The 57,671-nt window shown below is 71.4% G+C and carries 46 protein-coding genes (1 of these 46 running past the window's edge); 17 read left to right on the forward strand and 29 right to left on the reverse strand.

Annotated elements, in window-relative coordinates; genetic code table 11:
- From NGF19_RS21540 to NGF19_RS21600, 13 genes are all read right to left on the reverse strand, one after another.
- On the reverse strand, positions 1-303 hold a 303-nt coding region (locus tag NGF19_RS21540; RefSeq protein ID WP_252426808.1), incomplete at its 3' end, for an SDR family NAD(P)-dependent oxidoreductase.
- Positions 304-395: 92 nt separating this feature from the next.
- Positions 396-1,571, reverse strand: a complete 1,176-nt coding sequence (locus tag NGF19_RS21545) for a 3-deoxy-7-phosphoheptulonate synthase (protein WP_252426710.1) — start codon at positions 1,569-1,571, stop codon at positions 396-398.
- A gap of 300 nt (positions 1,572-1,871) precedes the next feature.
- Positions 1,872-2,060 (reverse strand): hypothetical protein, encoded by a 189-nt coding sequence (locus NGF19_RS21550; protein ID WP_252426711.1) that lies wholly within the window; start codon positions 2,058-2,060, stop codon positions 1,872-1,874.
- Between the two features lie 460 nt (positions 2,061-2,520).
- Positions 2,521-3,768 (reverse strand): IS701 family transposase, encoded by a 1,248-nt coding sequence (locus tag NGF19_RS21555; RefSeq protein WP_252426712.1) that lies wholly within the window; start codon positions 3,766-3,768, stop codon positions 2,521-2,523.
- Positions 3,769-4,137: 369 nt separating this feature from the next.
- Positions 4,138-6,249 (reverse strand): AfsR/SARP family transcriptional regulator, encoded by a 2,112-nt coding sequence (locus NGF19_RS21560; RefSeq protein WP_252426713.1) that lies wholly within the window; start codon positions 6,247-6,249, stop codon positions 4,138-4,140.
- Between the two features lie 3 nt (positions 6,250-6,252).
- A complete protein-coding gene (locus NGF19_RS21565; protein WP_252426714.1) occupies positions 6,253-7,188 on the reverse strand; it encodes a helix-turn-helix domain-containing protein in 936 nt (311 codons plus the stop codon).
- Between the two features lie 480 nt (positions 7,189-7,668).
- Positions 7,669-8,919 (reverse strand): IS701 family transposase, encoded by a 1,251-nt coding sequence (locus NGF19_RS21570; RefSeq protein WP_252426715.1) that lies wholly within the window; start codon positions 8,917-8,919, stop codon positions 7,669-7,671.
- Positions 8,916-10,022 (reverse strand): 3-dehydroquinate synthase family protein, encoded by a 1,107-nt coding sequence (locus NGF19_RS21575; RefSeq protein ID WP_252426716.1) that lies wholly within the window; start codon positions 10,020-10,022, stop codon positions 8,916-8,918. The genes NGF19_RS21570 and NGF19_RS21575 overlap by 4 nt, the downstream gene beginning before the upstream one ends.
- 8 nt (positions 10,023-10,030) lie before the next feature.
- The gene (gene aroC, locus NGF19_RS21580; RefSeq protein ID WP_252426717.1) at positions 10,031-11,215 is read right to left on the reverse strand and encodes a chorismate synthase; all 1,185 of its coding nucleotides are present in this window, start codon (positions 11,213-11,215) and stop codon (positions 10,031-10,033) included.
- Positions 11,216-11,268: 53 nt separating this feature from the next.
- Positions 11,269-12,201, reverse strand: a complete 933-nt coding sequence (locus NGF19_RS21585; protein ID WP_252426718.1) for a class II aldolase/adducin family protein — start codon at positions 12,199-12,201, stop codon at positions 11,269-11,271.
- A gap of 63 nt (positions 12,202-12,264) precedes the next feature.
- Positions 12,265-13,803: an FAD/NAD(P)-binding protein gene (locus NGF19_RS21590; protein ID WP_252426719.1), complete on the reverse strand. Its 1,539-nt coding sequence runs from the start codon at positions 13,801-13,803 to the stop codon at positions 12,265-12,267.
- Positions 13,804-14,146: 343 nt separating this feature from the next.
- Positions 14,147-14,488 (reverse strand): LysR family transcriptional regulator, encoded by a 342-nt coding sequence (locus NGF19_RS21595; RefSeq protein ID WP_252426720.1) that lies wholly within the window; start codon positions 14,486-14,488, stop codon positions 14,147-14,149.
- Positions 14,489-14,656: 168 nt separating this feature from the next.
- Positions 14,657-15,331 carry a ScbR family autoregulator-binding transcription factor gene (locus NGF19_RS21600; protein ID WP_308288508.1) on the reverse strand — a complete coding sequence of 225 codons (675 nt, stop codon included), beginning with the start codon at positions 15,329-15,331 and terminating at the stop codon, positions 14,657-14,659.
- A 182-nt stretch (positions 15,332-15,513) separates the two neighbouring features.
- Here NGF19_RS21600 and NGF19_RS21605 point away from each other — a divergent pair, with 182 nt between their 5' ends.
- Positions 15,514-16,503, forward strand: a complete 990-nt coding sequence (locus NGF19_RS21605; protein WP_252426722.1) for a ScbA/BarX family gamma-butyrolactone biosynthesis protein — start codon at positions 15,514-15,516, stop codon at positions 16,501-16,503.
- 608 nt (positions 16,504-17,111) lie between these two features.
- Here NGF19_RS21605 and NGF19_RS21610 read toward each other — a convergent pair.
- Positions 17,112-17,876 (reverse strand): glucose 1-dehydrogenase, encoded by a 765-nt coding sequence (locus tag NGF19_RS21610; protein WP_252426723.1) that lies wholly within the window; start codon positions 17,874-17,876, stop codon positions 17,112-17,114.
- A gap of 215 nt (positions 17,877-18,091) precedes the next feature.
- Between NGF19_RS21610 and NGF19_RS21615 the strand changes: the two genes are divergently transcribed.
- Complete coding sequence (locus NGF19_RS21615) at positions 18,092-19,081, forward strand: NAD-dependent epimerase/dehydratase family protein (protein ID WP_252426724.1); 990 nt, start codon at positions 18,092-18,094, stop codon at positions 19,079-19,081.
- A gap of 25 nt (positions 19,082-19,106) precedes the next feature.
- On the opposite strand, the gene NGF19_RS21620 is transcribed toward NGF19_RS21615, so the two are convergent.
- Positions 19,107-20,378 carry an acyl-CoA dehydrogenase family protein gene (locus NGF19_RS21620; protein ID WP_252426725.1) on the reverse strand — a complete coding sequence of 424 codons (1,272 nt, stop codon included), beginning with the start codon at positions 20,376-20,378 and terminating at the stop codon, positions 19,107-19,109.
- A complete protein-coding gene (locus tag NGF19_RS21625) occupies positions 20,375-21,892 on the reverse strand; it encodes an FAD-binding oxidoreductase (RefSeq protein WP_252426726.1) in 1,518 nt (505 codons plus the stop codon). Before NGF19_RS21625 ends, NGF19_RS21620 begins: the two co-directional genes overlap by 4 nt.
- 267 nt (positions 21,893-22,159) lie before the next feature.
- On the opposite strand from NGF19_RS21625, the gene NGF19_RS21630 reads away from it, so the two are divergent.
- Complete coding sequence (locus NGF19_RS21630; protein ID WP_252426727.1) at positions 22,160-25,201, forward strand: AfsR/SARP family transcriptional regulator; 3,042 nt, start codon at positions 22,160-22,162, stop codon at positions 25,199-25,201.
- Between the two features lie 408 nt (positions 25,202-25,609).
- Here NGF19_RS21630 and NGF19_RS21635 read toward each other — a convergent pair whose 3' ends face one another.
- From NGF19_RS21635 to NGF19_RS21645, 3 genes are read right to left on the reverse strand one after another with little or no spacing between them, the layout of a single operon-like run.
- Positions 25,610-26,959 carry a cytochrome P450 gene (locus tag NGF19_RS21635; protein WP_252426728.1) on the reverse strand — a complete coding sequence of 450 codons (1,350 nt, stop codon included), beginning with the start codon at positions 26,957-26,959 and terminating at the stop codon, positions 25,610-25,612.
- The gene (locus NGF19_RS21640) at positions 26,956-27,756 is read right to left on the reverse strand and encodes a thioesterase II family protein (protein ID WP_252426729.1); all 801 of its coding nucleotides are present in this window, start codon (positions 27,754-27,756) and stop codon (positions 26,956-26,958) included. The genes NGF19_RS21635 and NGF19_RS21640 overlap by 4 nt, the downstream gene beginning before the upstream one ends.
- Positions 27,753-29,540: a non-ribosomal peptide synthetase gene (locus NGF19_RS21645; RefSeq protein ID WP_252426730.1), complete on the reverse strand. Its 1,788-nt coding sequence runs from the start codon at positions 29,538-29,540 to the stop codon at positions 27,753-27,755. The genes NGF19_RS21640 and NGF19_RS21645 overlap by 4 nt, the downstream gene beginning before the upstream one ends.
- 134 nt (positions 29,541-29,674) lie before the next feature.
- Between NGF19_RS21645 and NGF19_RS21650 the strand changes: the two genes are divergently transcribed.
- The 6 genes from NGF19_RS21650 to NGF19_RS21675 all read left to right on the forward strand — a co-directional run bounded on the left by NGF19_RS21650 (position 29,675) and on the right by NGF19_RS21675 (position 36,735).
- Positions 29,675-30,715 carry a pyridoxal-phosphate dependent enzyme gene (locus NGF19_RS21650; protein WP_252426731.1) on the forward strand — a complete coding sequence of 347 codons (1,041 nt, stop codon included), beginning with the start codon at positions 29,675-29,677 and terminating at the stop codon, positions 30,713-30,715.
- A gap of 93 nt (positions 30,716-30,808) precedes the next feature.
- On the forward strand, positions 30,809-31,990 hold the full coding sequence (locus tag NGF19_RS21655; RefSeq protein WP_252426732.1) for an ATP-grasp domain-containing protein: 1,182 nt from the start codon (positions 30,809-30,811) through the stop codon (positions 31,988-31,990).
- Positions 31,987-33,183 carry an MFS transporter gene (locus tag NGF19_RS21660; protein ID WP_252426733.1) on the forward strand — a complete coding sequence of 399 codons (1,197 nt, stop codon included), beginning with the start codon at positions 31,987-31,989 and terminating at the stop codon, positions 33,181-33,183. Before NGF19_RS21655 ends, NGF19_RS21660 begins: the two co-directional genes overlap by 4 nt.
- Entirely contained in the window at positions 33,176-34,354 is a 1,179-nt protein-coding gene (locus NGF19_RS21665; protein WP_252426734.1) for an ATP-grasp domain-containing protein, read from the forward strand. The genes NGF19_RS21660 and NGF19_RS21665 overlap by 8 nt, the downstream gene beginning before the upstream one ends.
- A gap of 42 nt (positions 34,355-34,396) precedes the next feature.
- On the forward strand, positions 34,397-35,404 hold the full coding sequence (locus NGF19_RS21670) for an ATP-grasp domain-containing protein (protein WP_252426735.1): 1,008 nt from the start codon (positions 34,397-34,399) through the stop codon (positions 35,402-35,404).
- Positions 35,401-36,735, forward strand: coding sequence for a hypothetical protein (locus tag NGF19_RS21675; RefSeq protein ID WP_252426736.1), 1,335 nt, complete (start codon positions 35,401-35,403; stop codon positions 36,733-36,735). The genes NGF19_RS21670 and NGF19_RS21675 overlap by 4 nt, the downstream gene beginning before the upstream one ends.
- Before the next feature lie 10 nt (positions 36,736-36,745).
- Here NGF19_RS21675 and NGF19_RS31000 read toward each other — a convergent pair whose 3' ends face one another.
- Positions 36,746-37,732 (reverse strand): ArsR/SmtB family transcription factor, encoded by a 987-nt coding sequence (locus tag NGF19_RS31000; protein WP_252426737.1) that lies wholly within the window; start codon positions 37,730-37,732, stop codon positions 36,746-36,748.
- 252 nt (positions 37,733-37,984) lie between these two features.
- Between NGF19_RS31000 and NGF19_RS21685 the strand changes: the two genes are divergently transcribed.
- Entirely contained in the window at positions 37,985-39,442 is a 1,458-nt protein-coding gene (locus NGF19_RS21685) for an alpha/beta hydrolase (protein WP_252426738.1), read from the forward strand.
- Here the strand turns inward: NGF19_RS21685 and NGF19_RS21690 are convergent.
- Complete coding sequence (locus tag NGF19_RS21690) at positions 39,422-40,267, reverse strand: NAD(P)H-binding protein (protein WP_252426739.1); 846 nt, start codon at positions 40,265-40,267, stop codon at positions 39,422-39,424. The two genes, NGF19_RS21685 and NGF19_RS21690, sit on opposite strands and share 21 nt — an antisense overlap.
- A 202-nt stretch (positions 40,268-40,469) precedes the next feature.
- On the opposite strand from NGF19_RS21690, the gene NGF19_RS21695 reads away from it, so the two are divergent.
- Positions 40,470-42,014 (forward strand): DUF2336 domain-containing protein, encoded by a 1,545-nt coding sequence (locus tag NGF19_RS21695; RefSeq protein ID WP_252426740.1) that lies wholly within the window; start codon positions 40,470-40,472, stop codon positions 42,012-42,014.
- A 122-nt stretch (positions 42,015-42,136) separates the two neighbouring features.
- Here the strand turns inward: NGF19_RS21695 and NGF19_RS21700 are convergent, their stop codons facing one another.
- Positions 42,137-44,068 carry a hypothetical protein gene (locus tag NGF19_RS21700; protein WP_252426741.1) on the reverse strand — a complete coding sequence of 644 codons (1,932 nt, stop codon included), beginning with the start codon at positions 44,066-44,068 and terminating at the stop codon, positions 42,137-42,139.
- A gap of 162 nt (positions 44,069-44,230) precedes the next feature.
- Here NGF19_RS21700 and NGF19_RS21705 point away from each other — a divergent pair, with 162 nt between their 5' ends.
- Complete coding sequence (locus NGF19_RS21705) at positions 44,231-44,722, forward strand: PaaI family thioesterase (RefSeq protein ID WP_252426742.1); 492 nt, start codon at positions 44,231-44,233, stop codon at positions 44,720-44,722.
- A 27-nt stretch (positions 44,723-44,749) separates the two neighbouring features.
- Here NGF19_RS21705 and NGF19_RS21710 read toward each other — a convergent pair whose 3' ends face one another.
- The 6 genes from NGF19_RS21710 to NGF19_RS21735 all read right to left on the reverse strand — a co-directional run bounded on the left by NGF19_RS21710 (position 44,750) and on the right by NGF19_RS21735 (position 50,671).
- A complete protein-coding gene (locus NGF19_RS21710) occupies positions 44,750-45,793 on the reverse strand; it encodes an alpha/beta hydrolase (RefSeq protein WP_252426743.1) in 1,044 nt (347 codons plus the stop codon).
- Positions 45,794-45,845: 52 nt separating this feature from the next.
- The gene (locus tag NGF19_RS21715) at positions 45,846-47,477 is read right to left on the reverse strand and encodes a phosphodiester glycosidase family protein (protein ID WP_252426744.1); all 1,632 of its coding nucleotides are present in this window, start codon (positions 47,475-47,477) and stop codon (positions 45,846-45,848) included.
- Between the two features lie 117 nt (positions 47,478-47,594).
- Entirely contained in the window at positions 47,595-48,254 is a 660-nt protein-coding gene (locus NGF19_RS21720; protein ID WP_252426745.1) for a class I SAM-dependent methyltransferase, read from the reverse strand.
- A 64-nt stretch (positions 48,255-48,318) separates the two neighbouring features.
- Entirely contained in the window at positions 48,319-48,819 is a 501-nt protein-coding gene (locus NGF19_RS21725; protein ID WP_252426746.1) for a universal stress protein, read from the reverse strand.
- Positions 48,820-48,825: 6 nt separating this feature from the next.
- Positions 48,826-50,082 carry an SLC13 family permease gene (locus tag NGF19_RS21730; RefSeq protein ID WP_252426809.1) on the reverse strand — a complete coding sequence of 419 codons (1,257 nt, stop codon included), beginning with the start codon at positions 50,080-50,082 and terminating at the stop codon, positions 48,826-48,828.
- Positions 50,083-50,164: 82 nt separating this feature from the next.
- The gene (locus tag NGF19_RS21735) at positions 50,165-50,671 is read right to left on the reverse strand and encodes a hypothetical protein (RefSeq protein WP_252426747.1); all 507 of its coding nucleotides are present in this window, start codon (positions 50,669-50,671) and stop codon (positions 50,165-50,167) included.
- Positions 50,672-50,806: 135 nt separating this feature from the next.
- Here NGF19_RS21735 and NGF19_RS21740 point away from each other — a divergent pair, with 135 nt between their 5' ends.
- The 4 genes from NGF19_RS21740 (at position 50,807) to NGF19_RS21755 (ending at position 54,911) form a co-directional block, all read left to right on the forward strand.
- The gene (locus tag NGF19_RS21740; RefSeq protein ID WP_252426748.1) at positions 50,807-52,630 is read left to right on the forward strand and encodes an ABC transporter ATP-binding protein; all 1,824 of its coding nucleotides are present in this window, start codon (positions 50,807-50,809) and stop codon (positions 52,628-52,630) included.
- Positions 52,631-52,761: 131 nt separating this feature from the next.
- Positions 52,762-52,953: a hypothetical protein gene (locus NGF19_RS21745; protein ID WP_252426749.1), complete on the forward strand. Its 192-nt coding sequence runs from the start codon at positions 52,762-52,764 to the stop codon at positions 52,951-52,953.
- A gap of 3 nt (positions 52,954-52,956) precedes the next feature.
- Positions 52,957-54,351, forward strand: a complete 1,395-nt coding sequence (locus tag NGF19_RS21750; protein ID WP_252426750.1) for a thioredoxin domain-containing protein — start codon at positions 52,957-52,959, stop codon at positions 54,349-54,351.
- Between the two features lie 170 nt (positions 54,352-54,521).
- Positions 54,522-54,911, forward strand: coding sequence for a DUF1330 domain-containing protein (locus NGF19_RS21755; RefSeq protein WP_252426751.1), 390 nt, complete (start codon positions 54,522-54,524; stop codon positions 54,909-54,911).
- Here NGF19_RS21755 and NGF19_RS21760 read toward each other — a convergent pair.
- Positions 54,893-56,311 carry an amino acid permease gene (locus NGF19_RS21760; protein ID WP_252426752.1) on the reverse strand — a complete coding sequence of 473 codons (1,419 nt, stop codon included), beginning with the start codon at positions 56,309-56,311 and terminating at the stop codon, positions 54,893-54,895. The genes NGF19_RS21755 and NGF19_RS21760 overlap by 19 nt on opposite strands.
- A 423-nt stretch (positions 56,312-56,734) precedes the next feature.
- On the opposite strand from NGF19_RS21760, the gene NGF19_RS21765 reads away from it, so the two are divergent.
- Positions 56,735-57,671 carry the 5' portion of a hypothetical protein gene (locus NGF19_RS21765; RefSeq protein WP_252426753.1) on the forward strand. The gene runs 275 nt beyond the window's last position, so only the first 937 of its 1,212 coding nucleotides appear in the window; its start codon is at positions 56,735-56,737; the stop codon falls past the right edge of the window.

Consider the following 57,671-nt stretch of genomic DNA (forward strand, 5'->3'; position numbering starts at 1 on the left):
ATCACTGAAGCTGCTCACCTCCCCCAGACGCAGCACACCGGCCGCATTGACCAGGTAATCGATCGGGCCAAGGCGCCGCTCCACCTCACCGACCAGCGCCTCCACCGCCGCACTGTCCGACACATCCGCCGCGAACCCCACCACCGGAAGGTCGTCGACGCCGAGTTTGGCCACCACCTCCTCGAGCTGGGCCGCGTCGCGGTCGACCGCCGCCACCTCGATTCCCCGCTCCCCCAGGGCACGGGCCACGGCGGCGCCGATGCCACCGGCCGCGCCCGTCACCAGGGCCAACCTCTTCTCCAGCCGGTTCTCCAGTCGGTTCTCCATGTCGTGCCTCTCCTTCACATGCCACATGTCGTGTCGTACGGACAGGGACGTGCGCTGTGCTCCGGGGGTCACTGGTGCCAGGCGGACACCACCGAGACGGCCTGGCTGACGTTGAGCCGGGGGTCGCAGAAGCTCTGGTAGGAGTCGCCGACCAGGTCGGCCATACGTGCGTCGGGGACGCACTCCATGACCGAGTCGGGTGTGGTCTCCAGATGCAGGCCACCAGCCACACCACCGTGCTGGACCACCGCGTGGTGGAACGCGGCGACCTCGCGTTCGGCGGACTCCACGTATCGGGTCTTGAACCCACCAGGCGTCGTCACGGTGTTGGCGTGCAGCGGGTCAGTGAGCCAGACGGCGGGGTGACCGGCGTCGCGAACCGCTTCCACCAGCGGGGGCAAGGCGTCGGCCACCTTGTCGGCGCCCATGCGTGCGATGAGGGTGAGCCGCCCCGGTTCCCGCCGCGGGTCCAGTCGGTGGCACAACTCCAGCAGGTCCTCGGCGGTGGTACTGGGGCCCACCTTGCAGGCCACCGGGTTGACCACACCGGCCAGCAGCGCGACATGCGCGCCGTCGGGCTGCCGGGTACGCTCCCCGATCCACGGCCAGTGGGTCGAGGACAGCAGCAGCCCTTCCTCCGCCTGCCGCAGCAGCGGGACCTCGTAGTCGAGCAACAACGCCTCGTGGCTGGTCCATACCGCCGGGTCGATGTGCCCGTCCGGCGAGGTCCGGTGCCAGCCGAGGTGACGCATGATGTCGTCGGCCGCCATGTAACCGGTGACCAGGCGTAGTGGGTCGGGGCGGCGGCTGTCCGGGGAGGGGTGAGGGTCGTTGACCATGTGGCCCCGGTAGACGGGCAGTTCACGGCCGTCGATCTGCTCGGTGGGGCGAGAGCGCGGCTTGCCGAACTGCCCGGCGATCCGGCCCACCCGGATCACCGGCTTCCCGGTGATGAGCCGGAGTGATCCGGCCAGCAGGTCCAGTACGGCGGTCTTGCGGGCCACGTCCCCCGGGGTGCACTCTGCGGGGTCCTCCGCGCAGTCCCCGGCCTGCACCACCAGGGCCTCTCCGGCCGCCACCTGCGCCAGTTGACGCCGCAGCAGGCACACGTCCTCGGCGCGCACCAGCGCGGGCCGAGCCGAGAGGTCCGAGCGGATGCGCCGTAACTGGGCCTGGTCTTCCCAGTCCGGCTGCTGGGCGGCTGTCGTGGGGTCGATGTCGATGTCGAGTAGCAGGTTCTCCATGGATGTCTCCAGACGAAGAAGCGACGACGAGGCGGCGTGGGCCGCTGTGTGTGGGCAGATGGAGTGGTGACGGGTGCAGAGACGGTGCAGTGGGTAGTGACAGGTGTAGTCGCAGGTTCGGTGACAAGTGGAATCAGGGTCGCGAGCCGGGTACGCGGTCGTGCGCCCTTGGCAGCGGTGTCACGGGCGCGGCACCCAGCCCACCTCGTCAATAGCGGTGGAGCTGGGCGAACTTGGGGATGAGGACGACCTCGGCAGTGGCAAAGCCACCCAGAGTGAGATGCCGTGGCTCAAGCGATCTCAGTCGGTCAGGGCATCAATGAAGGCGTCGGACAGCATCGGTTCGGTGCTGCTGTCGCCGAAGGCCCCGACAAGCCTGGGCAGTTGGCGGGTTCCGGACCAGAGCGGCGAGGTCACCTCGGGCGGGGCGCCCACGGGCGCGGGGAACACCGGGTGCGTGAACTGCCGGGCCGGGGGAGGAGACGTCACTGAAACGCGCGGCCGGGCGGACACCGCGTTGAGGCGTCCAAGGGCGCGGGCACGCGCGTAGACGTAGGAGTGAGCGTGGCACAGCGCAACGGCGTGCGACGGAGGCGTGCGGGACGCCTCGGAGGGCGGTGACGGCCACGGCGACGGTGCGTGAACCGGTCACCAGCCCGCCGGAGGTACGCGCCACGACTCGGGAACCGGACGCGCCGCGGAGGCGGGGCGCGGCCGTTGTGACGGCGGGCGCGCCGCGCCTGTCCGCCTGCGGCTGGCTGGTCATGCGAACTCCTCGCACACGTGGACGGTCTGGTCCGCCGATCGTGTGCCTGGAGTTCCGTGGTCACCAAAACAAGCCAAAGCAATCCGTCAGCTTGGTGGCCGGATCGGCACCATAGCTGACGCAATGGCCCGTACTGTGGCTGACAGTCGCCTGTCTGGGCCTTACACTTCGCCGCTTCGGCGCTCAGGAGGCCCTGGCGACCTCCCCCACCGACCCGGCCGCGCCGGAGAGCATCGCGATGGCGTGTGCGGCCGAGGCGAGGGTGACATGACGGTGCCAACCGCTGTAGGAGCGGCCGGAGAAGTCCCTGATGCCGACCCGTTCGGCGATCCGAGTGAAGTCCCGGTCGACGCGGTGGACGAGCCGGGTCAGACGTAGCAAGTGCGCGGGGTGCAGGTCGGCGATGTCCGTGAGCCACAGCTCGGCCGGCCAGCGCCCGCCGTTCTCGCCGACGCCGAGCAGCAGCAGCTCGCGGGACCGAGTGGGGCGCCGTACGGCGTGCTGGGGCAGGCGCACCTGGACGGTGGCGGTCAGCCCGGTGTACACGGCGTCGGCGGTCGAGCCGGGGTAGCGCAGGATGACCGGCTGGCACAACGGGCGGGCCACCAGCATCAGTTGATGTGCCGTCATCTCCGTTCCGCCGCCGGTGTACGGCATGCTCAGGTCCACGGCGGACAGCCGCAGGTCGGGGGCGACGCGGAGCAGCATCGGGGCGCCCGCGGTCCGCAGCCTGCGTACGGTGTCGGCGACATCGGCCTCACGGGCGTCCATGACCACCGGGCGCACCGGAAGGCCCCAGTCCCGAACGATGTCGAGGTAGGCCGCTACGCCTGCCTGGTCGAGGGTCTCGGGCAGCAGGGTCTCGGGAATCGCGGCCTGCCGACGGCGGGTCTCGTCCTCCAGCCAGGTCTCGGGCAGGTGCAGGCGCCAGTTGACGGGGGTGCTGTGCTCGTCGGATGCCGCCCAAACACCCATTGCCTGCTGGGCGTTCATGGTCTGGCCGCGGCTCCGGAAGAAGTGGCGGTCCACGCCTACGGAGTTGTCGCCCGCCTTGGGGATCACCATCGGCCGCAGTACGTAGGCGCGAGCCGGGGAGAGCTTCTCGAGGTGGCGGGCCAGGGCGCGACGGACCGGATCCCAGTCCCAGGTGGAGCCGCTGATGAAGTGGTGCAGGCTCTGCTCGGCCGCCTCGCCTCCGAACAGCGAGGAGATGTTACGAATGGACTTGCGTCCCTCGGCGCCGAGCAGTCCCTGGACGTACTCAAGGCCCTTGCGGCGCTGGTCGCTGCGCGGCAGAGAGGTGAAGAGCACCGAGGCCAGCTCCTCCAGAACGCCCTCCAGGATCCCCTCCTGGAACGGCTCCCGTGCCGCTTTCGGTACGGGGCAGGGCACCTCGTGATCGCGTATACGCGTGTGCGCCTTGGTCTGCATCCCGTTCACCTCACTTGCTCGGCCGGGCGACGACTCCACGCCGTCCGGTGGTGTCAGCAGCTTCCGCGCGGTCGACCAAGGACCGACCAAGGCATGGCAAACACACAGGTCAGGGGGTGCGGTGGGGGCGGTTCGTCCTTCGGCCGGGCGTGGTGCGGGAGGGGCACGACGGGCACGCCAAGTCAGGCACCGGCAATGGCGAGGGCAAGAGCAAGAGCAAGAGCAAGAGCAAGAGCAACGGCAACGACGCTGCAGGGAACGGGACTTTGGCCACGCGCAGCATGGGGAACCGTCAGGACGAGCAGCGCGTCCAGTGGGTAAGGGTTCCGCGGTCATGCACACCGAAGCACACGACCGCGGAACCCTCTCCTAACCCGCCGCGGTCAGGACGCTCGCCGTGGATCGGCGCACCCGGTGGGTGGTTTCCTTCGTGGGCGCGGCGTGGAGTTCGGCGTCGTCGGGTGAGGGGAAGACCAGACGGATCAGTTCCGGGATGCGGTAATCAGGGGTGGCGGTGCTTGCTGTATGACTATGGCTCGCCGTCACCACGACGTGGTGGTCGAGCAGTTGGCCCAGCACGGACTGTACGGACCACATGTCCCCGCCCAGCAGTTGCCGGGCCTTGGCGATGTCGAAGGTGTCGGGGCCGGCCGAGGCCAGGGCGGACAGTGAGCGGTGCAGGGATTGGGGCAGCCGGGCGACCGCGCCGGACGCTCGTGCGAGGACGTCGCAGGCCTCGTCGTGCAACTCCGCTGCCAGGTGGCCGTCGTTGGTCAGTCCGCGGGCCAGGTCCGGCAGTGTCCACATCGGGCGTGCCGCGAACTTCTCGCCCACCGTGCGCAGGGTCAGGGGGAAGTTGCCCATCAGCCCGGTCACCCGCGTCAGCAGATCGCGGTCGGCCGCGAGGCGTTCCTGACCGGCCAGCCGGGTGAAGAACTCGGCGGCGTCGGCGGGTGAGAGCGGGTCGAGCGACAGGGTGCGGGCGCCGGGCAGGCCGGGCAGGCGGACGCGGGAGGTCACCAGGGCGATGCTGTGGCCGTCGGCGGGCAGCAGCGGCAGCACCTGGTCGGTGCTCGCGGCGTCGTCCAGCATGACCAGCAGCGAGCGGCCGGAGCTGGCGGCGCGGAACATTCCGGAGAGTTCGTCGGTGTCCTCGGGCAGCCGTCCCGTGTCCAGGCCGAGGCCCCGCAGCAGGGTGCCCAGGGCCGCCGCGGCCCGGCGGGGGTGGTCCTGGGCGTCGTGCAGGCGGGTGTACAGCGTTCCGTCCGGGAAGTGTGCGGCGAGTTGGTGCGCGGTGTGCACGGCGAGCGCGGTCTTGCCCACACCGGCGGGGCCCAGGACCACCAGCACGCGGGGTCCGGGTGCGCTGGTCCGCCGCGGGTTGTCGTCCGGCTCCGTGCCGGTCGGCGCCATGAGCGCGGCAAGCCGTGCGGTCTCGGCGACGCGGCCGGTGAAGTCGGGGATGTCCAACGGGAGTTGGCGTGGGGCGACGGTGGTCGCGGGCACTGCGCCGAGCGGGTGCTCCGGGGGCACCGGGGCTGTGTGGACCATCGTCTCGTCCGGCGGGAGCTGTGGCAACGCCTCGTTGAGCACGTCCTGTTGGAGCTTCTGCAGCCGCTCGGAGGGTTCGATGCCCAGGTCGTCGACGAGTCGGCGGCGCAGCCGGGTGAACGCCTCCAGGGCCGTGGCCCGTTGCCCGGAGCGATGGGCGGCGAGCATCAGGTGTGCGGCGAACTCCTCGTTGAGCGGATGGTCGGCGGTGAGCTGGAGCAACTCCCCCACCACGTCGCGGTGTCGGCCCAGTTGCAGGTCCGCCGTGATCCGCAACTCAAGGGCGTTGAGCCGGGCTTCGGCGATCTGCGCGATCTGCGCCGCGAGCATCGGCCCGGCCTCGAGACCGGCGAACGGCTCGCCCCGCCACAGCGCGAGCGCGTCGCGCAGCAGCGAGGCCGCGGTGGGCGGGTCGCCCTCGCTCAGGGCGGTGCGCGCGCGGACGACCGCGTGCTCGAACTCCCACAGGTCCAACTCCCCCGGCCGCAGGTCGATCCGGTAGCCGCCGGGTGCGGTGTGCACCCGCTCGTGGGGGTCGGCGGGGCATCTGAGCGCCTTGCGTATCTGGTAGACGTACGTCTGCACCGTCTTGCGGGCCAGGCGCGGCGGGTCGGCCTCCCACAGTTCCTCGATGAGCGTCGATGTGGACGCCAGGCGGTTGGCGTTGAGCAGCAGCAGCGCCAGGGCGCGCCGCGCCATGGGGGCGGTGGGGGTGCGGTCCTCTCCCTGAGCGTGGACCTCGAGCGGTCCGAGCACCCCGATCCGCAGCGCGCCGACCGGTGCCGTTGCGTTCATGGCGGTGTGTTCCTTCCTGTCCCGCTCGTCGCGTGGTGGGCTGTGGTGGCCGCCAGGGGCGGGTGCGAGAGCTGCGGAGTCGAGCGTACGAGTCGTCGTCGCCGCGGCGAGCCTGCCGAGGTCGGTGCCGGTCATGAACTACCCCCGTTCCCTGCGGTATTCGCTGGGTGTGGTGCCGTATCGGTCGCGGAAGAGCCGACTGAAGTGGGAGGCCCCGTACAGTCCCGAGCGCTCCCCGATGAGTGCGACGGGCAGGTGGTCGAGGGACGGGTCGGCGAGTTCGGCGCGGCAGCGGGCCAGCCGTTCGTCGCGGATCCACCGGGCCGGGCTGCTGCCGTACTCCTGGAAGACCTTCTGGAGATAGCGCAGCGAGACGTTGTGCTCGCGGGCGATGGTCACCGGGCTGAGTCCGGGTTCCGGGAGCCGCTGGCGGACGTAGGCCTGGATCTGGAGCATCAGCGCCTGCCGGGCGATCTGTGAGTCCTCGGCCACTTCGCGCATGCGCTCGGCGAACAGGGCCGCGGTGAGCCCGGCGACGCTGCCGCCGAGCAGGTCCACCGCGGTCTCGACCTCGGTGCCGTGCCGGCCGATCCCCTCCAGCAGGGAGGACAGCAGGGCGGCCAGGCCCTCGGTGCCCGCCCAGGGTCTCGCCGTCATGCGGTCGGCCTCGGTGGCGGTCAGGCCGACCAGCCGGTGGGGCACCGTGACATCCACCAGCCGGAAGTCCTCGGGCATGATCACCCGGTACGGGCGGGTGCTGTCGTAGCAGATGAGTTGCGGGGCGCGTACGGTGCCGTGGCGGCCGTCCTGGAAGGCCCAGACCTCGCCGGTCAACGGCCGCAGCAGGCGCAGACAGCCCGCCGCACGCGCGTCGATCAGTCGTGCCGGGCGGACCAGTTCACCGGGGCCGCCCCTGACCAGGGTCACCCGGACCCCGCCGAACTGATGGATCGTGGTGATTCCGTGGAGCGGCTCGTCGTGTTCCCTGACGGTCTGCACTCCCCCGCGGCCGGAAGGTGCGGGCGTGTCCACGAGCAGCATTCCGGCGAGCTTGCGTTGATCGAGGCGTGGCACTGCGGTGACCTCCGTTCATGCGTGGGGACGAAGCGACCGTCGAGCGGGCTCTCCCTCACCTCACACCATGAAAACATACCCGCGTGCCGGTATGAGTCTTGTATCGGAAACTTCGATCGGACGGACGACGAACGCGGACGCGGACGCAGGCACGAGCACGGACGCTGACGGCGACCGGCGCGGCGCCGGTCGCCGTCAGCGTCCGGTGCAGCGCCGGGAGGTCCTCGGTGGACGTCCGGGCGACGGTCCGATCCATCTGCCACACAGGGCAGACCCGTTGACGGGCCGGAACGTCCTGCGGCACGGGGACGGTGGCGCCGTCCACGCGCGAGAGCCGGTGGCCGTCCCGGCGCACAGCCAGGTGGTCCAACCGCCGGTGACCGACCGGGGAACTCGCCTCATGGCTCACACCCTCCCGCGGTCACGCCCCAAGGCGCCGTCATGGGCGCGCTCCTCGGACGAGCCCACGCTCCGTACGTCTCATGCGACATGGGTCAGCGATCGGGGCTCGGCCTCGGACCGGCCGCGCCCGAGGAGGGCGGCGGCGTGGGCGGCGGAGGCGAGCGTGATGTGCCGGTGCCAGCCCGCGAAGGTGTGCCCCTCGAAGTCGTACAGACCCACCCGCCGCCCCGTACGGGTCACATCGCGCGCCACGCGGGCGGGCGTGGCCGCCAGCCGGACCAGCGCCGCCACCGGGGTGTCGACGAGGTCCGTGAGCCAGTAGGCGGCTTCCTGGCGGGAGCGGGGGTCCTTCTGCACCAGCAGGACCTGGCGCTGCCGCGGGCCGGGAGGCGCGTCGGCCGCCCGGCAGGCCAGCCGGGCCACCTCCCGCACGCCCGTCGGGCCGGGGGCGGGTACGCGGCTCCATCGGCCTGCGGGCCGACCGGCCGCCAACTGCCGGGCCGCTGCCAGGGTTCCGACGGGTCGGCCGTCGTGGGCGAGCGGGGCCAGCAGTTGGGAGGCGCTGATGCGCAACAGATAGGGGATGCCCGCCGCGGCGAGCCGCCCGGCGACCCGGCCGGCCCCGGCCTGCCGGGCGTCCAGCAGGACCGGAGGCTGCGCCGGGCCGGTGGCGCGTGCGGCGGTGAGGATCAGGGCGAGCCCGGCCTCCGCCTCGTCCACGACGACGGCGTCCTCGGGGATGCCCGCCTGGCGGCGCAGTCGAGGGTCGTCGAGCCAGCGGGTGGTGAGCCGCAGATGCCAGTCGACGGGGTATCCGCCCCGCGTCGTGGCGGCCCAAAGTCCCACCGCACGCTGAGCGTTGAGGGGCCGTCCGGTGCGCGGGTCGGCGAAGTAGTCGGTCCCGACCCCGGTACGGCCGGTGCGCGGGGTGGTCGCGGTGTGCACCACCCAGGCCGCGGGAGGCGCGAGTCCGAGCATGTGCTCGGCCAGGGCGTCGCGCAGCGGGCGCCACGCCCAAGTCGACTCACCCACCAGGTGGTTCAGTCGTTGTACGTCGGCCGGTATCCCGGTCCGCGCGGCGACGGTGCGCATGCTCGTACGGCCGGTCGCCGCGAGCAGGCCCCGGATGTACGACTCGCCGCCGCGCCGCTGATCCCGCCTCGGCAGCGGTGCGAGGACGCGCTGGACGAGTGCGTCGACCGCTTCGCTGTCCGCCCCGGCCGGTCCGCCTCCGCCTCCGCTTACGGAGACGCCGACCGGGACGGGGGCGGTGGGGCGCGCTTCCGGAGCCACGGTCGTCGTAGCGGTGACCGTGGCAGTGGTGTTCACGACGCCACCCGAAGGTACGCCGCGTGCAGCAGCTCGGCGGCGGGGTTCTCCAGGAGTCCCGGGTGGCCGGGCGCGTCCAGCACGACGAAGCTCAGCCGTCGGGCGCGGGTGTCACCGTCCGTGGTCAGTGAGGCGTTCAGCCGCTCCCAGGCGTGTCGCGGATGGGTGGTCGGCAGTGCGAGCGCCCGCAGTACGTCGCGGTGGCGTGCCACGTGGTGGTCGGCCAACCGCCCTGCCTGGTGGGCGAGTTCGGCTGCGTACACCATGCCGATGGACACGGCGTGGCTGTGCCGGATCCGGTAGCCCTGGGTGTGTTCGAGGGCGTGGCCCAGGGTGTGGCCGTAGTCGAGGAACCCGCGCGTCCCGTGATCGTCCGATGTGGCGATGAGGGTGGCTCTGAGGTGAATCGACCGCTCGACGAGGTGTGCGGTCAGGTCGCTGTCCGGGTCGGTGGCCGCCGCCGGGTCGGCCTCGATCAGGTCCAGGAGGGCGGGGTCGGCGAGCAGCGCGGTCTTGACGACTTCGGCCAGGCCGCCGACGTGGTCGGCGCGCGGCACCGTACGCAGCAGGTCGAGGTCGCACACGACGCCGGCCGGTGCGTGGTGGGCGGCGACGAGGTTCTTGCCCTGGGGGATGTTGAGGGCGCCGCGGCCACCGTCGGCGGCGCCGACCATGCCGAGCAGGGTGGAGGGTGCCAGGACGAGGCGGATGCCGCCCTGCCAGGTGGCCGCGAGGAGGCTCGCGAGGTCGGCGGTGGCGCCGCCGCCGAGGGCGACGACGGCGTCGGAGCGGGTGAGGCCCGCCTGGGCCAGACAGGTCCACAGATAGACGAGGACTCCGGCGTCCTTGGCGTGCTCGCCGACGGGCACCGGCAGCGGTACCACGTGACGGCCGTGTCGTTCGAGTTCACCGGTGACGTGGCGGGCGGCTGCCGCCAGGGCGGGCGGGTGGACCAGCGCCACCTTCACCGCGTGCTCACCCAGCAGCCGGTCGACGTGAGCGGCGAGGCCGTGGCCGACGATCACGGGATACGGCGCGGTGCCGGTCTCCTGCGGGGCTGCGGGTGCGGTCACCGGGCGGGTGGTGGAGGACGAAGGGGTCATGGAACACCTCATTTGACGGCCAGATGGGTCAGATAGCTGCGGTGGTTGCGGGTGGTCTCGGTGACGCTGTCCCCGCCGAACTTCTCCAGCGCCGCGTCCGCGACGACCAGCGCGGTGACGGCCTGGGCGACGACGGCCGCGGCCGGTACCGCGCACACGTCGGAGCGCTGGTGGTGGGCGACGGTGCTCTCGCCGCTGGCCACGTCCACGGTGGCCAGCGCGCGGGGCACGGTGGCGATCGGCTTCATCGCCGCGCGCACCCGGAGCACCTCGCCCGTCGAGATGCCGCCCTCCACTCCGCCGGAGCGGCCGGTGGCGCGGCGCAGCCCGTCCGCGCCGGGCAGGATCTCGTCGTGCGCCAGGGAGCCGGGTACGTCGGCCAGGGCGAAGCCGTCGCCGAACTCGACGCCCTTGATGGCCTGGACGCCCATGAGCGCACCGGCCAGGCGGGCGTCCAGGCGGCGGTCCCAGTGCACATGGGAGCCGAGGCCCGGCGGCAGCCCGTGCACCAGGACCTCCACGACTCCGCCGAGGGTGTCCCCGGCGCGGTGCGCGCGGTCGATCTCGGCGACCATGGCGGCCGATGCCCCGGGATCGAAGCAGCGCACCGGGTCGGCGTCGAGCCGTGCGGTGTCGTCGGGTCCGGGCAGTTCGGTGCCGGGAGAGCGCTGTCCGCCCAGGGCGACGACATGGCTGACGAGCCTGATCCCGTAGGCCTGGTGGAGGAAGGACGCGGCGAGATGGCCGAGGGCGACCCGGGCGGCGGTCTCCCGCGCGCTGGCCCGCTCCAGTACCGGCCGGGCGTCGTCGAATCCGTACTTCTGCATCCCGGCCAGGTCGGCGTGGCCGGGGCGGGGGCGGGTCAGGGGCGCGTTGCGGGCCTGCCCGGCCAGGACCTCGGCGGGTACGGGGTCACCGGCCATCACGGTCTGCCACTTGGGCCATTCGGTGTTGGCGATACGGACGGCGACCGGGCTGCCGAGGGTGCGGCCGTGGCGCACTCCCCCGGCGAAGGTGACCTCGTCGCGTTCGAACTTCATCCGGGCGCCCCGGCCGTGACCCAGGCGGCGGCGGGCGAGGGCGTCGGCGATGTCGCCGGTGGACGTGTGCACACCGGCGGGCAGGCCTTCGAGCACGGCGGTCAGGGCCGGTCCGTGCGACTCGCCGGCGGTGAGCCATCGCAGGGTGGACAATGCGCCTCCTTGTCGAGGTGGGGTGAGGGGCCGGGGCGAGGCGTGCGGGCCGGCTACTCCTGGAGCAGGTCGGGCTGTTCGGCGACGATCTCGTCCCACAGCAACTGGAAGCTGAAATGGCCCAGTTGCTCGTCGCCGAAGCCTTCGCGGGCGGCGAGCGCCTGCCTGTGACTGAGGGTCTGCGGGGTACCGGCGGCCTGGGCCAGCAACTGGACCTGGGCGCAACTGTCGTAGGTGAAGAACCAGTGCACCGCCTCGTCCAGAGAGCCTCCTACGGTGATCAGTCCGTGGTGGCGGAGCAGAACGGCCCGGTTGTCGCCGAGGTGGTGTGCGATGTCGCGGCCCTGGGCGAGGGAGACGGAGGGGCCCTCGTAGTCGCCGTAGAGCACCTGACGGCCGTAGAAGGCGGCGGACTCCTGGTCGATGGGGTCCAGCAGGCGGCCGAGGGCGCCGAGGGCGCGGGAGTGCGGGGTGTGTCCGTGGGCCGCGGCGACGGCGCGCGGGTGCAGTGCGTGGATCTGGGAGTGGATGACGAAAGCGCTGGGGTTGACGGGGTGGTGGCCGCTGACCACCCGGCCGGTGCTGTCCACGCAGATCAGGTCGGCGACCCGGACCTGCTTGAAGGAGACGCCGAAGGGGTTGGTCCAGAAGCGGTCGTCGTGTTCGGGGTCGCGCACGGAGATGTGACCGGAGATCCCTTCGCCGAAGCCGTACTTGCCGAACAGTCGCACGGCCGCGGCCAGTCGCTGCTTGCGGTGGCGACGGGACTCCTCGTGCGTGGCGAAGTGCGGTTCGGCGGGGAGGGGCAATCCGGTCGCGGTGTCGGCCAGATGGGGCGGGCGGGGCTCGGTGAGGGGGTCCGATATCGCGTTGGGCTCGGTGAGGGGGGCCGATATCGCGTTGGGCTCGGTGGGGCTGCCGGGTGTCGCGTGGGGCTCGATGACGGTGCCGGGTGTCGCGCTGGGTTCGGTGATGGTCGTGGTCATCGGGGTGACGTCTCCTTCCTGGTGCTGTGCCGTGCCGTGTCCTGCCTCGGCGGTCAGGTCCGGTCAGGCCGGGGTCAGTGCGGTCTCGTCGTGGGGTGCGGGCGCGGTGGCGTGGTGGTCGCGGATCGCGGTGACGATGTCCTGGCTCCGGTCGACCAGCGAGGGGATGCCGAAGGTGAAGAACAGGGCACCGGCGGCGATGTTGCCCAGCCCGTACAGGCGCGGGTCGGGTCGTCCGTCGTGGGTGAGACGGCTGGTGGCACGGGCCAACTGCAGCCCGCCGTACGGGTGGTGGTCGGCGACCCGCGCGCGGACCAGCGAGGTCACCAGAGGCCGCGCGCCGGTCGGGATGCGTCCCTCGGAGGCGTTGACGGCGTTGATCACCTTCGTGGCGCGGAACGTGGTTCCGTCGGCGGTGAGGACGTCGAAGCCGCCCTGCTCGGCGGGCACGATGTCGAGCAGCCCCGAGCGCATCGTCAACTGCCCTGCCTCGACGAGGTCGAGCAGCACCGTGGCGCTGCTGGGCGGCATCGGGCAGCACAGGCTCATGACGACGCGGTAATGGGCGCGCAGGACATGGAGCTTGTCCCGTTCACGCAGGACGGGCCACAGGTCGGGGCCGGTCTCGGGTACGGCGCGCTGGAGGATGCGCAGCCCCGGATGCGGGGAGTTCACCTCGCCGAGCTGGCGGCGCAGTCGGTCCACCGGGTCCTCCACGTCGGCCCGGTCGATCTCACGGGCCACGGCGCCGAGTTCGGCTCCCGCGTCGCGGAACTCGGCCCGCAGCAGCGCGGCGACGTCTTCGAGGCTCAACTCCCGCCGTACGGAGGCCTCGTGGCGTACCTGCTCGGGTGTCAGATGCCGCAGGTGGAAGTGAACGGGCCGTTGCCGTACGCCCGGTAGCACGCCGCGTCGCGAGAGCAGGCTGATGGGGCCGCGGTGGCCGCGGGCGGCGAGGGAGAGCACGATGTCGACGGCGGTCAGTCCGCTGCCGATCACCGCCACATGGTCGTCGGCGCCGACGCGGCGCAGGGAGCGGGCGAGCGGGTAGGGGTCGCCTACGAAGCCGGGGGCGCCGGACAGCCCGTAGACGTCCCGTGGGGCGTCGCCGCCGACGCACAGCACCGCGTAGTCGTGTGCGCGCACCGGTCCGTGGCCGGTGCCGAGCCGTACCCGGTGGGGCTCTCTGACGGCCTCGGTGACGGCCTCCGGGACGATGTCGACCCGCCAGCCGTCGCGTCGCAGCCCGGCCACGGCGGTGTTCGCGGCCTCCGCCAGGTATGCGCCGTAGAGCGGGCGCGGCGCGAAGCGGGCACCCGAGATGCGGTCGAGGCCCTGGACGGTGCCGGTGGCGCGGTCGTGGTCGGCCAGCCAGCGCGCGAAGTGGCCGAGGTCGCCCGCCCGTACGGTCATGTCGTCGGGGGTCGCGTTCACGCGCACGGTGTCGTCGTCCGCCTGGTAGGCCCTGCCGCGCCACAGGCTCCGGGAGGGTTCGAAGACGGTGAGGCTGCCCGGTTCGATCTCGCTGCGGGCCAGTGCGTCGATCAGGCAGACGGCAGCCGCGCCGCCGCCTACGACGCCGATCGAGATTCCTGGGGGCATGTGTCAGTCACCAATCGATGGACGGACGGCTCGAGAATTGTCGACCGCGCGGCCGGGCGCACGGGACGTGCGAACGCGCGGCGGAGGGAACGGAATCGTTCGATGCGAGTGACTGTAGGAAGTGATCCGCCGACTCACTTGCCTTGCCGCGCACTGACTTTGACGGAATCACGCGCACCGGTTTCTTTCCCGGACGACTCCGCGCCCACATGGCCGGTCCCGCGTTGCTTCAGGGCAGCAAGAAGGCGGCCGGCTCTGGGAGACCGGCCGCCGAGAGGCAGGGATGAGGAGCTGGAGCGCGGGACTTCGGCGCGCTCCGCGAGTTCAAGGGCCCAACAGGGCGTCAGAGCAAGGCCTGTCGGGTCATGCGACGGCCGCACCGGCCGTGGCGGGCAGGGCCCTGCTGTACGGCGCGGACCTCGCGCCGGGCGGTCTCGGCGATCTCGATGATGCGTTCCGCGTGCGGCAGCAGCGCCAACCCCGCTTCGGTCAGGGAGAGTTGACGGCGACTGCGGTCGAACAGCTCGGTGCCGACGGATTCTTCAAGGTTCTTGATCTGGGCCGTGACGGTCGACTGGGCGTAGTGCAGGTTCTTCGCGGCCCGCGTGACGCTCAGTTCCGCCGCCACCTCGCGGAATGCGCGTAACTGCTGAAACTGCATGACACGGCTCCCCTCTCCGGTCACGTACTTCCTGTACTCCCTGGACCAGAGAACATACCAGCCTGCCTGTATTCTTTCGAGCCTTCGCGCTTCCGGACCCTCAAACTTCCGGGCCCTCGAACTCCCGAGCCTCGAAAGGGACATACGCCGAGTCCGCCGCCGGAACCCCCGACCCCGCGGCGGACTCGCACACTAGGCGGACCGCTCCTCCTGCTTGTCCCGCTCGACCCTGGCCATGAGCTGCTTGCCGCGGTCGGCGGAGATGTCGAGCTTCGCCAGCGTCTCGGGGGTCGCGATCGACCGGGCGAGGGAGCGGTAGAGGACGGCGATCCGCTCCTCCAGATCACTGCGGTCGCTCATCACCTCCGAGAGCAACTGCACGCCGCTGAACGCGCCGACGATCATCTGCGCGGCGTCGGCCACGTCCACGTCCGGCAGCAACTCCCCCCGACGCTCGGCCTCGGTGAGGATCTGGACGTGCACGTCGAACCACGCCTGATAAGGAACGCGGCGGTCGATCTCGTGCACCTGGTCCACCGCGAGCCGGATACTGCCCTGCAACATCCGGTCGAAGGTGAGCCGGTGGGACACCAACAACCCGACGTCGAGGGCGTCCTGGAGCTTGACCGGATGGTCGGCCGGTGGCATCTCCAGATAGCCGATCTGACCGCTCACCTGCTCGTCCAGTACGGCCTGAGCGAGCGCCACCTTCGAGGGGAAGTGGAAGTAGAAGGCTCCCTTCGTGACCCCGCACCTGCTGTAGACGTCGAAGATCGTGGCCCCCGCATAGCCGTGCTCGGCGAAGACCTCTCCGGCCGCTTCCAAGATCGCTTTCCTGGTCCTGAGCGCACGCTCTTGTCGTGCCACGCGGCCCCCTCTCTGTGCCCGGCCGTCCTGGGGACGGCGACCTTGCCTGACGCCGGTTCATCTCTCCCATTGAAAAACAAACCCGCATGCCTGTACCTTACCGAGCGCGGAGCCAATCAGCCATACTCCGCGCCTCGTGCACCTCGTCACAGTCATGCACCTTCACCCAGAAAGAAGCGGCAATGACCTTGAGTGCTACGGCTACGGCAGTCCGGAAAGCCCACCGCGGAACGCACCACACCGCGCTCCCCGACGTCACGACGGGGAGTACGCCGGCCGATCCGGCTCTGCCCGTCGACAGGACGCTGGTACACCGGGCCCATCCGCGCGATGTCCTGCCCACTCGTCTGACGCAGCACAGCGACACGCGCTTCAGCGTCTCCGCGCGCTGGCCGCGCGAACACGCCCTCTACCTCACACCGGACGGCCGCTACACCGCCTCGCTCGTCCTGGAGACGATCCGTCAGACCACGCTCCTCGTCTCGCACGCCGGACTCGGAGTGCCCCAGGGGCATCAGTTCGTGATGTGGGAGCTGTGCCACCGGCTCGAGCCCGACTGGCTCCCGGCCCGCTCCGCCGAGCCCACGTCGCTGACCCTGGAGGTGGAGGTCACCGAGGTCAGACGACGGGCGAGCGTGCCGGCGAGCGCCACGATGGAGATGGTCCTGATGTCGGAGGACCGCACCGTCGGCAGCGGCTCCATCCGGTTCAACGTCACGTCGCCCGCCGCCTATACGCGCATACGCGGGCAGTTGCCGACCACCTCTTCCCTTGCCTCGCACGCCGTACTGCCCACCCCGGTGGACCCGAAGACCGTGCACCGCGGCCGAACCTGCGATGTGGTTCTCACCCCCGAAGGCGCCCCGGACACTTGGCAGTTGCGCACCGATCTGTCCAATGAACTCTTCTTCGACCGGCCCAACGATCATGTGCCGGCGATGGTTCTCGTCGAGGCCGCCCAGCAGGCCGCCCATCTGAGCACGGCGACCGGGCGGTTCAGCCCGCAGGCCTCCGAGATGAACTTCGGCCGTTACGTCGAACTCGGCACGCCCTGCCGTATCGAGGCCCACCCCGGCATCGCCGACGACGGCACGGCCCGCGTCGAGGTGACGGGTCATCAGGACGGGCAGCTCGCGTTCACCATCCGCTTCGAGCAGCCCGTCGCCCGCTAGGGCCTGTCTGGAGTTGCCCTAGGGCACACGGCCCCCAGGGCCCGCGGCGCACGCCGCGCGTATCACCCGGGAGGACGCCCGGCGCAGCCGCTCCTCTCTCTCCCCCACGCGAGCCGTCTACCGACAGCCGGTGTGAACGCACCCCACGCCTCCGGTGCCTCACCACCGCGCGACGCCTCGCGTTCACCCGCCCGACCGTCCGTCGTGCGACGCTCATCGGGACGTTCCTTCGTGATCCGAGGTCTGCGGCACAGCCCGCCGTCCGTGTCCGCCGCTCTTCCCGGCAGGACCCGCCCGGTGTGTGAACGGCGTTCTCCGCTTCCGCCGTCGCTTCCCGCAGGCCGTCGGCCGAATCCCGTCGTGCCGCGGCACGGTACGGCACCGAACGGGCACATACACCGTCCCTCATGGCAGACCCCGGAGAGGAGGAGGACGTACGGCCGGCCTCGCGGTCCACGCGAGGAGACACGCGCCCCGGCCCGTGTCCACCGCCTCCCGGCCGAACGCCCGTCACTGTCATGCGCCGTGCCCTCCCCTCGCGTCCGCCCTTCCAGGGCTCAACCTTCTTGCCTGCAGGACTACTTGGCCGGTCGGTGAGTACGTCACGGTCAACGCACCGTCCAGCCGCCGTCCACCGGCATGGTGGCCCCGACCACGAACGAGGCCCGGTCGCTGCACAGCCAGGCCGCCGCCTCGGCGACCTCCTCGGGGTCCGCGATATGCGGCAGCGGAGCCGCGTTCAGCAGCAACTCCCGGGCGCCGGGCTCCTCTTGGAGCCAGGTGTCGATCATCTCGCTGTGCGTGGAACCGGGCGCGATCGCGTTGATACGGATGCCCTGTGCCGCGTACTCCACGGCCGCGGCCTTGGTCAGCCCGAGGACGGCGTGCTTGGAGGCGACGTAGGGGGCGGCGACCGGGGTGGCCACCAGCCCGGCGGTGCTGCTGGTGTTCACGATCGCGCCGCCGTGCGCGAGCATCACGCGGATCTGATGGCGCATGCAGTTCCACACTCCGCGCACGTTCGTGTCCATGATCGTGTCGTACAGCTCGTCCGGCATGACATGCAACGGAGTGCGCGTCGCTCCGACGCCCGCGTTGTTGAAGGCGACATCCAGCCCGCCGAATCGGCTGAGCGTCCGCTCCACGGCTGCCGCCACCTCGCCGCTGCGCGCGACATCGGCGGTCACGTAGTCGACGTCGTGTCCCCGGCCCCGCAACTCCGCGGCCAGACAGGCCAGTCGGTCCTCACGCCGGGACACCAGCATGACCGCGGCACCTTCGCGACAGAACACCCGTGCGGCGGCGGCCCCGATGCCACTGCTCGCACCTGTGACAAAGGCAGATTTGCCTGCAAGAAGGCCCTGTTGCGTCATGATCTCACGCTATCGGAGGAGGGCCTTCCACTATCGCTTCGGCAAACACTTGGCCTGATCCACTTCCTCCCCGTCCGACCCCGGCACCACCGGTGCCCTTCGACGGCCTGCCGTCCGCCGCGTCGACTCGACGCGCGCGGCCGAATTCCGGCGCTCCACGCGCCTCGTACGGCCTGAACCGTCCACACCCGCACGCGGCTGAAAGGGACGAGAACATGGCAGGACAACGCATTCTGATCACGGGCGGCACCGGATTCATCGGTGCCCGGGTGGCTGCCCTCCTCGCCTCCATGCACCCGCATCCCAGCGCGCCGCAGATCCGCCTGCTGGTCCACCGCACCCCGCCGCGACTGCCCGGCACCGGTCAAGTGGAGGTGCGCCGCGGCACGCTGTGCGACCTCGCCTCCCTGCGCGGCCTGTGCGACGGGGTCGACACCGTGGTGCATCTGGCCTCGCAGATCGGGGGCAGTACGGAGCAGTGCCGCGCGGTCAACGACACCGGGACGCGCGCGCTGCTCGCGGAGACGGAGCGGGCCGGGGTCTCCCGGATCATCAAGCTGGGAACCACGGCCGTCTACCAGGACGGCCGTCATCTGGGCACCCCCGAGGGCCAGTTGGCCGTCGGCCCGGTCTCGCCGACGAGCGTCAGCCGGCTCGCAGGCGAGGAACAGGTGCTGGCGGCGGGCGGTCTGGTGCTGCGTCCCCATCTGGTCTACGGGGCCGGTGACCAGTGGGTGGTGCCCTCGATGGTGCGGTTCATGCGGGTCCTGCCGCACTGGGTGGACGGCGGCAGGGCGCTGATGTCGGTCATCGGCGCCGACGACCTGGCCTGGGTGATCGCCCGCCTGGCGTTGACGCGACTGCTGCCGCGCGGTGAGGTGTTGCACGCCGGGCGCCCCAAACCGGTCAGCGGACACGACCTGTTCGCGGCGGCGGCCCGTGCCGTGGGCCTGCCGCTGCCCTCCGGCGAGATATCGCAGGAGCAGGCGCGCTCCTGGCCCGGTGCGTGCGAGGATCCGCACTGGCAGCGGCGGCTGTCTCTGCTCACGGTCGACCACTGGTACGACACCTCCCGGCTGTGGGGGTTGATGGGACAGGCTCCCGGCCGGAGCTTCGCCGAGGACTTCGCCTTGAGCGGGTCCTGGTACCGCTCCTGTCTCGCAGGGCGGCGGCATGACGCACCGGTCGCCGCTGCGGTCCGGTGACCCGTTCCTCGACACGACGCTCCACTCAGGGCCTCTCGTACCCGTCCCGCCGGACCCGGGCCTCCGGCCGGCCGGGGCGGGGGCCCGGTACGAGGCCGAGGCTGTACGCGTTGCGCGGGGCGCCGCCCAGGAGATGGGCTCCGGCGGACTGCACGACCTGGTCCTGAGCCATGACGTGCTGGCACATGACGTTGAGATCGCGCAGTTGACGGTCGAGAACCGACGGCCGGTAGACGGCGGCCGTGGCCACGAGGTCGAACAGCGTGGCCACCACCGAGCGGGCCGTACGGAAGGCGTTGACCCGGGCCAGCACGGTGGCCACCCGCTGGTCGGGGCTCAGCTCATGCCCCGCCTCCAGGCTGTCCCACTGCTCGCGCAGACTGCCGTAGACGGCGTAGCGGGCGGCGGCCAGGTCCATCTCCGCCTGGGCGATGACGGTCTGCACCCGGTAGTCCTCGGTCCACGGTGTGCCGGTGGCGCGGTCGATGCGCGTCGTGGCCAGGTGCCGCACATGGTCCAGGGCGGCGCGCGCCACGCCCAGCGGCACGCCCGGCATGTTCCGCAGGACCGCGTCAGGGGCGGCTGCGGCTCCGGTGACCCGTGGGGCGGCGAAGCTGAAGGTGAACTCCTCGGGCACGTACAGGTTCTGCGTCCGGTAGTCGCGGCTGCCCGAACCGGCCAACCCCGTGGCGTACCAGGTGTCCTGGAGTTCGAAGTCGGTCACGGGCGCGATGACGACCCGCCAGTTGCCCGGTGTGCCGGGCGGGCCCGGTTCGGGTGCGCCGTCGCGGGTGACCAGGACGCCGCCGACGACCCAGGTGCAGTGGGTGATGCCGCTGCCGAAGTGCCACTGCCCGGAGACCCGGTAGCCACCGGGCACCCGCTCGGCGCGCCCCATCGGCATGATGGCTCCGGCGGTGACGGCGTCGGGGTCGGCGAGCAGTCGTCGGGCGGTGTCCTCGGCGAGGTAGCCGGCGTAGATCGCGGTGTCCATGCCGATCATGGCGCACCAGGCGGCGGAGGCGTCACCGGCGGCGAGGGCCTCGATGGCCTCCGTCTGCTGCACGGCGTCGAGTTCGGGCCCGCCGAACTCCTTGGGCACGGCCATACGGAACACGCCGGTGCCGCGCAGCAGTTCCACCACGTCGGCGGGCAACTGCCGGTGCTCCTCGATGTCTTCGGCGCGCTCGCGCAGGCGTGGGGCGACGGCGCGGGCTCGCGCGAGGATCTCCTCGGCGGTCAGGTCGGGTACGTCAACCGCCGTGTCAGTCAGCCCTGTCGGGCGCGGCGCGCTCATGCGTAGCGCCCCGGAGCGATGACCTGCTGCGGGTCGAGGAGGTCCTTCAGGCGCTGGGCGAGGGCCCGTTCGCCGGTTCCGGCGGTCAGTCGGCCCGCCCATCCGGTGTGCTCGACGTCGAGGCGGTAGGGGATGAACCCCTCGGCCGTGAAGAGGGTGTAGAGCCGGTTCAGGGCCCGGTGGGCGTTCGCGGTGGCGTGTTCGTCCTCGCGGGCGAACCGCATCGTGACGACGCAGTCGACGACGTCCGCGTTCAGCGCGTTGAGCGTGGCCCCGCAGCGGATTCCGGTCTCGGCGAGGACCTGTTCGAGCAGTTCGCCGACCCGGGCGAGCGCGGGCCCGGTGAAGGGCACGAGGGGAAGGAAGAGGAGGATGCCGCCTTCCTTGTCCAGCGTCCCGGCCGAGTGGCCGGTCTTGGTCTCGAACAGGGTGTCCGTGGGGTCCGGGTCACCCGCGTAGGCGCGCTCCACCTGTACGGCGATGTCGTGGTGGGGGGTGTCCGGGTCGGTCGCGTCGCTGTCGGACACCTCGGTGAACAGGCCCGAGCGTGTGGCCTCGGCGGTGACGACGCCGGTCAGTGCCTGGACCGCCTCAGGGGTTCCGTCGACGCACACATGGACCAGACACCGGCCGGGCGGGCTGCCGTAGGCGCGGGCGGCGGCCTCGTTGTAGATCTTCACGACGCCGCTGGTCAGTCCCTGGGCGACCCAGCGGCGTACCGCGGCGGTCGCCGCCTCCGTGCGGTCGGGTGTGAAGTTCAGCCGGACCACGCGCAGTGCCTCCGGCCGGGGCAGCAGCCGGACCGTCGCGGCCGTCACCACGCCGAGGTCGGACTGGACGAAGAGCTGCACCAGCGACGGGCCGAGTCCATGGGCGTAGACGGGGGTGGGGCGGTCGGGCTCGGGCCACCAGCCCACCCGTACCGACTCGCCGTCCGGCAGGACCACTTCGAGGCCCATCAGATCCTCCACCCGCTGGTGACGCAGTCCCACACCGCGGTCCAGGGCGTTGCCCACGACGCTGGTGTGGGCGGAGGACGCGGTGAGGTTCACCATCCGCTCGGTGCCTTCGAGGAGCGTGGCGAGACGCGCCTGGGTGACGCCCGGTTCGAGGACGGCCCAGCCCTGGGCGACGTCGATGTCCCGGATGCGGTCGAGGCCGGACAGGTCGAGGACGACCGCGCCGTCGCGGGCGGGTTCGCGGGAGCCGAGGCCCCAGTTGGCGCCGGTGCCGTAGGCGTGCAAGGAGGCGGCGATGCCGCTGTCGGCGAACAGTTCGACGATGCCGCGTACGTCGTCGGCGGTGCGGGGGCGGACGACGGCGCGCACCGCGCGCGAGCGGTAGCGGCCGGTGTTGGGGCCGAGCGGGGTGATCGGGACGTGGGTCGTCTCCTCGACCGGCAGGCTCACCCGGTCACCGCCCACCATCTGCCCGATACGTGCCAGCACGGTCCAGAAGTCGATGCCGACGCCGGTCTGGCGCTGGGGGGTGCCGGTTGCGGGGAAGAGGGTCATGGGACAGACCTCCGGCGTTCCTTGGGCCCGGTGCACGGGGCGGGGCGGGTGAAGGACACCGCCATGTTAGAAAACCGGGCTGCCGGTATGTTGTCATGAACGCGCACGTCCCTTGTCGGGTTCGCGCATCCGCGAGTCGTCCGGGCGCAGGTACGTTCGCGAGCGTGCGCGCATTTTGCATGCGACCGCGGACCACGCCCCTACGCTGCGATGAGCCGCGTGGCGGTGCGCAGGACCTCGGGCGAGGCAGTGACGATGGGGGATCGCGTGAGTGGGGATGTTCGCTTCGCCGTCTTGGGCTCCTTGGAGGTCACGGTCGGCGACATCTGGCTGAAGCTGGGCGGGCCCGTGCCCACCCGGGTCCTCACCACGCTGCTGCTGGAGCCGGGCCGCATGGTCCCGGTCTCCCGGCTCGTGGAGGCGGTCTGGGACGACAGCCCGCCGCGCACGGCCGAGCACCAGGTACGCAAGGCCATCGCCGATCTGCGCCAGCGCATCCCCGACGGCGGTGCCCTGCTCGTCACCGAGGGGCCGGGATACCGCCTGGCCGTGGACCCCGAGAACCTGGACCTCAGTCGGTTCTCGCTACGTCTGCGCCAGGCGCGCGAGGCGCAGGAGAGCGGTCGTACGGCCGAGGCGGCGGACCTGCTGCGGGCCGCGCTCGCGCTGTGGCGCGGCCCGGTCCTGGGCGGCAGCGGCGGTTCGGTGATCGCCGCCGCCTCCGCCGTGTTGGAGGAGCGACGATTGGCGGCGGTGGAGCAACTGGTCGAACTCCGGCTGGCACTCGGGGAGTCGGGCGAGTTGCTCGGCGATCTGCGGCAGCTCATCGCGGAGCACCCGCTGTGGGAGACCCTGCGCGGCCATCTGATGGTCGCGCTGTACCGGTCGGGGCGGCAGGCCGAGGCCCTGGAGGAGTTCCGCACGGTGCGGGACCTCCTGGTCGAGGAGCTGGGCATCGATCCCAGCCCCCGACTGACCAGCTTGTACGAGGGGATTCTGCGTGACAGCCCCGAACTGGCCGCGGTGGCACCGGCCGTACGGGAGCAGAGGGAGGCCGCCCCTGCCGAGCAGCCGCCGGCGACGGCTCCGCAGAGCGTGACCGCGCCGTGCACGCTGCCGCACGATCTGACCGACTTCGCGGGCCGGGACCGGGAGTTGCGCCGCCTGCTGGAGCTGGCCGAGCCGCCCGAGGGCGATGCCGTACGGATCGTGGCGATCGACGGCATGGGCGGCAGCGGCAAGACCGCCCTGGCCGTCCGTGCCGCCCACCGCCTCGCCGACCGCTACCCGGACGGGCAGCTCTACGCCGATCTGCGCGGCTTCACCCCCGGCGAGCGGCCCCGCAGGCCGGCCGCGGTCCTCGGCGCGCTGCTGCGCACCCTGGGCGTACCGAGCGAGCGGATCCCCGACGACGCCGACGGGCGGGTCGAGTTGTGGCGCGCCACGCTGGCCGGGCGCCGACTGCTGCTCGTCCTGGACAACGCCCTGGACGCCGCGCAGGTCCGGCCGCTGATCCCGGCGTCGGCGGGCTGCCTGGTCCTGGTGGCGAGTCGGAACCGTCTGGCGGGTCTTGACGGCGCCGACTGGCTGTCGCTCGGGACGATGTCGCCGTCGGACAGCCTTGAACTGATCCGCGCGGCCCTCGGTGCGGAGCGCGCGGCGGCCGAGCCTCGGGCCGTGGCGGAGTTGAGCGCGCTGTGCGGTCGGCTGCCGCTCGCCCTGCGCGTGGCCACCGCCCGGCTGTGCAGCAGGCCGCGCTGGACCGTGCGGTACCTGGTCGAGCGACTGGACGACGAGGCCCGGCGGCTGGACGAGTTGACGTCCGGGGACCACAGTGTGGAGGCGACGCTGCGTCTGTCGTACCAGGCGCTGGACGACGAACAGCGGGCCGCCTTCCGGCTGTTGGGCCTGCATCCCGGTGCGGAGACCGACGCCCTCGCGGCGGCGGCGCTGCTCGGTGTCCGGCCGCGCGAGGCCGAGGACCTGCTGGAGCACCTGCTGGACATGCATCTGGTCGAGCAGTACGAGATCGGCCGGTACGCGTTCCACGACCTGGTGCGCAGCTTCGCCCGGCGGTTGCTCGGGCAGCAACGGCGGGAGGAGCGGGCGGCGTTCGGGCGGCTGCTCGACTACTGCCTGGCGGTGACGGAGAGCGCCTGCCGCACGCTGTATCCGGGGCGGGCCCGGATCGGTGAACGCTCCAGCACCGCGACGGCGTTCCAGTTGCCCCGGCTCAAGGACGCGGTCCGGGCGGAGGAGTTCTTCGACCGGGAGCACGTCATGCTGCTCGCCGCCGTCGAGCGCGCGGAGCGGGAGGGCTTCCACCACCATGCCGTCCATCTCGCCCGCAACCTCGTCTTCCATCTGAACTCCCGCAGTTACCTGGCGGAGTACCTCCACGCCGCGGGTGTCGCGGTCGCCGCGGCCCGCAGACTGGACGAGCCGCGCACGCTGTGTCTGAGTCTGACGAACCTGTCGGCCGTGCTGTGGAAGCTCGGCCGGTTCCGGGAGGGGATCGCCGCCGTGTCCGAGGCACTTGAGCTGACGCGGCGCCACGGCGAGCGGGGCCAGGAGTCGATCTGTCTCGACCAACTGGGGCTGCTGCACAGTTGCCTTGGCCATCTCGGCATGGCGGAGCGCTACTTGGAGCAGGCCGTCGCCCTGCACGAGGAGCTGCCCGACGGCCGCCAGCGGTCCTACGCGTGGTGCAATCTGAGCACCGTGTACGCCTGGTTCGGGCGGTACGAGGACGCGGCGGCGGCGGCCGAACGTGCCGCGCTGCTGTGCCAGGGCTCCGAGGCGCGCGGCGAGGAGATCATCGCCCTGACCGATCTGGCGACGGCCCGGCTCGGCATGGGGCAGCCCGCCGCGGCGCTCGTTCCCCTGGAGCGGGCACTGGAGTTGGGCGACGAGTCCCGTATGCCGGAGAACCTCGCCCTCACCCTGGCGCTCGCCGCCGAGGCGAGTGAGGGGGTCGGCGCGGTGGAGCGGGCGACGCAGTACGCGGCCGAGTCCCTGCGGATGATCCGCTCCAAGGGCACCGCGACGCGCAACGCCACCGTGGAGAACGTCCTCGGCCGCTTCCACCGCAGGCGCGGCGACTACCCGAGGGCGCTGGCCCTGCACACGAGCGCGCACGGCCACGCGGTCGCCGTCGACTACCGCATGGAGATCGCGCGCGCCCTGAACGAGATGGCCGAAGTACTGGAAGGCATGGGCGACTTCCGGCAGTCCGGGGTCCATCGGCAGCGGGCCTACGACCTCTTCAAGGAGATGGGGGTTCCGATGAACGCGTCGCTGATGGTCTGACGGGTTCCGCACGGGTCGGGCCCGGTCAGGGGACGTGGACGGCGGGGCCGGTCCCGTTGGCCAGGGTCCGCTGGGCGGCCGAGGGGTGTGCCGGACGTGCCAGGTGCGTCGGCGCGGCGGCACCGAACCCCACGGCGACCGCCAGGCCGACCGTTCCGACGACCGAGGCTAGTGCCGTGTCAGGCAACGTTCGCCCGTCAAGGAGCGGCGTTCGGTGCGTGCTCTCTGGGGGTCCCCCCTGCTCGAAGAGCTTGGGGGAGTGCCGGGCGGAAGCCCTCGTACTGGATGTACGTGGGCTTTCGTCCGGTGCGGCGAGTGGGGGTCCCCCCTGCTCGCAGAGCTTGGGGGAGCGTGCCGGGCGCCGCGACGGGGCGAACGTTGCCTGACACGGCACTAGCTTGCTGAGCGTCATGGTTCCACCTTCGTACTGAGGGCTGTTGACCCTGATCGGCTTCGACAGCACGGATGCTCCTCGGGCCCGTTCCCGATCGATTCCCGGACCGGTACCGGGCCCGCGGAGGTGAGCCGCAGGGGGAGGGAGCGCAGGCCGTTGACCACGATGGATTCCAGGTACTCGGGTTCGCCGTCGAGGGTCACTTCGCCGACCTGGGCGAAGAACTCCCGTAGTACGGCCTGGATCTCCAGCTTCGCCAACTGCCTGCCCACGCAGTAGTGCGGGCCCGCGCCCAGCGCGAGGTGGCGGTTCGGGGAGCGGCGGATGTCGAAGACGTCGGGGTCGGTGAAGTGCGCCGGGTCGCGGTCCACGGAGGTCAGCCAGCACACGACCAGTTCGCCCTCGCGGATCAGCCGCCCGCCCAGCTCCACGTCCCTGGTCGTCCGGCGCATGATGTGCGTGGCGCTCGACGTCCACCGGAGGATCTCGTCGATCGCGGTGCCCGCCAGGTTGTCGAAGTCGTCGCGCAGCAGCGCCAGTTGGTGCGGGTTGCGCAGCAGGGCGAGCATGCCGCCGGACATGGCGAGCCGTACGTTCTCGGTCCCGCCGACCAGCAGGTTGTCGCAGTTGAGGACCACCTCGTCCACGGGCAGGAGTTCGCCCTGGTAGGTCAGGGTGGCCAGCACACTGACCAGGTCCTCGCCCGGTCGCTCACGGCGGCGCTCGACCAGGTCGCCGAAGTAGTCGAGGATCTGGAGGTGGGCGATGCTGCGTTCCTCGGCCGTGCCGGCGCAGAACGCGTCCGTCGACCACTCCACGAGGAACGGCCGGTCCTCGTCGGGAATGCCCAGGAACGAGCAGACGACCTCGAGGGGCAGCTTCGCGGCGACCTCACCGACGAAGTCGATCCGCGCGGCCTCGACGGCCGACCGCACGGCCGCGTGCGCCGCCGAGTCCAGGAACTCCGACAGCCGCCGCAGGTTCCTGGGCGCGAACCAGCCCGCGACCGCGCCGCGCAGCGCCTGGTGGCGTGGTGCGTCGGACAGGGCCAGGGTGCGGTTGCTGCCGGGGTCCTCGCCCTGGGCCAGCGGGCGCAGCAGGATGCCGGAGGACGAGCTGAAGGTCTCGGCGTCCCGCAGCACCTGCTTCACCTCGTCGAACCGGGTGAGCGACCAGAAGGCGGGGAAGACGCCGGGCTCATGCCGCACCACGGGCGCGTTCTCCCGCATCCAGCGCCAGAGTGCGAACGGGTTGCCGTGCCGGTAGGTCTCGCCGTCGAGGAGCCGGGCGATGTCGTCGATACTGTGGCGGGTGTCGCTGCTGTGGCGGGTGTGGGGGACAGTGGTGTGGAAGGTGTCGCTCACGATGCCTTCTCCCAGGAACGGTGGCCGACCGGATGCGGGTACCGCGTGTGCCGGGCGAGTTCGGCGGCGATCAGCCCGACGGGGGGACGCTCACGCAGGTAGAAGTGCCCGCCCGGCGTCACCACCGGGACGAACGCGCCGTCCGTGTGCTGCCGCCACGGCCGGAACCGGGCGCGGATCTCCGGGATGTCGTCCGCGCCGACGACGGCAACCAGCCGAGCGTCGATCCGCTTGCCGACGTGCTCGTGGTAGTGGGCGACCAGACGGAGGTCTTCCTTGATGTAGTCGAGGATCAGCTCCAGCAGCTCCTCGTCCTGCCGGATCTGCGGGCTCAACGGCTCGTAGCGTTCGAGGTAGCGCAGGACGTCCGCGGTGTCCTCGTACGGGACCGGTGGCCGCAGCGCGGGCGCGGCGGCGGACGAGACGACCAGCGTGGGCGCCTCGGCTCCGGCGTCGCGCAGACAGGCGGCGACCTCGAAGGCGACGTACGCGCCCATGCTGTGCCCGAACAGGAGGGAGTACCGCTCGCCGCCCGCGAGGATCTCCTCGGCCACGGCCTCGGCGAGTGCGCGCAGGTCGACCGGTGACTCGTCCAGGATGCGGTCCTCCCGCCCCGGGTACTGCACGGCGTGGACCCGGGCCGTGGGCAGCAGCGGCTGCCAGGGCCGGAAGAACGAGGCGCAGCCGCCGGCGTGCGGGAAGCACAGCACGGCCGGGCGCGGGTCCTCGGGCTCCGTGCGCTGCGCGGGGTCGAGTGCCCGGATGGCGGTGGCCGGTGCGGCCGGGGGCCGCCTCATGACCGCGTCAGCAGGTCGACCTGCTGGGGGATCGTGCCGCAGCGGTACACCTGCTTGACCCCGACGGGCCGTCCGGCGATCTTCCCGAGGGCGCGGGTGAGCTTGAGGATGGTCAGGGAGTTGCCGCCGAGGTCGAAGAAGGTGCCCGACTCGCCCTCGCGCACCGGGACGCCGAGGATCTGCTCCCAGGCCTGTGCGACGCGACGGGCGAGGGCGTCGTCCGCGCCGACGGCGGTGGCGGGGGCCGCCTCGGCGGTCGCGGTGCGCGCCGTCACCAGCAGGGCCGCCCGGTCGATCTTGTCGTGCGCGGAGCGGGGCAGGGAGTCGGTGAACAGGATCCGGTCGGGGACGACGGCGCCACCGAGTGTCTCGGTCACGAACCGGCGCACGGACGCCGCGTCGACCTGCGCGTCGGCCGCCGTGCCCGCCTCCTTGACGACGAAGGCGTAGCAGGTCGATGTGTCGGGGTCGTGGGCGACGGCGGCGGAGTTGATACCGGGGTGGGCGGTCAGCGCCTCCTCGATCGTCTCCAGGTGCACCCGTACGCCGCGGATCTTGACCTCGTTGTCGAGCCGTCCCACGAACTCCAGTTCGCCCTGCTGCGACCAGCGGCCGAGGTCACCGGTGAGATAGACACGTACGGTCGGCCCGGTCCCGGTCGCCATGTCGACGAACTTGGTCCTGGTCTCCCGCTCGTCGGCGACGTATCCGCGGGTCACGCTGCGGCCGGAGATTGCGATCTGGCCGACCGCGCCCTGCGGGACCTCGCGCAGACGCTGGTCCAGGAGGTGGACGGTCGTGCCCGGGACCGCTCGGCCGATACTGGGCTCGGCGGGCTTGTCGTAGACGCGGTAGGTGGACCAGACGGTGCACTCGGTGGGCCCGTACTCATTGCCGAGGCTGACCGCGGGCAGCAGCGCGAAGTGCTGGTCGATGACGCTGCGGGAGAGCGACTCGCCCGCGCACACCACCAGTCGCAGCGAGGCCAGGTCGCGGGCCAGGGGCTCGTTCTCCCGTACGGTGTGCAGGAGTTCGGCGTAGAAGCTCGGCACCGTCAGGGTGTGTGTCACCTTGTGCCGGGCGACGAGTGCGACCAGTGCCTCGGGGGAGCGCCGCTCCTCCTCCCCGGCCACGACCAGCGTGCCGCCGGCCGCGAGGGTGCCCCAGACGCCGGCCACCGACGAGTCGAAGTGGAACGGCGAGAGCAGCAGGAAGACGGGGGTGCCGAAGCCCTCGTAGACGGCGAGCCGCGCGGCGTTGGAGACGGCCAGGTTCTCCTGGGAGACGGACACGCCCTTGGGCCGGCCGCTGGTGCCCGAGGTGAAGAGCACGTACGCCTCGTCGTCCGGCACGGGTACGGGCATGGGGTCGGCGCTCTCCCGCGGGTACGCCCGCTGCCGTCCGGTCAGCGGATCGAGCACCGCGAAGACCCCGGAGGAGGACCTGATGTGCCGGGCGGTGGCCTCGGGTGCCTTGGGGTCGAGGAAGACGAAGGACCGGCCGGACAGCCAGACGCCCAGTGCCTGGGTGACGGTGGCGAGGGTCCGGTGCGACAGGATCCCGATCCGGCGGGGTCCGGCATGGGGGCCGTCTCTGCTGACCGTACGGGCCAACGTCGAAGCCGACGTCACGAGTTCGCCGTACGAGAGCGTGTCGCCGCCGCAGATCACGGCGGGGCGGTCCGGGTGCTGTTCGGCCTGTTCCAGGACCGCGTCGCAGACGCGCTGTTCAAGGCGGGGCGGGTCGAACTGGTCTGATATCGCGCGAAGTTGGAGTCTTGTCATGGAGGGAATCCTCCGCATCGCCTTCCGGAATCCTTCCCGGCGGGCTCCGGGAACGGATCGGGAATGCCCCGGTACCGCCTCTTCCTACGTTTCGGCTGTCGACGACCGACTGTGCCACGAGGGAAAGGGAAGCGGTGTACACCTCATTCGCGGAGAAGCTGTCGGAACCGGATCTCATAGACTTGGGCAACAACATCTACGTGGTCCGCTTCGAGGTCATGAAGGTGACCTCGGTCCGTGCGGCGGTCAGGGACCTCCTGGACCGTGGTGTCATCCGCCGGGGCCAGACCCTGGTGGACAGCTCCAGCGGTATCTACGGCCACGCGCTCGCGCTGGTCTGCCGTGAACTGGGCCTGAAGTGCCACATCTTCGCGTCCATCGCGGTCGACGCGGCCATCAGGACCCAGTTGAAGTATCTCGGGGCGACCTACACCCAGGTCCCGCCCTCGGGTGACGACGGGCTCCAGCACGACCAGGAGACCCGGGTCCGGCTGGTCCACGCCTACTTAAAGGACAACCCGGACGCGTACTGGATGCAGCAGTACCACGACGACGTGCACTACATCGGGTACGAGAGCGTCGCCAACTCCGTGGTCAAGGAGCTGGGTTCGCAGGACCTCACGCTCGTCGGCGGGGTCGGGACGGGCGCTTCCACCAGTGCGATGGCCCGCTATCTGCGCCAGGCCGGCTGTGACGCCCGGGTGATCGGCATCCAGCCCTTCGGCAGCCGTTCCTTCGGTTCGGAGGCCATCCCGCTCGACGGGTTCATCATCGCCGGGATCGGCAGCGGGATCCGGTTCGGCAACATCGACTACCGCGCCTACGACGACATCCACTGGATCAACTTCGATGTCTCCGCCGCGGGCTGCCGCCATCTGCTGTCCACCACTGGGGTGTTCGCCGGTCTCTCCGCGGGGGCGGGCTGGCAGGTCGCCAGGCACGTCCGCGCGAACGAGCCCACCGGAGGGCCCGTCGTGTTCCTGGCCGCCGACCCCGGACACCGCTATGTCGACCGGGTCTTCCCGCCCGACGGCCCCATCGAGGACGACCCCGACTACCGCCCCCGGATCATCACGGACCTCGCCGACATGACCGGCCCCTGGTGCGCCATGGACTGGACCCGGCGCTCGTACGACGTCCAGGACGACCTGCCGGTCTACCCGCTGCGAGCCTGAGCCCCTCCCCCGCGACCGGCCACCGCCCGGCCCCGGACGACCCGCACTCCCCCACCGGACATCAGCCCGGTATCCCACTGTGAGGCCAACTCCATGACCAACGTCGCTGTCATCAACTACGGCCCGAAGAGCGACTACGCCGCCATGCTGCCCGAACTCGCGGGCCGCCTCCATGTGTTCAGCCACCACGAGCTGGCGAACACCGAGAGCTTCGCCCACTACGAGTACGTACCCGACTGCGAGTTCGTCCCCTACGCGGAACTGCGTATCCGGCAGCTCGCCGAGGAGCAGCCGTTCACCCATCTCATCACGGACAACGAGTACGACCTGGAACGGGCCGCCCGTATCCGCGAGGACCTGAAGATCCCCGGCCAGTCCTCGGGCAGCGCGTTGTCCTTCCGCGACAAGGCCGTGATGAAGGAGGTCGCCCGACGCACCGTGCCCACCGCCGAGTTCGCCCGGCTGGAGACGATCGTCGACCTCACCGACTTCATCGCGGCCCACGCCTACCCGGTCGTGGTCAAGCCGGTGAAGCAGGGCGGCTCGCGTGACATCTCCGTGCTGCGCGGCGCGGAGGACCTGCTGGAGTTCAGCCGCCGGCACTGGCGCGAGGACCTCATGGTCGAGGAGTTCGTCCAGGGGCCGATGTACCACGTGGACGCCGTACTGGCGCCGGGGTACCGGTTCGTGGCCTCCTCGCGCTATGTGCGCAGTTGTCTCGGGGTCTTCTCCGGGCAGAACAACGGCTCGATCCAGCTCCACCCCGAGGACGCGTTCGCACGACGCCTCGAGGACTTCTTCGACCGCGTGCTGGAGGCGTTCGACACCCCCGAGGTCAGCGCGTACCACCTGGAGGTGTTCCACACCCCCGACGACGAACTGGTGCTGTGCGAGATCGCCTCCCGGGTCGGCGGCGACCGTATCCCCGCGCTCACGCGCCTCACCTACGGCGTTGATCTGCACGGCAGTTGGCTGCGCCAGTCCTGCGGGCTGCCGGTCGATCCGCCACCGGCCGCCGCGCCCGCCCAGGTGCACGGCTCCCTCTCGATCCTGCCGCAGGGCCGCCCCGTACGCGCCCCGCGGCGCCCCCCGTTCCCGTGGGTGCGGCGCTACGAGGTCAACGACAAGCTCGCGCCGGGCGCGGTGGCGCAGAACAGCACCTCGTTCCTGTGCTTCGTCATCGTCGGCGGCCGTGATCTCGCCCAGGTCGAGCAGCGGCTGCTTCAGGCGGAGGCCTGGCTCATGGAGCACCTGGAAGAAGTCCCCACGTCATGAAGACCTGGCGCCGGACGTCGTCGGACGGGCGCGCGCTGCTGCTGGCCGTGCTCGTCACCGGGCTCACGACGTTCATGTTCCTGCCGCTGCTGGCCATCCACTTCACCGCCGAGGGCCTTCCCGCCGGGCGGGTGGGCTTCCTCGTGGGGCTGCTCGCGTTCTGCAGCCAGGGCTTCTCCCTGGTGTGCGGGCTGATCGTGGACCGGCTGGGCCCGCGCGCGGTGCTCATCAGCGGCTTCGCGCTGCGGATCGTCGGGTATCTGCTGCTCGCGCTCGGGGACGGCGGCCGACTGGTCCCGCTCGTCACCGGTATCGCGGCCATCGGCGTGGGCGGCTCCCTGCTGGGGTTGACCATCAAGACGCTGCTGGTGCGGGAGGACAGTGTGGAGCCGCGCGAGATGCTCGCGCTGCGCTCGACCTTCGTGAACGTCGGCGTGGTCGCCGGACCGGCGCTCGGCGCGGCCGTCTATCCCCTCGGCTTCTCCTACATCCTCGCCGCCTGTGTCCTCTCCCATCTGCTCCTCGGCCTCCGGCTGACCCTGCGCCCGGCGGCGAACGACCGTCCCGCACAGCGGACTTCGCCGGCGACGGCGACGGACGCGCCGTCCGCCGCCGCGACACCGCAGTGGGCACGCTGGCGTTGGGTGCCGCTGTGTCTGCTCGGCGTCGCGTTCTGGGCGATCTACAGCCAGCTCAACGTGCTGATGCCCATCACCGCCAAGGAGTTGACCGGCAGCACCGGGGCGAGTTCGGTGGTCTTCACGCTCAACGGTGTCCTGTGCGTCCTGCTCCAGTACACGCTGCTGCACCATGTGTTCGGCAAGGCCACCACCCGTACCCTGCTCGCCGTCGGCTTCGTCGCCTTCGCCTGCGCCTACGCGGTGTTCATCCCGCTGGCCGGATGGTCCTCCCTGTTCGCGTTCGTCCTGCCGGTCACCGTCGCCGAGATGCTGATCGCGCCCAGCCTGGACGAGCAGGCCGTGAAGGTCAGTTCCGCCCGACGCACCGGACTCGCCCTCGGCACGATGAGCGCCGCCGGAGCCGTCGGCAGCCTCCTCGGCTCCAGCCTGGGCGGCTATCTGCTGCAGACGCTGCACGGTGACACGGGCCTGTGGCTGGTGCTCGTCGTGTTCTCCCTCGTCGCCGCAGCCACCTGTTTCCTCCTACCGAAGGTGCACCCGCAGCATGCCTGACATCCAGCCCACAGCCGTCCTCCTCAACCCCCGCGACCTGGTCGTCACCGCCGCCCAGAAGCTCGGCCTGTCCATCATCGTCGTCGCCGACCCCGAGGCACCCCTGCCCGACAACACCCCCCAACCCGTCCTGCGCATCCCCTGGACGACCGACCTCGACGCGCTCGTGGAACAGTTGCACGCCCTCGAACTGCCGTCCCCCGTAAGCTGCTTCGGCTTCGGAGAGCTGGGCTCCACGGCGTCCGCGGTCGTCAACGCACGCCTCGGCTGGCCCGGCAACCCGCCCGAGGCACCGGCCGCGTTCAAGGACAAGGCGCGGCTGCGGGCCGCGGTCGGCGACCGGGCCGGCGCCCCGGTCGCGTACGTCACCTGTACGGCGAAGGACGAACTGCCCGCCGCCATCGAGCGGATCGGCCACCCCTGTGTGGTCAAGCCCGTGGACGGCACCGGCAGTTCGGGCGTGCGCTACCTGGCCGACCGGGAGGAGACGGAGCGCTACCTCGCCGCCCTGCGCTTCGACACCCCGCACATCGTCGAGGAGTTCCTGTCCGGCGCCGAGTACAGCGTGGAGGCGCTCAGTACGCAGGGCGGTCACCGCATCCTGGCGATCACTGAGAAGACGACCACGGGCGCGCCCCACTTCGTGGAGACCGGACACACGCTGCCGGTACGGCTGGACGCCTCGGCCGAGGCGGCGATCCGCGACCTCGTCACCGGGATGCTGGACGCGGTCGGCTACCGCTACGGCCCCTCGCACACCGAGATCATGCTCACCGCGGGCGGCCCCCGCCTCATCGAGTCGCACGGCCGCCCCGGCGGCGACCGGATCAGCGATCTGCTGTGTCTCGCCCTCGACGAGGACGTGTTCGCGCAGACGATGGCCACCGTGCTCGGCCTGCCCGCGCCCCCGGCCGCCGCCCACCAGCGGGTGGCCGGCATTCGCTTCGTCACCTTCGACCGTACGGTCCCGATGCCGGGCATCAGTACCGAACTGGTCGCCTCGCTGCCTGGTGTCGCCGAAGTCGCCATCACCGTCGAGCCCGGCCAACGGCCGCCGGAGGTCCGCCAGTCGGGCGACCGGCACGGCTTCGTCGTCGCCACCGGCAGCACCCGCGACGAGTTGGAGACCAACCTCGCCCGCGCGGTGCGCACCCTCACCGCGACCGCCTGACCGCCCTCGGCCCGTTCCCCCTCGAACCGTTAGGTGCCCATCGTGTCGTACAAGATCCTCGTCCTCGTCTCCGAGGCCTCCTCCTTCGCGCTCGACAACCACTCGATCATCCCCAGCGCCCTCTACCGCGAGGGCCACGAGGTGCACATCGGTGACATCGACACCCTCGGTGTGCACGACTCCGTCGTCGTCTGCGACCGTATGCAGGTCACCGACGAGTTCACCTCCGGCGGCGACTTCCCTTCCCTGAGCGAAACCGCCGCCTCCGCCGAGGAGTTCGACCTGGTGTGGGTGCTCGCGGGCACGCACCCCGAGGCGGGCAACGACTCCTTCCTGCTGCTGTGGCTGCTCAACCAGCGGGTGCCGTTCGTCAACGACGCCTCCGCCCTGTTCTTCCTCAACACCAAGACCAACCTCGTCGCCATCGTGCCCGGCGAGCACCTGCCGACGTCGTACGTGACCAACGACTTCGACTTCCTGAACAACCTCGTCGAGTCCGACCCCGACCGCTCCTGGGTCGTCAAGCCGACCAACGACGGCTGCGGCGCCGATGTCTTCGTCGTCAACAAGTACGACCGCAACCGCTCGGCGCTGCTGGGCTCGGCCACCGGCAACGCGGCCTCGCGGTACGGGCGTTACGGCCGCGACATCATCGGCATGGCCAAGCGGCACGCCGCCGTCCAGGAGTACATCCCCAACGTCCGCGAGAACGAGAAGCGCGTGATCATCGCCGGTGGCGAGCCGGTCTCCGGCTTCCTGCGCTTCCACCCCGAGCACGACAACCGCTCCAACGCCACCCTCGGCGCGCGCTTCGAGAAGCTCGAACTGACCGAGGAGGAAGACCGGTTCGTGCGTGCGCTGGGCAAGCGGCTGATGGACCTCGGGGTCTTCTACTCCGGCATCGACATGGCGTACCCGTACGTCATCGAGGTCAACATGGTCAATCCCGGCGGCCTGAGCTACCACCAGCTCGCCACCGGCGAGGACCGCTCCTCCGAGGCCGTCGACACCGTGCTGGCGGCCCTGCGTACCGCCGGGAAGCTGTCGTGAGCGCCTGGTCCTGGCTCGACGCGCGGGCCGTGGCGGCATGGGAGGACTTCGCGTCAGGGCCGGAGGCCGAACCCGACCGGGAGCGGTTCGGCAAGGCGCTCCAGCGGCCCGACTGGCAAACCGCCTACCCGCCCCAGGTGTTCACCGCCGAGGCCGCGGCGGAGACCGCCACGACAGGACTGCGCCTGGCCGAGCTGATCTCCGGCTTCCCCCGCAGGGTCTTCGGCGACGACCTCGAAGCATGGGCCGCCTACCTGGGCGTACCCGCCGAGGATGCGGCGCTCATGACCGAGGCGCTCCGTCGGCCTCGGCTGCGGCGGGTCGCCACCGCCTTCATGCGCCCGGACCTGGTGCTGACGGACGACGGCCTGAAGCTGGTCGAACTGAACGTGGCCACCTCGCTCGGCGGCCTCAGCACCCTCGCCCCGTACACCGCGGCCACCCGCGCATCGGCCTACGCCGCGTTCCTCGCGGAGCGCGGAATGCCCCTCGACGCACCGGACACGGCGAAGACCTGGCTGGAGGTCTTCGCCGGGCTCGTCCGGGCCCGTGGCGCGGGACCGCTGCGGGTGTTCGAGGCCACCGCCGACCCGGCGGACCTCGACGGTGGGCGCCGCTTCTTCGTGGACATGCTGCGCTCCGCCGGTCACCACGTCCGCTGCGGTCTCGTCACCGACCTGCAACTCGGCGACACGGGCGTCACGTTCGAGGGCGATCCGATCGACGCCGTCTTCACCGCGTACACCTGGCACGAGACGAAGGCGTTCGTACCACCCGCCCTCACCCGTCGGCTCATGGAACTCGACAGCGCGGGCCTGGTGGACTTCATCGGGTCCCCGGCCGCCGCCCTCTACGACAACAAGGGCAACCTGGCACTGCTCCACGACCCCGAGTTCACCGGACTGCTCACCGCCGAGGAACGCGCCCTGGTCACCCGCTCCATACCGACGACCGTCCGGCTGCGCCCCGACACCCTGGACCGCGCCCTCGCCGACCGCGACCGGCTGATCTGCAAGCCCGCCTCCGCGTACGGCGGCAAGAACGTCGAGTTCGGCTCCGCCCTGGGCGAGCGGGACTGGCGCACCCTCTTGGAGACCCGGCTCGCCGACACCGACGAGCGCTACATCCTCCAGGCCCGCCAACACCCCACCACCGTACGGCTCCCGGGAGCACCGTCGGCCACCGAACGCGAACTGGTCCTGGCACCCCTCGTGTTCGGCGGTACCCACGCCGGGGTGTTCGTGCGCCATGCCCCGGCACGGCCGCAGTCCACGATCAACGCGTCCAACGGCGCAGAGGTGGCAGCCCTGTTGACTGTCCGGGAGGAGTAACGCAAGGCGGCTAGCCAGTCGTTGCCAGCCGGGAGCCCGCCGAGGTGCGGCGGTAGAGGACCGCGCGTCCGTCGCGGGCCCGGGTGACGAGTCCCGCCTGGTGCAGGACGCCCAGGTGGTAGGAGACCGTGGCGGGGCTGAGGAAGTGGCGCTTCGCGAGTTGTGTGGTGGAGGCCGGGCGCGCCAACGCGGTGAGCAGACCGGCGCGGGTCGGGCCGAGCAGCTTGGCCAGTTCGGCGGAGGGAGGCACCGCGGCGGTGGCCCGGTCGGGTACGGGGAAGACCAGCATGGGCGGTCTGCGCTCGCCGCACACCGGGTCCACCGCCACCGCGGGTCGGGGCGCCACCAAGGAGGGCACCACGATCACCAGCGGCACGGGCATGGCCACGGTGAAGGGGCTGTCGACGCGCAACGCGCCGTCCTGCCACGCGATGTCGGGGTGCAGCGAGTTGAACAGTCCGGCCGCGCCGTGCCGGGCCTGGACACCGGCGCATCGGTCGACCTCCGCTTCGAGCGTGGCCTTGGCGGTGTCCCAGTACGGGGCGAAGGCCAGGTCCCAGTAGCACCGTAGTTCGTCCGCGACCCGCCGGGCGACCTGTGCTCCGCCGCGCGCCATGGCCCGCCGTACCTCGGGGCGCAGTCGGCCGCCGGGCAGACCGCTGTCCGGGCGGCCCGCGACCAGCGCCGTCAACTCGGCCAGCACACGGTCGGGCGGGGTGTTGCGGACCCGCTCCAGCTCGTCCTCGACCGAGGGCGAGGGTCCGGCGGGGAGCGGGTTGAGGAAGTCCGGTACGTATCCCCCGCCGTCCAGGGCCAGTTCGGACAGCAGGGGTAGTCGCGCCCGGCGCAGCACGCGGCGGGCGCGCGCGACCCAGGGATCGGTGTGGCCGTTCGGGCGTACGCCCCAGGGGAGCAAGGTCGCCGCGACCTCGTGCAACGGCGAGACGGCGAAGCGGGAGCGAGCCAACCCGGCTGCGTCCACGACGAGTTCGATCACGGGTCCTCCCCTGCCGCTCCCGCGTCCCCTTCGAACCTGGTCGAATCCTCGCACGAACGCTCGCTCTCACGGGCGTGTCCGGCGCAGTCTGGTGTCAGCGGGGATGCGGCAGATGCGGCAGATGCGCGGGATCCGAAGGACACGAAGGACACGAAGGATCCCAAGGATACGCGGGGGCCCGGGGACATCGGGGTGCCGTACGCGTCCGCCGGAGCGGATACGGGGACGAGAGGACACGGGGGGGTGCGGGGGATGTGGCGCAGTCGAGGAACCCGGAAGGGGCGCAAGGCCCGTACGGGTAGGAGACCCGCAGGCCTGGGGGCGGTCGCACTGGCCGCCGCCGGCCTGCTGACGGTGTCGGGGACCTGTACGTCCTCGGCACAGGACGGGGCAGCCGCGGCACCGGCGGGACGGAACGGGGGGCTCTCCGGCGCCGCGGCCTGCCCTGACACGAAGGGCTTCACCTGCGCCACGCTGACCGTCCCGCTCGACCACCGCGGCGGCGTGCCGGGGACGTTGGGCCTCAAGGTCGCGATGGCGGACAACGTGAAGGCCCCCAAGGGGGTTCTGCTCTTCCTGACCGGCGGTCCGGGCGAGCCGGGCGTCCCGTTCGTCGAACGGCTCAGCGACCGTCTGAGTCCGGTGCTGAAGGACTACCGCCTCGTCCTGATCGACCAGCGCGGTACCGGGCCCAATGCGCTCCCCTGCCCGGAGCTGCAACTGCAGATGGGGTCATCGGACCTCACGCCTCCCACGGCCCGGGCGGTGACGGACTGCGCCGCGGCCATCGGTCCCCAACGGCGCTTCTACAGCACCACCGACACGGTCGCCGACCTCGAACTGCTGCGCAAGGCGCTGGGGGTACGGAAGGTGACCCTCGACGGCGTCTCGTACGGCACGTACACCGCGGAGCGGTATGCCCTGGCCCATCCGCAGCGCGTGACGCGGCTGGTGTTGGACTCGGTGGTGCCGCAGACGGGGTACGACCCGATGGACCGTGCCGCCCTGCGCGCGGCCCCGCGCGTGCTGACGGCGGCCTGCCGGGCGACCGGCTGCACTACGGACCCGGCGGCCGATCTGGCCGAGGTGGTACGCCGGTACGGCCTCGGGGTCGATGTGATCGACGCCCTGACCACCTGGGAGTTCGTGGACCCGGACTACGCGGCGATGATCGACGCGCTGCACCGGGCGGCAGGCGGTGACCCCGGCATGCTGCGCGCACTGATAGCGGGGGCGCGGCAGGGCGGCGCCATGAGCGCCGAGGAGCTGAGCCAGGGGCTGCACGCCGCCACGCTGTGCCTGGACGGACGCTACCCCTGGGGCAGCTCGGACACGCCCGTGGCGGGTCGGCGCCAGGCGCTGGAGAAGGCGGGCGCGAAGCTGACTTCCGCCGACTACGGCCCGTTCGACGCGGCCACGGCGACAGGCCTCGGCTCGATGCTCGCTTGTCTGCACTGGCCGCGTACCCCGGTCCCGCCCCTGCCGCCGCAGCACCGCAAGCTGCCGGGCGTGCCGGTCCTGCTGCTCGGTGGGGACCGCGACCTGTCGACGCCTCTGGAGTGGCTGTACGACCAGAAGAGACTCACGCCGCGGGCCCAGGTGGTCGTGGTGCCGGGTGCGGCGCACTCGGTGCAGAGCAGGGCGGGCAACGGCCGTCAGGCGGTGTTCGACTTCCTGCTGGGCCGGCGCTCAGGGGCCTCTGAAGGCTGACAGATGGTCGGCGACCCAGTCGGCGTACGACCTGGCCGGTCTGCCGGTGACCTCCAACACCGTCGGTGCGACAGCCGACTTGGCGTTCTCCTCCTGGCGCCGGGCGCTCTCCAGCAAGGCCTCGACCACGGTCGGTGGGTACCTTCTGCCGAGGAGCGCGCGGGCGGCGTCGAGCCCGAGTTCCTCGAAGGCCAACTCGATGCCCAACTGGCGCCCGAGTTCCCGTGTCTGGTCGCGGGCCGAGAGGGGCTCGGGCCCGGTCAGGGTGTAGGCGCACCCGGTATGCCCCTCCTGCGTCAGCGCGCGCACCGCCACCTCCGCGACGTCCCGCGGATCGACGCACGCGTTGCGTGAGGTGCCGTTCAGCGCGCGCACCACGCGTTCCTCGCGCACCGAGGGTGCCCAGGCGAGCGTGTTGGACATGAAGGAGCGGGGGCGCAGCAGGGTCCACGCCAGCCCGGAGGCACGCAACAGGCCCTCGGTGGCGCGCTGTTGGCGGGTGATGAGGTCCTGTGCTCCCGCATCGTTCACGGCCGCCGCGGACAGCTTCACCACGTGTCGTACCCCGGCCGCCCGTGCGGCCCGGACGAACCGCTCGTCATCGTCACCGATCCGGTTGGTGACCAGGAACGCGCGGCTCACCCCGGCGAGCGCACGGGCGAGGGAGGCCTCGTCCGCGTAATCACCCGCCACGACGTCGGCGCACGGCGAGGCCCCGACCACCCGCGCGGGATCCCGGGCGAGGATACGGACGTCCCGCTCCGGGCCGAGGCAGCGGACCACCTCGCGCCCGATGGTTCCCGTAGCTCCCGTCACCAGGATCACGACCCGTCTCCCTTCCTTCCGCCGCCTTGATGTCCGCGGGCCAAGTGCCTTGACCTGCCGCAATATAGGGGGGCAAGTCCGGCGATACTGCTACGGCGAGAACCGCACATCCGTTCTCGGCGGCGCCTGCTCGCGACGTCGGCGGCGTAGGACTGTCGAAATTCTCGCGCCGGTCAAGGCGTGGTCCGGGCAGGATGCGCCTGTGAACCATGTTCTTCTCGGGCTCGCTGCGAATGCGGCCCTGCCTGCGGAGTCGGTCGACCGTCTGATCGCGATCGCGGACGCCGACGTCACCGGGTTTGGTGACATCGGCGACCTCGCGGGCGAGTTGGCCGGTCGCACGGACCTCAGTCATGAACAGGCCGTCGCGTTGGTCTCGCGTGCTGAGGAGTGCGCTGCCCGGCTGGCCCGAGCGGGTCGGCTGACCGCCGTCGACATCGATCCGGTGGCACAACCGCGCGCCGCCCTCGCCCTGTTGTACGAGGGTGTCGGCAGCCCGGAGTGGGCGCGCCTGCTCGCGGCTGATCCTGTCGTGGAGCGCCGGGAGGAGTTGGCCGCGTGCCCCGACCTCCCGCCCGACGTGGTCAGGACGCTCGCCGCGGACTCGGACGTACGAGTGGTCGTGGAACTCGCGTTGTGGGCCGCGCCGGAGGTGACGGGCAGGCTCGCGGAACATCCACACGCCGAGGTGCGCCGTGCGGTGGCGGTCAACGAGGCGACGCCCCCGGCCGTCCTGGCGGCGCTGGTCACCGGCGAGGGGCTGCCTCCCGCTCGGCGGTGCCTGGTCTGCGACCGCGAAGAGACTCCGTTCGTGCACGATCCGCACTGCCCTCGGCTCGACTGCGAGCTGCCGCCGGGCGCCTCCTGCGACGGCTCCCACGAGTCCACGCTGCATGCCCTACAGCAGGCGGCGCTGCGGAACCCGGCGACACCCGCCGACGCCGTCGTCGACTTCGTAGGCCACCCTTCCATGCTGCTGCGCTGGGCACTCGCCGCCCGCCCCGGTCTGCCCCCGGAGGTGTACGGGCAACTGGCCGCGGACCCCGTTCCCGGTGTGCGCGCCGACCTCGCCGAGAACCCCGCGATCGGCGACGCCCTGATCCGCGGGTTGGCCGAGGACCGTTCCTCCGACGTGCGGCGCGGTGTCGCGTTCAACCCTCGCGTACCGCTCGACGTGCTCATCCGTCTCGCCGCTACCACCAAGATCGGAGACGTACTGGTGCCGAGGATCGCCTCCGCCTCCCCCGCCGAGGTCGAGGAGCTGGCCCGGTCGGCGCACCCGGCCGCGCGGATGCTGCTGGCTCAACGCCGCGATCTGCCGCGCGAGGTCCGCGACGCGCTGGTCCATGACCGCGACGCGAAGGTGGCCAGGTCCATCGCGGCGCACCCGGGCTTGTCCGAAGGGCAGTTGCGCACCCTGGTCGACCGACACGGGGCCCGGGTCCTCGCCAAGGTGGCGGCCAACCCGGACGCGTCTCCAGCTCTGTTGGACGACCTGGCCCGCCACGAACCTCCGGTACCAAGGGCGTTGAGAGAGATCGCACGGCACCGTCACGCGACAGCCCCGGCGTTGGTCGTCTGTCTGACCGACGATCGGGCGAGACCTGTAGCGGCCGGACACCCGGCACTGCCGCCGCCCGTCATCGTGGAACTCCTTGCCGACCAGGACTGGCAGGTGGTCCAAGCGGCAGCCGCCAACCCGTCGCTGCCACCCGCCGTGATGTCGGACCTGCTACGCGGGCTGTGAACACCCGGCCTACGCGGACTGTGAGCACCCGGCCTACGCGCGCTGTGAGCGCCCGGCTCGCCCTCGACCCCGCCGCGCCTGCCGCCGCTCGGCAGAGCGACGGCGGGGGGCCGGGTCGCCGGTTACGCGGTCGTCAGGATGTCATGGATCGTGCCCCGTTCCGGGCCGCTCGGGTCGAGTCCTGCGAGTCGGGTGTACAGGCGCTGCCAAGCCTCGTCGTCCGTCGCGGGCAGATGGGTTCGGACGAGTTCCGCGAGCTTGTCGACCGCCTCGACGGCCTGGGGCGGGGCATCCGGCCTGAGGCGTGCCTCGGCGAGGTAGCGCAGGACGCAGGGGCCGAGCCCGGCGTCGTGGAGGAGGTCGTCGGTGCTGATCACTTCGGTGGTCAGCAGGTCTTCGAGTTGCAGGTTCGCCGCATCCGGGTTGGCACTGAAGGACAGCCCGGAACGTACGAGGACCCTGGCCACCTCGGGGCGGTCGGTCTCCGGGCGGTGGCGGCGGTGGTCCGTCTCGATCGCGTCGGTGTGCCGCGCGGCCACGTCCAGCGGGGTGTCTTGCCGATTGACCATCTGCGGCCAGAAGCGGAACGGCTCGCGGGCGTGCTCGACCTCCAGGAGGTCCCAGTCGAGCCGGGAGAAGATCCGCATCAGCCGGTCGGCTTGATCGGAACCGGCCCTCGAACCCAGGCGACGAAGCCGCGACACCAGCTTGGGCGTCGTCAACTCCCGCTCCACGCGGGCCTCCAGAGCCGCCAACGGATCGGGGGCGGCCAGTGCCGTCCGGCAGATACGCGCCGCGCCCGGCGACACCCTGCCGCTGGCGAGCAACGCGGCGAGCCGCGCCGGGCCGCCCTGCCTGAGCAGGTTCAGACAGCCGGTCAACTGCTCCGGCATCTTGAACTTCGCCTGGTGGCTGCTGGCGAACGCGGCCTCGATGAGCTCGGGTTCGATGGCATGGAGGCAGTCGGGCAGGGCGTTCCACGGAATGCGGTCGACGAACGGTGCGAGCGGCACCGCGGGGTCGGTGAGGGCCGCGACATGTTCCTCGGCGTGGATGTAGAAGTGCACGCCCAGCACGGCGAGATGGATGTCCGGGTCGCCGACCGTGAGCAGGCGCAGGGCGGTTCGCGGAGTGAGGTCGATGCCCTCGGCCACGGCCCGCAGAGCCTCTCGGTCATCGCTGCGCAGCAGATGTTCCAGGACCTCGCGCGGTGTGCCGTGCCGCAGGGCCACGGTGTATCGGGCGAGCGCCAGGCGTGTACCGGCGGGCAGCACCGGTATGAGGACGTCGAGCGTATCGGCGTCGCAGCGTCGCAGCACTTCGCCTGCCGGCCACCACCATCGCGCATAAAAGAGCAGGTCCTCGACCTTCTTGCTCGTCAAGTCCTTTGCCGGTACGAAGCGTTCGGGGTCGGCCGCGTCGATGTCCTGGGATCGCTTCACCAGTTCCGGCCAGCCGAGGAAGGCCGACGGGCCGTCGGTGTCGGGCGCGCAGTCCTGGTCGACCACCGTGAGCAGCCGCAGCCAGGCATCGGTGTCCGCGCCGAGCGAGGCCTTGAGGTGGGCCTGGAGTTCGCGTTCGTAGGCGCGGCGAAGGCGTCCGTACTCGAACCTCTCGCGGACGGGCATCGTCCACCGCGCCGGGTACGCGGCCAGGATCTCCGCCGGGGTGAGTGTCCCGTCGAGATAGGCGGCCGACAACTCCGCACACATCACCAGCTTCGCTGCCCAGCGAGGAAACGGCGATTCCACCTCGTCGCGGAGCTGTTCCAACAGCCGGTCGCGACCGATGGGCACGGTACGGCGCGGCGCGTGCGGGTGGTCGACCGGGTAGTCGCAGCGTCGCCATGCCTCGAGCAGCCACTCGGGACAGCCGTTCGGACCAGGCCAGTGGGAGAAGTGGGTACGTCCGAGGAATCCCACGGCCATGTCGTCGCGGGGCAGGGGCGGTTCGACGCCACCTTGCTCCACCGCGAGTTGCCGCAGCAGGTCAATGGCGGCGACCGCCGCACGGTGCACTTCCTCGAACGGTGCGCGGTCCGGGACTTCCTTCACGAGTTCTCCCCCTGCTGATCCATGGGACTTGCTTCCGCTCAGTCTCCAGGAACGGCTTCCAGCAGGCCAATTGACGCCCATGCAACTGCTTCTTCCTGTTGCGACGCGTGGCACACGCCTGACACGATCCTGACTTCACTGATACCGAAGTGAGGCTGGAACATGAACGACGCCCCGGACCTGGACACCCCGGACCTGGACACCGCGGACCTGGAGACTCCGGACCTGGCCTTCGCCCGAAAGGTCCTGGCGGCCCAGCCGTTCAGCGTTCTGCTGGGTACCCGGCTGGTGTCCTTCGGTGACGGTGAGGCGACGCTGGAACTGGACATCCGCGAGGAGCTGCGCCAGCAGTACGGATACGTCCACGGCGGCGTCCTCAGCTACGCGGCGGACAACGCGCTGACCTTCGCCGCCGGCACGGCATCCGGGAGCAGCCCCCTCACCGCCGGGTTCACCATCGACTATCTGCGCCCGGCCACGGGCGAACTCCTGCGCGCCCAGGCCAAGGTGATCCGGGCGGGCCGCACGCGCGCCGTCTGTCGCTGCGAACTGACCACCGTGGACGGCGACGGTGTCGAGACCCTGTGCGCCGTCGCACAGGGCGCGATCTCCTACACGGGCACGTCGAACGGAGAGGTGCGCGGCGCCTCCTGACGGCCGGTCACCAATCGGAGAGTCGGATCAGGCCGGGACCTGGAGCGCCCGCAACAGCATCGGCAGCGACGCGTGCAACTCGCGCTCCCAGTAAGGCCATGCGTGGGTTCCCGATCCGTAGAAGTTCGTGGTGAGGTGCTTCGCGCCGACGCGTCGGAGTTCCGTGGCGAGGGCCTGGTTCTGCCGGTCGAAGTCCGCTTCCAGCTCGCTCGTGGTGCCCGGCGCGTCGAGCGGACCGGTGGTGCCGTCACCGCACGACAGGTACACCGGGATCGACTTGAGCCGCTCGGCCAAGTGGAAGGGATCGTGCGCGGCCCACACGTCGCGCTGGGCGACCGGGTCGCCCCAGACCCGGCGCGGGTCGTCGCCCTGCCCGGCGAAGTACCCCATGATCCGGTCCACCGACTCGTCGTTCAGCAGCGGATGCACGGAACCGGAGTACGCCGCGGCGGCCTTGAACATACCGGGATGCCGGGCGGCGTACAGCAGGGCGCCCTGGCCGCCCATGGACAGGCCCGCCACGACGCGGTGGGAGCTCGCTCCCCAGTCGTGTTCGAGGAGGTGGCGCAACTCCTCGGTGTGGAAGGTCTCCCACGCGGGGTCTCCGCCCTGGCCGTAGTTCCACCAGTCGCTGTACCAGCCGTTCCAGCCCGCCTCCGGCATGACCACGAGCACGTTGCGCAGACTGTCGGTCCGGGCCACGTCCGTCCGGCTGGTCCACGACGTGTAGTCGCCGCAGCAGCCGTGCAACAGCCAGAGAGTAGGCCAGTGTCGACGCCGGTCCGCCGGGTTCCAGCCGTCGGGTGTCAACAGACGGACCTTCACCGTGCGCCCGCCCAGGGCCGCCGACCGCACCGACAGGTCGACCTGCCGCTCGGCGACCCGCGTGACTCCGACGACCTCGGCGCCCCGAGCCGAGGAACCGGGCACGGCCGCCTGCCCGGCCGACGGTGCCGTGGCGGCGGCGAGCGCCGACGGGGCGGACGACAGGGTGAGCAGCAACGCGGCGAGGAGAAGCAGGAGTCGGGGACGGCGGCGATACGAGGCGGCGGCGGTGGCGGTGGCCGTCATGCGGCTCCCTGAGGTCGTCGGAGAGGGGTCGGCCGGTTCAGGACCGACCCGGTCAGGAGCGGTGGGGAACGGTCGGCAGGATCAACAACGCGTCGCCGACGGGGCGTTCACCGGCGGCGTCGGAGGGATGGTTGATGACCTCGCCGCCCGACACCATGGTGGTCGAGCCACCGCCGTCGAGGTTCATCGCGTCCCGCAGTCCGAGCGCGCGGGCGACGGCGGCGCTCTCGGGGATGCTCAGGCCCAGCGAGTCGGTACTGCGGCCGTCCACCGTCACGAGTACCGTCCTGCCCTGCGCGTCCACCCCGGCCAGCGTGCGCGGATTGCGCTTGTGCATCCAGCCGTAGTAGAAGCTCGGGTTGTCCGGCTGCACCATGCCGTCGGCCGCCGCCGTGATGTGCGGCCGTCCGTCGCGGACCAGTTCGGGACCGCCGTTGACGATGTCCGTGTCCGGCGACGGGGACAGCGTACGGCCGCGCTCGTCGCGCAACGTGCTCTCCACGCGCAGGGGTCGGCCTGTGCGCGCGAGGCGGGTCAGTTCGGCGACGCGGTCGCCGGTCGCCTGGACGGAGCTGCCGCCCTTCGGCAGTGCGCCGCCGCGCGGCGAGCGCAGCTCCTGAACTCGTCCCGTGCGGTCGAGTACGGCTTCCACGCCGTCACCGTGCGGGGTGCTCGCGCCGAACTCCGGTGTGAACGCGACGAGTTCGTCGGCGTTCGTGCAGGTGAAGTCGTGCCGAGGCTGTTCGGTGGGCAACTCCCCCTTGGCGCCACCGCAGTTCCTGATCAGGCCGGGCACGCGGTCGACTCCGTTCAGCGGGAGCGACATGCCCTGCCCGGCGACCCGTCCCTTCCAGGTGAACCGGCTGATCCCGGTGTACTTGCCCGAGCCATGGAGGACGAGCGCGGGGCGTCCGTTCACCGTCTCGCTCAGCAACCTCCCGTCGTAGACGCCGACACCGGCCGGATCGCCCGGTGCTCCCGCGTTCGGATCGAGGACGAAGAACCCGGCGTTGACGGCGGCGATCGCCCCGGCCTTCGCCGCCAGTTCGCCGGTCTTCTCACGGTTCTCGAGGTCGGGGCCGTAGGACGCGGTGAGTTCGCCCTTGAAGTGGCGTGGGTCGATGGTGAGTACGTCGATGCGCCAGGGGCCCCGGTCCCCGGCCCGGCCGTCCCAGCCGGTGTACACGGCGGATCCGGTGTATCCGGCGGCGCTCAGACGGGTCCGCTCGGCCGTGGCGGCGGACTGCCCGGCGAAGTCCCCCACCCTGACCCGCCATCCCAGTGTGCCGCCCGCGTAGTCGGCGACCGCGGGAGTGGTGACCTTCTCGGCGCGGGCGTCGAACCCGTCGTGCCGCAAGCGTGCGACCAACTCCTCTGCGCTGACACGGTCGTTGAGCGCGGTAGGCGGTGCGTCGGGGTCCGGCGACCCCGCGCCGCCCGGGATGGCGACCTCGACGGTCCAGGTCAGCGCGGGGGTGTCGGCGCCACGCACGATACGGGTGAGGGTGACACCGGGTTGCAGGGTCCGGGTGCTCCGGGTCTCGGTCAGATCGGCGGCGCCCAGCGGGAGCCCGGGGACCGTGTGCCCGGGTCGCGGCGCGGCGGACGAGGCGGGTACCGGTAGCGCGCCCACGACGGCGCACAGCGACAGGACCGTACACGTACCGAGCAGTCTTCGGTTCACGTCTCCCCTTGGATGGAACGACGCAGCCACGGTGCGCGTGACGAGGGCTGTGCGTCAAGACGTGTGCACATCGATCAGGGGGACACGGGTGACGGAGGCGGGGCGCGGCCGGGTGGTTCAGGACCCTGCCTCCTCGGGAAGCTCGGCGGTGCCGAGGATGTGGGTGGCGGCCGGGAGCGGGATGCGGGTCTCGGGGAAGGCGAACGTCTCCACCTGGGTGAGGATGAATCCGGCCGTGGCCATGGCGGTTCGGGTGTCGCGGCCGGTGTGGCAGCCACCGGCCAGCAGCGGCCAGAGGGTCGCGTCCATCGCACGCTGGACGCGGCGCATCCCCGGTGTGTCCGCCCGGACGTGCTCGAAGAAGCGCAGTCGGCCGCCGGGCCGCAGGACGCGGCGGATCTCGCCGAGCGCCGCACCCTGGTCGGCCACGGAGCACAGGGTGAGGCAGGCCACGACGGCATCGAACGAGGCGTCGGGGACGGGGAGTTGCTCGGCACGGCCGTCGACGACCCGTACGTCGACGGGAGCCGTACGGGCCGCCTGTTCCGCGAGGCCGCGCAGCCGCGGCTCGGGCTCGACGGCCAGCACCTGTCGTACTTCGGACGGGTAGTGGGGGAAGTTGAGTCCGTTGCCCGCGCCGATCTCCAGGACGGAGCCGGACAGTTCGGCCAGGAGCCGTCTGCGGTACCGCGTGATGCCCGCCTTCTCCAGGCCGGGCCCCACCACCCTGGCGTAGTAGCGGGCGAACAGGGGGTGGCGGACGCTCTGTTGGGCCATGGTGGGCACCGGCTTCCTCTCCGACACGGAGTCCGACGACGTGCGGGGTTGCGGTGATGGTGGGTCAGCGGTGGTGCGGCGGGTGGGTTGGGGGTGGGGGAATGGTACTCACGCTGGGCGCCGGTTCGGGCCAGACGAGCAGCACCGGGCAGGGTGCGTGGTCGACGACGAAGCGGCTGGCCGGTCCCAGGCTGTGCGGCCCGAGATGGCTGTGGTCGCCGTCGCGGGCGAGGATCAGCAGATCGGCGTCCACCGCGGCGTCCACCACTTCGCGTTCGACGCGGCCGGTGCGCTTCATACGGGTGCACGGGCGGTCGAGTCGCTCCGCCGCGGCATCCAGCAGGTGCTCGGCGGAGGCGTCGGCCAGGTGTTCAAGACGGGTACCGGGGTCACGCTCCGGGCTCGCGCGGCCGAGCAGTCCGGCGTAGGCGCCGTGCGCCACGCCCGGCGCTTCGGGGCCGGTGACATGCAGCAGCGCGATCTCGGCGCCTTCGGGCGCCCAGACGCGGGCGGCGTCGACACAGGCCGGCCAGGTGCCCTCGACGATCCAGGCGATGACGGACATGGCTGATCAACCTCCCCAGACGGTCAGCGAGACCCACAGTGCCACCACCGCGGCCACCAGGGTGACAGGCACGGCGAGCAGGCCGAGGCGGGTGAACTCACCCAGGTTCACCTCCGCCTCGTGCGCGCGTACGATCCGCCGCCACAGCAGGGTGGCCAGCGATCCCGCGTAGGTGAGGTTGGGGCCGATGTTCACCCCGAGCAGGACGGCGAGCACCGGGCCGGGCCCCGCCGGGGCGGTCAGCGGGAGCAGGACCAGAACGGCGGGCAGGTTGTTGATGAGGTTGGCCAGCACGGCGGCCAGCACGGCGAGCGCCAGCAAGGCGGGCAGGGCGGTGCCGCCCGGGACCAGATGCCCGAGCCCGGCCGCGAGACCGTTGTCGACCACCGCGCGCACCACGATGCCCAGCGCCAGGACGAAGGCGAGGAACGGCAGGGCCGCCGCGCGCACGATACGGGTGGGGGTGGTGCGGCGCTGGGCCAGGGCGCGAGCGGCGAGCACGGCCGCGCCCGCCGCTGCCGCCCAGGCGGGGTTGACACCGAAGGCGGAGGTGAGGACGAACCCGGCCAGCGTGCACACCACCGTGGCCGGCGCGAACACCGGCACCTCGGGGGACTCGACGACGGCCGGCGCCTGGGCGCCCGCGTCGAGGTCGGTGGCGAAGAACCGCCGGAAGACGAGGTATTCGGCGCCGATCGCCACCAGCCAGGGCAGCGCCATCAGCGCGGCGAAGCGGGTGAAGCTCAGTCCACTGGCGGCGAAGGCCAGCAGGTTGGTCAGATTCGAGACCGGCAGCAGCAGTGAGGCGGTGTTCGACAGATGGGTGCAGGCGTACACATGCGGCCCGGGGCGGGCCCCGATCCGGGCGGCGGTGGCGAAGACGACCGGGGTGAGCAGCACGATCGTGGCGTCGAGACTCAGTACGGCGGTGGTCACCGACGCGATGGCGAAGACGTACACCAGCAACCGGTGCGGGCGTGCCGCCGCGGCGCGGGCCATCCAGGCCCCGCAGGCGGTGAACAGCCCCTCGTCGTCGCAGAGCTGGGCCAGGACGAGTACGGCCGCGAGGAAGCCGATCACCGGCCCCAGCCGGACCGCCTCCTCGCGGGCATGGTCCAGCGAGATCGCCCCGGTGACGATCACCAGCCCGGCGGCCGGAACGGCGACCATTGCCTCCGGCCACCCCCAGGGCCGCATCACCGCACAGGCCAGGACCACCACCAGGAGACCGACCGACAAGGCCTCCGCAACGGACGTGTTCAGAACCTGCTCCTCGTACCCGGCGACAACGGCGACCTCTCATCGAAGCAGACCACCGCCGCATCCACGCGAGCGGCATGCCCGGTCACACAGGAGACCTGGACGTTCTGCGTCGGTAGTACGCGACCGCCGTTGCCGCCAGGAGGGGTGCCCACAGCAGGAGGGGGGCGTAGCAGGCCACGAGGAGTGCTTGCTGGGGCTCGGTCCGGGTGACGCGTTCCATCAGGGCCGGTGCCTGGGTGCAGGTGAACCAGGCGACCGTCGCGCAGAGCGTCGTCGCTCCGAGCAGTGCGGGGATCACCGCCGCGAGTGTCCGCACGCGCCGTCCGCCGATGAACGGGAGCCAGCGGGGGGCGACTTCGCCCCAGGGTCGTACCAACCCGAGGGTGAGCAGGGCGAGGCCTTCGGTCATCAGGGTCAGCGTGACGGCCACCACGACCTCGCGGGCGTTCCGGCCCGACTGCTCGGCCACCGGAAGTCCGGCGACCTGGGCGAGCCGCCACAGGCCGGACGGCAGGGTGGCGAGGGGTACGGCGTGCGCTGCGAGGACGGCCCAACGGGGCGCGTCGAGCAGCGTGTCGGACTTCGTCATGGCTTCCATCGTGATCGGCGCCGAGGTATCCGCACATCAGCGCGCAGGATGACGTACTCCGCCTTGCGGGGGAGGGTGCCCTCCCGCAACGCCACAGTGGAACAAGGTCAGTTGCCGACTGAGAGGTGGCCGATGATGGCTGAACGGCGTAAGCGCGATCTGTTGCACTCCGCGGTCTTCGCCGTCCGTCTCGCCTGGCTCGCCGATCGGCGGGCCCTGGTCCATGTGATCGTGGTGCAGGTCCTCTCGGCGATGGTCATGGCCGGGGCGCTGGTGATGACGCAGCAGGTGTTCGGGGCGGTACTGGCCCGGGGTCCCGCGGCGGCGGGGCGGTCGCCCGTGCTGGTGCCCGCCGTGATCGCCGCGCTGGTGGTGGGCGCCGCGGTCGGCGCCCTGCGGCTGTCCGGGACGGCGCGCATGGCGGTGCTGACCGTGAAGGTGGACCGGCTGGTCGCGGGCATGGTCCTGGAGGCCGCGGTGGCGGCCGAGTTGCCCCGCTTCGAGGAGCCGGACTTCCACGACCGGCTCCAGCGGGCGGTGTTCGCCTCGCGCCGCCAGCCCGCCCTGGCCGTCATCCTCCTCGTCACCGCCTTCCAGGCCGCCCTGACCGTGCTCGCGGTGGGCGGCGCGTTCGTGCTCATGGCCTGGTGGCTGCTCCCCCTCGTGCTGCTCAGCGCCGTCCCCGCGATCAGGGCGGCGGGCAACGAGCGCAGCGCCCACCACGACATGCACCACGGCCTGTCGGAGAACCGGCGGCTGCGCGAGTACCTCGAACGTCTCCTCACCGGCCGAGACGAGGCCAAGGAGATCCGGGCCCTGGACCTCGGAGGGGTCCTGACCGGGCGGTGGCAGGAGCAGTACGCCCACGAAGTCCGCGCCACCGAGGCGCTGATGAAGACACACGCCCGGCACCGGATGGTCGCCCAGGCCACCGGCGGTGTGGTCATCTGTGTACTGGTGGGCAGCCTGTGGTGGCTCGCCACCAGCGACCTGCTGCCCCTGTCCACCGCCGGAGCGGCCGTCGCGGGGGTGTGGCTGCTCTCGGTACGGCTCAACACCTTCGCGGGCATGCTCGGCGGCATCGGCGAGAACCTGCTGCGTCTCACCGACTTGGAGACGTTCATCGCGCCGACCTCCGCCACCGCGCGGGTTCCGCGTCAGAGGCGCGAGTTGACGTACAGTCAACTACCTTGTGAACCAGTCGCCTTGCGTGCAGAACGGCTGACCTTCACCTACCCCGGAGCCGAGGTCCCGGCCGTGCACGAGGTGAGCCTCGACCTCCGACCGGGCCAAGTCGTGGCCCTGGTGGGAGTGAACGGCTCGGGCAAGACGACGCTCGCCCATCTCCTGGCCGGGCTCTACCCGCCCGACGGCGGCCACTTGCTGTGCGACGGGGCTCCGGTGACCGACCTGACCGCCCATCGCGAGCGAACCGCCGTGGTCTTCCAGGACTTCACCCGCTACAAGCTCCCGGCGCTCGACAACATCGCCTTCGGCCGCCCGCACACCACCGACGATCTCGAACGTGTACAGGAAGCGGCCCGGCAGGCAGGGGCGTTGGACTTCCTGAAGGAACTCCCGGACAGCCTGCACACCCCTCTGGGCAAGGAGTTCACCGGCGGCGCCGACCTGTCCGGCGGACAGTGGCAACGCCTGGCCCTGGCTCGCGCGTTCTACCGCGACGCGCCCCTCGTCATCCTCGACGAGCCCACCGCGGCCCTCGACGCCCACGCCGAGGACCAGCTCTTCGCCCATCTGCGGCGCCTGTTCACCGGCCGCACGGTGGTGCTGATCTCCCACCGTCTGCGCAGCGTCCGGCACGCCGACCGCATCTACGTCCTGGAGACGGGCCGCGTCGTCGAGCAGGGCAGCCACGAGACGCTGCTGCGCACGGGCGGCGCCTACGCGACGCTCTTCCGCGCCCAGGCCCGCGCCTACCAGAACACCGGCACCTCCTGACCTGTCAGTCCCCACTCTCACCACCACGGGACCACGGAATCGCACACCCATCTCCGACGCCACACCTGTGAGTTACGTCCCTCTGGACACCGCGAAGAGTGTCCCCTCATGCTGGATTTATGGTCACTTACATGGAAGAGACACGCTCTCTCACACCAGACGCCGAAACAGTCGCCGAAATCGAAGAGATCTTCACCGACACCTTCACGGCCCCGACCGCCTGTCGGGTCCAGGGTGAAGGCTGCACCGGGTCCGTCGGCTGCTGCCCCGGCCTCGTGTGTGTGTCCACCAACGGCTTCAGCGGCTTCTGCCAGCAGCCGTAGCCGATGCTGTTGCCAGGGGTGGTCGTGGCGGAGCTGGGCAGCAGTGCGGTCCTGCTGGACACCAGTAGTCCCACTGCGGCCTATCTCAGCCCGACCGCCCTTGGTTGGCTTCAGGGCCGACCACCCGTCGCCGAGCACCGCGACCAGCACGCCCACTGCTTCACCCAGTGGCGCTCCGCCGGTCTCGTCGCACCGGACGACACGCCCGACTCCCCTTCCGATCATGACGACTTGGAGGTCCGGGCAGCCGAGTGCGCCACGCTCGTACGGCACCCGGTGCTCGTGGTGGCGATGTCCGACGCCTGCGGCTTCTGCACGCAGCTCACCGCGGACCTCGCGGCCAACTCCCCTTGTCTGACCGGGCTGGACGCCTCCGTGCTCCTCGTGGACGCCGACGGCACCCGTCGGCTCGGCCGCCCCCTGGCCGAACCGACCCACCAGAGCCTGACCCGACTCGGCCGGGAAGCCGCGCCCCGGGGCACTCCCACGGCCGTACTCCTGACCCCCGACCGACCGGCCGCCATCCTCACGGGCTTCGCCGAGGTCAGCCACGCCCTGATCACGCTCAGCGGCGCCGACCCCCGGGCCACCACCGTGGAAGCGCCCACGAGTTGCTCGGTGAAGATCGCCGCCCAGCCCGTCGACGCGCTCGTCACCACTCGCGTCAGCGGCACCCATGACAACCGTGACACTCATGACAACCGTGGCACCCATGGCACCCGTCTGGGCATCGCGGTACGCGGCCAGGAGGCTCGCCGGATCGTCGAGGACGTCACCGGAGGCGTCCGTGAGGACGGCTATACGCCCGTCACCCTCACCGTCGAACGCCCCGACACGTTCTACCTCCTCTTCCGTGGCGGCGAACTCCTCACCCGGGCTCGCACCGCCGCCGATCTGTGCCAGGCTCTCGACGCCGTCCTCGCCGGATACGCCCACTACGGGTCCGTGGAGCCGGGCGAGATCCCCCTGCTGTGCGGGGCCGCCGTACGCGACGACGAGCACGCCGTGCTCTTCCCCCGTACCTGGGTGTCCGACCTCGTCAAGCGCTCCCGGCAGTTGGAACGGGCCGGCTGGCGGCTGCGCCCCGAGCCGTACACCGTGCTGCGGCCCGCCTCCGACACCCCCACCCTCCACCTGCCCGACCCGGACCACTCCGGACAACCGGGCCTGGCCGTCACCGCCGTACTGACCCAGACACCCGAGTCCGGCGGCGCGCCCACGCGACCCCGGCTCCTCGCGTCCCTGGTCAACTGGATCGCCCGCCCCGCCGCCACCGACGCCGTCCACACCCTGGCGGCCTCCCTGCACCACCTGCCCGTACACACCGGCACCTGGGAGGAAGCCCTCGCCCATCTGACCCGGGCCACCGACGCCAACGGCGCCACCGCGGGCAAGTGAGGGAAGTGAGGGAAGTGAGGCGGAAGAGCCGGATACGTCTCCGGTCGGCCATTACCTCTCTGGTCATCGACTCCGCCCGCGCCCCAATGCCACGATCACCGGCGTAGGGACTTCGGCCGACCAGGCCAATCAGAAGGCACGAAGGACAGAGAAGGACGGAGAAGGAGACCATGCCCGCCTACGTCATAGCCCACCTCCAGGAAGCCGCCCCGCACCCGGAGATCGCCGAGTACATGGAGCGCATCACCGGCACCTTCGAGCCGTACGGCGGCCGGTTCCTCGTGCACGCCACACAGCACGAGGTGAAGGAGGGAAGCTGGCCCGGCCATCTCGTCATGATCGGCTTCCCGGGGATCGCGGAGGCGCGGGCCTGGTGGGACTCCCCCGCGTATCAGGAGATCGCGCCGCTGCGCTCGCGGCACATCGACGGCGACATCATCATGATCGAAGGCGTCCCCGAGGGCTACGACCCGACGGGCACAGCGCGGGCTCTGCGCGAGAGCGTGCCCGCCGAGCAGTCCACCGCGCAGCCGTCTCCCCGTCAGGCGTTGTCCGGCTGACCCTGTCTCCGGGCCGCCATGACCGCGTAGACGAGGACGCCTACGAACAGGAACAGCACGCCCTGGTAGACCGCCGCGTACCCGGCGCCCGCGACGAGCCAGATCGAGAAGCCGGCCGCGACCGCCGTGACCGTGGCGTCCCGCGCCAGCCGTGCCCGGTCGACCTGCTCGCGCCGCCCCGAGACGAGGTGGAAGATCTGTGCGGCCGTGGCCAGCAGATACGGCACCGTCGCCGTGAACGTGGTGACCAGGACCAGCATCTCGAAGACCTTGGCCGAGCCCGATGTGTAGTTGTAGACGGTGAGCAGCGAGGCGAGGACGACGGTGACGGCCACGCCGACGGTCGGAACGCCGCGCCTGCGGCGTGCGAAGGCCTTGGGGAAGAGGCCGTCCTGGGCCGCGGCGTACGGGGTCTGGGCGCTCAGCAGCGTCCAGCCGTTCAGGCAGCCGACCATCGACACGAGCGCGGCGAGCGCGACGGCCCAGCCGCCCCAGGTGCCGCCGAACATGGCGTTCACGGCGTCCGAGAAGGGCGCGGTGGACGTCACGAGTCGGTCGTGCGCGACCGAGCCGAAGACGGACAGCGTGCCCAGCAGATAGACGAGCGCCGCGCCCGCGGTGCCGATGACCGTGGCGCGCCCCACGTTGCGCCGGGGGTTCTTCACCTCGCCCGCGCTGACGGAGGCGGACTCGACCCCGAGGTAGGAGAAGAGCAGCAGCGCGGCGGAGGCGGAGATCGCGCCGATGGTGCTGCCTCCGCTCGCCCGGAAGGGCCCGAGGTTGTCCGGGTCGAAGAAGAACAGCCCGCCGATCGCGACGAGCAGAAGCGGTACGAACTTCAGGACGGTGGAGACGAGTTGCACGGCGCCCACGTAGCGGGTGCCCGCGAAGTTGGCGAGGGCCGGGAGCCATTGCAGGGTGAGGGCCGCGAGGCAGGCGGTCCAGCGGTGGTGGTTCACCGGGATCAGCACGTCGAGGTAGCCGACGGCCGCGACGGCGAGCGCCGCGTTGGAGACCCAGGTGGTGATCCAGTACGCCCACGCGGCGAGGAAGCCCGCGAAGTCACCGAAGGCGCCGCGGGCGTAGACGTAGGGTCCGCCGGTGCGCGGGTCGCGCTGGGCGAGCCGCCCGAAGACCAGGGCGAGGGCGATGGCGCCGACGGTCAGCAGACCGAAGGAGAGCAGGCTCACCGTGCCGTACGGGGCGACGGAGGCCGGGAGCAGGAAGATGCCGCCGCCGATGATGTTGCCCATGACCAGCGCGGTGGCGACGGGCAGGCCGAAGCGGCGGGCGTGTCTGCCGGAGTCGTTGCCGGTGTCGTTGCTGGGGTCCTCGGTGGAGGCCTCGGGGTTCTCCTGCGGGGCCGGAGCCGACGGCCGGGCGGTTCCGGTGACGTGCATGGGGTGGTGCGCCTCTCTGCCTGCTGGTGTCCCGGACCACCGGGACGGGGTCCATGGTCCGGCATGGCCCGATCCCTCTCCAAATCTTCCGATTTCGTCCTGTGCGAACCGGCCGGATACCGCAAAGATTGCGCCGCGACGGGCTCTGGGCCGGGAATCGTCCCGTACGGCCGGGTTCGGGTCCACATACCGGGAGGAGGTTCGAAGGAAGCGAGGAAGCGGTGAAGGCCGTCCCAGGCGGCACAACCGTTCCACGACCCGACGCGTCGCACACAGGGAGAGCGCAGTTCCCTGTCCGTACGCCTCCCGATACTCCGTCCGATACGCCGTCCCGTTGCCGCCGCCTCACGCACGGTGAAGCGGGGGTGACCCGAAGACACCTGGATGCCGATGACCGCCGACCGTATACACGCCGTACACGCATTGTCCGCCCGCAGCGCAGCCGCCGGAACCCTCGGCGCTCTTGCCCTGCTCGCCCTCTGCACCGCTCCCGCCGTCGCCGACGGCTCCGACTCCGGACTCGCCCTGGGCCCGATCGCGGCGATCGACGGGGTCAAGCCGGGCAGTGGCCTCGAACTGCCGGTCACCTTCATGAACAAGGGCAGCGCGCCGCTCGACCGGGTGTGGCTGACGTACTCGGTCACCCGTGGGCTCAGCCACACGGAGCTGCCGTCCAACTGCCTGCGCTACGAGATCCCCGCCTTCGACGAGGCCCCGAGCCGTTCGCTCGCCTCCTGCGCGTTCACCCAGTCCGTGAAGCCCGGCACGGTCTACACGCCCGGCAAGCAGCTCACCCTCAAGGCGCTCGACCGGGCCCTCTACGACGACGTACGGGTGACCGTCTCCAAGGACGATGAGGTCCCCGAAGGCGCCTCCGATCCGGTGCGGGGTACCGCGCCCGCCGTGGAGCTGGTCGAGCGGCCCGCCGACTCGCCGCCTGCCGACGCGTACGACGAGGACGCTCTCAACGTGTCCGTCACGGCGACGAACACGGCCGACTTCGGGGTGACGGGCAGCCGCCTGAAGGGCAAGGTGGGCGACAAGGTCGACCTGCGCGTCTCCTACCGCAACGACGGCCCGGCGTGGGTCCTGCGGCCCCTGGGAACGTCGGTGACCCATGTCCTCATCACGCTTCCCGAGGGCACGACCGCCACGAAGGTGGACGGCTTCTGCGACCCCGCCGGACCCGGTAGCTACGAGTGCGGCACCAGCCAGTCCTTCGTGAACGAGGGCGCGGGCGACACGTACACCTTCCAGCTCAGGGTCGACAAGGCCGTCACGGACGCCAAGGGCTCGGTCCGGCTCGGGGGCGACGCCCGGCCGTTCGACACCAACCAGGCCAACGACAAGGCGGACATCG

It is taken from the genome of Streptomyces macrolidinus, from assembly GCF_023887685.1.
Classification (GTDB): domain Bacteria; phylum Actinomycetota; class Actinomycetes; order Streptomycetales; family Streptomycetaceae; genus Streptomyces; species Streptomyces macrolidinus.

What these genes read in the sequence shown, in the direction of transcription:
- NGF19_RS21545 (WP_252426710.1), bottom strand. Translation starts at nt 1,571, where the DNA reads ATGGAGAACCTGCTACTCGACATCGACATCGACCCCACGACAGCCGCC.
- NGF19_RS21555 (WP_252426712.1), bottom strand. Translation starts at nt 3,768, where the DNA reads ATGCAGACCAAGGCGCACACGCGTATACGCGATCACGAGGTGCCCTGC.
- NGF19_RS21560 (WP_252426713.1), bottom strand. Translation starts at nt 6,249, where the DNA reads ATGACCGGCACCGACCTCGGCAGGCTCGCCGCGGCGACGACGACTCGT.
- NGF19_RS21575 (WP_252426716.1), bottom strand. Translation starts at nt 10,022, where the DNA reads ATGACCCCTTCGTCCTCCACCACCCGCCCGGTGACCGCACCCGCAGCC.
- NGF19_RS21585 (WP_252426718.1), bottom strand. Translation starts at nt 12,201, where the DNA reads ATGACCACGACCATCACCGAACCCAGCGCGACACCCGGCACCGTCATC.
- NGF19_RS21590 (WP_252426719.1), bottom strand. Translation starts at nt 13,803, where the DNA reads ATGCCCCCAGGAATCTCGATCGGCGTCGTAGGCGGCGGCGCGGCTGCC.
- NGF19_RS21605 (WP_252426722.1), top strand. Translation starts at nt 15,514, where the DNA reads ATGACCTTGAGTGCTACGGCTACGGCAGTCCGGAAAGCCCACCGCGGA.
- NGF19_RS21610 (WP_252426723.1), bottom strand. Translation starts at nt 17,876, where the DNA reads ATGACGCAACAGGGCCTTCTTGCAGGCAAATCTGCCTTTGTCACAGGT.
- NGF19_RS21615 (WP_252426724.1), top strand. Translation starts at nt 18,092, where the DNA reads ATGGCAGGACAACGCATTCTGATCACGGGCGGCACCGGATTCATCGGT.
- NGF19_RS21620 (WP_252426725.1), bottom strand. Translation starts at nt 20,378, where the DNA reads ATGAGCGCGCCGCGCCCGACAGGGCTGACTGACACGGCGGTTGACGTA.
- NGF19_RS21625 (WP_252426726.1), bottom strand. Translation starts at nt 21,892, where the DNA reads ATGACCCTCTTCCCCGCAACCGGCACCCCCCAGCGCCAGACCGGCGTC.
- NGF19_RS21640 (WP_252426729.1), bottom strand. Translation starts at nt 27,756, where the DNA reads ATGAGGCGGCCCCCGGCCGCACCGGCCACCGCCATCCGGGCACTCGAC.
- NGF19_RS21645 (WP_252426730.1), bottom strand. Translation starts at nt 29,540, where the DNA reads ATGACAAGACTCCAACTTCGCGCGATATCAGACCAGTTCGACCCGCCC.
- NGF19_RS21655 (WP_252426732.1), top strand. Translation starts at nt 30,809, where the DNA reads ATGACCAACGTCGCTGTCATCAACTACGGCCCGAAGAGCGACTACGCC.
- NGF19_RS21660 (WP_252426733.1), top strand. Translation starts at nt 31,987, where the DNA reads ATGAAGACCTGGCGCCGGACGTCGTCGGACGGGCGCGCGCTGCTGCTG.
- NGF19_RS21665 (WP_252426734.1), top strand. Translation starts at nt 33,176, where the DNA reads ATGCCTGACATCCAGCCCACAGCCGTCCTCCTCAACCCCCGCGACCTG.
- NGF19_RS21685 (WP_252426738.1), top strand. Translation starts at nt 37,985, where the DNA reads ATGTGGCGCAGTCGAGGAACCCGGAAGGGGCGCAAGGCCCGTACGGGT.
- NGF19_RS21705 (WP_252426742.1), top strand. Translation starts at nt 44,231, where the DNA reads ATGAACGACGCCCCGGACCTGGACACCCCGGACCTGGACACCGCGGAC.
- NGF19_RS21710 (WP_252426743.1), bottom strand. Translation starts at nt 45,793, where the DNA reads ATGACGGCCACCGCCACCGCCGCCGCCTCGTATCGCCGCCGTCCCCGA.
- NGF19_RS21720 (WP_252426745.1), bottom strand. Translation starts at nt 48,254, where the DNA reads ATGGCCCAACAGAGCGTCCGCCACCCCCTGTTCGCCCGCTACTACGCC.
- NGF19_RS21725 (WP_252426746.1), bottom strand. Translation starts at nt 48,819, where the DNA reads ATGTCCGTCATCGCCTGGATCGTCGAGGGCACCTGGCCGGCCTGTGTC.
- NGF19_RS21735 (WP_252426747.1), bottom strand. Translation starts at nt 50,671, where the DNA reads ATGACGAAGTCCGACACGCTGCTCGACGCGCCCCGTTGGGCCGTCCTC.
- NGF19_RS21740 (WP_252426748.1), top strand. Translation starts at nt 50,807, where the DNA reads ATGGCTGAACGGCGTAAGCGCGATCTGTTGCACTCCGCGGTCTTCGCC.
- NGF19_RS21745 (WP_252426749.1), top strand. Translation starts at nt 52,762, where the DNA reads ATGGAAGAGACACGCTCTCTCACACCAGACGCCGAAACAGTCGCCGAA.
- NGF19_RS21750 (WP_252426750.1), top strand. Translation starts at nt 52,957, where the DNA reads ATGCTGTTGCCAGGGGTGGTCGTGGCGGAGCTGGGCAGCAGTGCGGTC.
- NGF19_RS21755 (WP_252426751.1), top strand. Translation starts at nt 54,522, where the DNA reads ATGCCCGCCTACGTCATAGCCCACCTCCAGGAAGCCGCCCCGCACCCG.
- NGF19_RS21760 (WP_252426752.1), bottom strand. Translation starts at nt 56,311, where the DNA reads ATGCACGTCACCGGAACCGCCCGGCCGTCGGCTCCGGCCCCGCAGGAG.